We start from the raw sequence: 57,671 nt of genomic DNA, 5'->3' as shown, positions 1-57,671 counted from the left end.
TCACCGCGCAGAACGTCGAGCAGTACAAGGACAAGCTCGCGCCGGGCCAGTACGCGATGTTCAAGCGCTACCCGGAAAGCTTCAAGATGCCGGTCTACCCGACCCATCGTGGTGCCACGGTGCCGGACGAGGTGTATGCCTCGATCAAGAAAAACGCTGTGAACACCAAGCTGGTGTCCGGCGGCAACGGCCTGGAAAACTTCGAGACGGCCATCCCGTTCCCGATCCCCAGAGCGGTGTGGAAGTGATCTGGAACCACATCACCCGCTATCGCGGCGGCAGCGTGACGCGCCTGGTGACCCAGGCCACGCCGCAACCCAACGGCTCCTACAGCCTGGTGTACTTCCGCGACCAGTTCGTGTTCCGCGACAAGATGAAGGATTTCGATCCGGCCAATCCTGGCAACATCCTGTTCTACTTCAAGCAGCAAGTGACCGCGCCGGCGCGCCTGGCCGGTGGCGTACTGCTGGTGCACGAAACCCTCGACCAGGTGAAGGAGCCGCGTTCGGCGTGGGTCTACAACGCCGGCCAACGCCGTGTGCGCCGTGCGCCGCAGGTGTCCTATGACGGTCCGGGTACTGCCGCCGACGGCCTGCGTACCTCCGACAACCTGGACATGTACAACGGCGCGCCGGATCGCTACGACTGGAAGCTGGAAGGCAAGAAAGAGCTGTATATCGCCGCCAACAGCTACAAGATCGATTCGCCGCAACTCAAGTACGCCGACATCCTCAAGGCTGGCCACATCAACCAGGACCTGACCCGCTACGAGCTGCGCCGTGTTTGGCACGTGACCGCGACCCTGAAGGAAGGCCAGCGCCACATCTACGCCAAGCGTGACTTCTTCATCGACGAAGACACCTGGCAAGCCGCGGTCATCGACCATTACGACGGTCGTGGCCAACTGTGGCGCGTGGCCGAGGCCCATGCCGAGAACTACTACGACAAGCAAGTGCCGTGGTATGCCCTGGAAACCCTCTACGACCTGCAGTCCGGCCGCTACCTGGCGCTGGGCATGAAGAACGAAGAGAAACAGGCCTACGACTTCGGCTTCACCGCCAGCACGGCCGACTTCACCCCGAACGCACTGCGTCAGGACGGCATTCGCTAAAAACCGCTTTACCCGAGGCCGCATCCTCGAAGAAACGCCCCGACCTGGTTCGGGGCGTTTTTTTTTCCGAACACAAAGTCCTGTGGCGAGGGAGCTGCTCCCGCTGGGTTGCGCAGCAACTCCAAGGCAACCGCCTTGTTTACCTGGCACCTGAGCACTTTGCTTCGCGGTCCAGCGGGAGCAAGCTCCCTCGCCACGGAAGGGATGTCTGGCGCGTTTTTCAGGGTGAATTGACTTGTAGTCTTTTTGTAGCCATTTGTAGCACTCCCTTCAATACCTCCTCGTTTACCGCTAGTCTGCGGACATCTGCAACGCCGCCATCCGCCTTTCAACAAGAGTCGGCCATGACTGATTTGTCTTCACTTCCGGATTCTGCCCGCGCAGCCATCGCGGTCCAGGACGGGCGTTTCTACCGCCCGCCCTTGCCCGATGGCCACGTCGTGCGGCCGCGGTTGTGCGAGCGTTTGAGTGCGGGGCTTGGCGGCCGGCTGTTGTTGGTGAGCGCCCCGGCGGGGTTCGGCAAAAGCTCCCTGGCGGTGGAGTTCTGCCAGAGCCTGCCGGCCCATTGGCAAAGCCTCTGGCTGGGGTTGAGCGCCCGGGATAACGACCCGGGGCGTTTCCTGGAGCGGCTGCTCGAAGGGCTCCAGGCATTCTTCCCGCAGTTGGGCCGTCGGGCGCTGGGGCTGTTGAAGATGCGCCAGCGGCATCAACCCTTTGCCTTTGAAGAGTGGCTCGATGGCCTGCTGGACGAGCTGTCCAGCCATCTTTCAGCGCGCGACCCATTGCTGCTTGTACTCGACGACTATCACCTGGCCCAAGGCCCGGTGCTGGATCGTTGCCTGCAATTTTTCCTCAACCATCTGCCCGAAGGCCTGTTGGTGCTGGTCACCAGCCGCCAGCGGCCGGACTGGCACCTGGCGCGCCTGCGCCTGTCGCGGCAACTGCTCGAACTGAGCGAACAGGACCTGCGCCTGACCCATGAAGAAGCCCAGACCCTGCTCCAGCATCACAGCAGTTCGTTGCGCGGCGAGGCGTTGGACAATCTCATCCAGCGCAGCGAAGGTTGGGTGGCCGGGTTGCGTTTCTGGCTGCTGGCCGCCGCCGAGGCCGGCACCGAAGGCCTGCTGCCGCAGTCCCTGCACGGCGGGGAAGGGCTGATCCGCGATTACCTCCTCGAAGAAGTCATCGACTGCCTGCCGGCCGAGGTGCAGGCATTTCTCTACGACACCGCCCCCCAGGAGCGCTTTTGCAGTGCGTTGTGCGACGCGGTGCGCGAAGCCCATGACAGCGCCGAGATCCTGCGCTATCTGGCGTCCCACCAAGTGTTCCTGGTGCCGCTGGACGAGCATGGTCATTGGTACCGCTATCACCACCTGTTTTCCGACCTGTTGCGTAGCCGTCCCAGTGCGCCGGCCATGGTCCCGGCCGCGACCCTGCACCTGCGCGCCTGTCGCTGGTTCAATGCCCAGGGCCTGATCGACGAAGCGGTGGAGCAGGCCCTGCGGGCCGGGCACCTGGACGTGGCGGCGAACCTGGTGCAGAACCTCTCGGAGGAGCAACTGCTGGCCGAGCAGAACGTCGGCATGTTGTTGCGCTGGAAAATGGACCTGCCCGACAGCCTGCTCATCAGCACCCCGCGACTGATCGTGCTCTACAGCTGGGCGCTGGGGCTGGCCTGCCAACTGGACGCCGCCGAAGAGTTGGCGGCGCACCTGAGCCGCTTCCTGCCGGCGCCTTCGGCCACCGCGCAAAAATCCATGCTCGCCCAATGGTTGGCCCTGAGCGGGATCGTTGCCCGCGGCCGCGGCGATCGCGAAGCCACTGTGCGCTATTGCAGCGAAGCGCTGGAAAGCCTGCCGCAAAAGCGCTATGGCCAACGCCTGATGTGCCTGTCCACCATGTCGAACCTGGCGATTGCCGACGGCGACCTGTGGCGCGCCCGTGGCCTGAATCGTGATTCCCTGGAGCTGGCGCAGCGGGTCGGCAATCCGCTGTTCGAGGCCCTGGCCCATTACGATCGCGCCAGGGTCCTGCAAGCCCGCGGCGAGATCCAGCGGGCGCTGGATGAAGTGCATCAAGGGTTGCAACGCTTGCACGCGCTGTCGCCGCAACGGCTTTACGCGGTGCGGGCGCGGCTGACCCTGTACGAAGGTTTCCTGCTGACCTTGCGCATGCAACCCCAGGCTGGGTTGACGCGGTTGCAGGCCGGCCTGACCGAAGCCCGGGCCTGTCGCGACATCAGCGTGCTGCTCGGTCATTGTGTGATCGCGCGGATCGAAGGCAACAACGGCGAGTTCGCCCGGGCCTTCGCCGAACTGGCCGAAGCCGAGCGCCTGATGCACATCTGGGACGTGCCCCCGATTTACTACCTGGCGATGATCACCCTGGTCAAATGCGAACTCTGGCTCGCCCAGGGCCGTACCGACCTGGCCGAGGCCTGGCTGTCGCGGCTGGGGCAGACTTACACCGGCGAACGGGCGGCCGCGCCACCGGAGTTCCATCCGCAACTGCCGCTGCATGTCGAGTTGCAACAGGCGCTGCTCGAATCCATCCGTGGCCAGCCGATGCTCGCCGAGGGACGGCTCAATGCCTTGCTCGAACAGGGTCAGCAGACCGGCCGGCAAATGCTCAGTGTGATGGCGCTCAACCAGAAAGTCGCCCTGTTGCTTGGGCTTGGCCGCGAACCCGAAGCGCGGCGGGCCCTGGCCCAGGCGTTCGAAGCGGCTGCCGGCGGTGTCTTGCAGCCCTTCGAATGGCTGCTGGGCGAGCACCGTGAATGGCTGCGTGAACAACTGCTGCACGCCGCCCCCGGCCCTGTGCGCGAACAATTGCTCGAACGCCTGCCGTCGGCGGTGGCCCTGCCGGCCGAGCCTTCGACACCGGTCGAGACCCTCAGCAGCCGCGAGCGCGCGGTGCTGCAATTGATCGCCCAGGGCTGCTCGAACCAGGAAATCAGCGAGCAATTGTTTATTTCGCTGCACACGGTGAAGACCCACGCCAGCCACATCAACAGTAAACTCGGCGTCGAACGCCGCACCCAGGCGGTGGCGCGGGCGAAGGCGTTGGGGTTGTTGGGGTGAATGAGGTCCACCGGTGGTGAGGGGCTTTTGTGGCGAGGGGATTTATCCCCGTTGGGGTGCGAAGCGCCCCCTCCCAATGAGCGTAATCTGTTTGACACAGCGAGTTAGCAGGCTTCAGGGCTGCTCCGCACCCCAACGGGGATAAATCCCCTCGCCACAGAAAGCCAGCCAGAGTCGTTAGGAATGACGCCAATGCCACCCCTCTACAAAACCATCCCATCCCCCGTCGGCCAACTGACCCTCGTCGCCCGTGAGCGCAAGCTGGCGGCCATCCTGTGGGAGAGCGAGCGGCTCAACCGGGTACGCCTGGGGCCGCTGGAAGAGGACAGCCAGCACCCGACCCTCAAGGAAACCGAGCGCCAACTGGCGGAGTATTTCGCCGGCCAGCGCAGCCGTTTCGAGCTGGAACTGGATTTTGCCGGCACCGACTTCCAGATCCGGGTCTGGCAGGCATTGCTGACCATCCCCTTCGGCCAGACCCGCAGCTACCGCGACATCGCCATCCAGATCGGCCAACCGACTGCGGTGCGGGCGGTGGGCGCGGCCAACGGGCGCAACCCGATCTCGATCATCGCCCCCTGCCACCGCGTCATCGGCAGCTCCGGCAGCCTGACCGGTTTCGCCGGCGGCCTGGCCGCCAAACAGTTCCTGCTCAGCCTCGAAGGCCAGCAAACCCTCCAGTTGGCATTCTGAAGACTGCGGGAGCGGGGTGGGCGCAGGATCAGCGTTTCGCCACCAACCCATTGTGGGAGCGGGCTTGCCCGCGAAAGCGGAGGGTCAGCTTGCAACGATGTTGGATGTACCGGCCCCTTCGCGGGCAAGCCCGCTCCCACAGTTATTCGGGTTGGCCGCAGGATTAGTGTTCGCCAACCCATTGTGGGAGCGGGCTTGCCCGCGAAAGCGGAGGGTCAGCTTGCGGCGATGTTGGATGTACCGGCCCCTTCGCGAGCAAGCCCGCTCCCACAGTTATTCGGGTTGGCCGCAGGATTAGTGTTCGCCACAAACCATTGTGGGAGCGGGCTTGCCCGCGAAAGCGGAGGGTCAGCTTGCAACGATGTTGGATGTACCGGCCCCTTCGCGAGCAAGCCCGCTCCCACAGTTATTCGGGTTGGCCGCAGGATTAGTGTTCGCCACAACCCATTGTGGGAGCGGGCTTGCCCGCGAAAGCGGAGGGTCAGCTTGCAACGATGTTGGATGTACCGGCCCCTTCGCGAGCAAGCCCGCTCCCACAGTTATTCGGGTTGGCCGCAGGATTAGTGTTCGCCACAACCCATTGTGGGAGCGGGCTTGCCCGCGAAAGCGGAGGGTCAGCTTGCAACGATGTTGGACGTACCGGCCCCTTCGCGGGCAAGCCCGCTCCCACAGTTATTCGGGTTGGCCGCAGGATTAGTGTTCGCCACAACCCATTGTGGGAGCGGGCTTGCCCGGGTAGAAACCGGGGACATCCTTTACGTTTTAAACCGGAGACATCGTTTACAGGTGCATAAATACGGTCAGGAGGTGCCTGACCATGCCCTGGAATCGAGAGTCCCCGATGGATCAACGAATCAAACTCATAGGCGACTGGCTGCAAGGCATCTACTCCAAGAGCGAGCTGGCCCGTCACTACGGGCTCAGCCGACCCACTTTGGACAAATGGCTTGCACGCTACGAGGCGCACGGCATTGATGGGCTAAAGGAGCTGTCACGGCGCCCGCATACGAGCCCTTTCAAAATCAGCGACGAGGTGCTTGAGCTGCTGATCGCGTACAAGCGCGAGCATCACAGCTGGGGGCCTGAGAAGTTGGTGCATAACCTTAAGATCGACCATCCAGACCTGTCTTGGCCCACAGTCAGCACGGCAGGCGAGTGGCTTAAGCGAGCAGGTCTGGTGCAAAAGCGCCGTTTCCTCAATCGACCGCCAGCAGGAAAAAATCCGCTGCGTGACGCCACTGGGCCTAATCAGACATGGGCCGCAGACTTCAAAGGTGACTTCGCGCTTCAGAACGGCCAACGTTGTTACCCTCTGACCATTACCGATCACGTCAGCCGATTTCTATTGCTGTGCAGAGCACAAGGCAGCGTTGCCGGTGCCCGCGAAGGATTTGACTGGGCGTTTCGGGAGTACGGTTTACCTGACGTAATCCGCACAGATAACGGCTCTCCTTTTGCCTCTACCGGCATTTCACGCATATCCAGTCTGGCCGCGTGGTGGATACGTTTAGGGATTCATCCGGAGCGAATCCAGCCGGGGCGGCCTGACCAGAATGGCCGTCACGAACGCATGCATCGAACACTCAAGGCTGCTTTGCTTCATGCACCTGAACGTAACCTGGTGGAGCAACAGCTGGCATTCGAACAGTTTCGACAGGAATTCAATTACGTGCGACCTCACAAGGCCCTAGAGATGAAAGTTCCTGCGGACCTCTATGAGCCATCAAAGCGGCAGTACGATGGGCGCGTGCCGGAGGCGGATTACGCGGCGGACATGACGATCCGTATGGTTAGGCAGAACGGGTCGATGAAATGGAAAGGCAAGATGATTTTCGTCAGCGAATCTCTGGCCGGTGAGGCGCTAGGACTCAAAGAAGTGGACGATGATGTGTGGGATGTTTACCTCTGCAGCTACCTTTTAGGTAGGCTGAAAAGCGGCGAAAGCCGCCTTTCAAGCCAACAGAAACGTAAAGGATGTCCCCGGTTTCAATTGTAAAGGATGTGTCCGTTTCTACACCGCGAAAGCGGAGGGTCAGCTTGCAACGATGTTGGACGTACCGGCCCCTTCGCGGGCAAGCCCGCTCCCACAGTTATTCGGGTTGGCCGCAGGATTAGTGTTCGCCACAACCCATTGTGGGAGCGGGCTTGCCCGCGAAAGCGGAGGGGCAGCTTGCAACGATGTTGGATGTACCGGCCCCTTCGCGGGCAAGTTCCCGCAGGGGGAGTGGCTTCAAGTCGGCGGCGATTTCGGCGCCTGCATGCGGGTTGGCGGTTTGCCGTTGGCGTTGTGTTGGTAGATCTGTGCCGGTTGTCCCTGTTCATTGAAGAACACCTGGCCAATCCCCGCTGAGTTCCACAGGCGCTCGCCGGCCTCGGCATGTTCCGGGGTATGGGGAACGATGCGCATGCTGCGGCGCTTGGTGAACCAGTTCAGGGGCGAGCGCGGAGCGTAGAGCCAGCGGTTCAGGCGGTCGAACCATTCCAGCAGCGCCGGCGGGAACTCATTCTTGATGCCGCTGCTGGTGATCTGCCAGATGCGCGGGCCGCCCTTGCGGTGTGGGATAAGCACCTCGTAGACGAAGGAATAATGCACATCGCCTGACAGCACCACGTAATTACCGGGTGTGCGCGAGTGTCGGAAAATGTTCAGGATCACTTGGGCCGCACCGCGATGGGCCATCCAGTTTTCCGCATCCACCAACAGCGGATAACCGCACCAACTGAACACCCGTTGCACGGTTTCGATCAGCTTCACCCCGAAGATCGGCGCCGGCGAGACGATGATCGCCGAAGGATGGTCCAGCAGTTCCTGTTGCAACTCGCTCAGGGCTTCCCAATCCAGCAGGCCGGACGGTTGCTTGAGGTTGTTCTCGCTGCGCCAGCGGCGGGTGCGGGTGTCGAGCACCACCAGGGCCGGCGTGCTCGGCATCACGTAGTGCCACTGCTGGAAGCCCAGCAGTGTGTCGATCAGTTTGTCCTGCGGCGCGCTGTCGAGGTAGCGGTCGCGAGCGGTGGCGGTCACGGCCAGGGTTTGCTGGAGCATGTCGGCAAAGGCGTCCGGGTTATTGCCCCAACCCTGGCAGAGCATGTAGGCGATCAGGGCGTTGCCGATGATGCGCTTGGAGAACGGATGGCCGTAGGCCGTTTCCTCCCACTGCGCGGACAGATTCCAGTCGTCGGTGATGTCGTGATCGTCGAAGATCATCAAGCACGACAGGTGCGCAAACACCCGCGCCACGCCACCCAGTCCGGCCTTGAAGGCGTCGATGCGTTGCTGTTCCAGGTCATAGCGCTGGCGCCGCTCCGGGGTCAGCTCGGGCGGCACCACGGTGATCAGCGTCCAGGGCACCGGCGACCACACCAGCAGGTACATCGCCATGACCTCGGCGAACGTCACCAGGTGATTGTCGGCGCTGCTGCTGGTGAAAATCGGTTTGCGCGCCCCGCCAAAGAAGCGCTCGCGCAGGGTTTCGTTGCTCTCCAGGGCCGGCAGTAAATCGGCGCGATGGTAATAACTGGCCGGGTGCCGGTAGAGCCTGGCGCTGTCTTGCACCACGGCACCGTCCAGGCATTCCTCGAACAGGCCCAGGCGCTCGATCAAGGCATGGATCGCCCGCAACATGGGGCCCGCGACGTCATCGGCGTAAACCTGGTCGCCGCTCATCATCAGCAACGCCGGCCGTTGTGCCGAGTCCTGTGCCAACAGCCGGTCGACACACAGCAGGCCGTCGTTGGCCGGGTAATGGGGCTTGCGGCACGAGCCGTGGACCAGTTGCTCGATGCGCGAATGCAGCATGAAGTTCGGGCACTGCGCCTCGCCATACAACAGGTGCGGCGCCCATTCGGCAATCGGGGCGCCATCCACCCGCAGGTCGTAATCGATCGGCACGTCCTGGGGCAGGGGGCTGTCGAGTGGCACGTCAATCAGATGGACGAACGCGTGCTGCCCCACCGGCACCACGGTGCAACGCGGCCCGTCGAGCTCAAGATCGCCCACTGCGTCGATGTGCAGCGTCAACGCCAGCGGTCGCGTGCCCACCAGCCACATCACCAGCCGCGTCGGTTCCAGGCGCCGCAACAGCGGACCGACCAGCACAGGGGGCAGGGAAGAGGCAATGTCAGCAGAAGACGGCAACATGGATGGCGCAGGCTCTGTTCAGGGCAAGGCCGGGATCATAGCGCACTGTGCCTTGCGGCTGGACAGGACAAGCATTGTTCCGTGGCGAAGGCGCTCGTTGCCGCTGGGGACGAAGGGCCTTCGCCATGGTGTTACTGCGGCTTATTGGACGCTTCGGCGGCCTTGATCAGGTCTGGCCCGATCGCCTTCTCGAACGTCGCCCACACCGGCTTCAACCGTTCGCGCCAGGCGTTGCGCTCTTCGGGGGTGAGGGTAATGATCTCGGTGGTCTTGGCGTCGAGCACATATTGCTTGTCCTGCTGATTCAGCCGGTCCGCTTCCTGGTTCACATGGGCCGTCACCTCCACCACGATCTTGTCCAGTTCGCTGCGAATGTCCGGCGGCAGGTTGTTCCAGAAGTCGGAGGTGGTGATCAACATGTAGTCGAGTACGCCGTGGTTGGTCTCGGTGACGTACTTCTGCACTTCATGGAGTTTCTGGTCGTAGAAGTTCGAATAAGGATTCTCCGTGCCGTTGACCAGGCCCGTGCGCAAGGCTTGGTAAACCACCGAAAAAATCATCTTCTGGGCCTTGGCACCCAATACCTTGAACTGTTCTTCCAGCACCGCCGAAACTTGCACCCGGAATATCAAGCCACGGGCATCGTCGGGGCTGCGCAAGGGCTTGTTGGCCGACAACTGCTTCATGCCGTTGTGCCAATAGGCCAAGCCGGTGACATTCTTGCTTTCCATGGACTTGAGCAACTTCTGGCCCTCGGGGCTCAGTTGAAAGTGGTCCACGGCGGCAATGTCGTCAAACAGGAACGGCAAGTCGAACAACTGCACGGTCCGGGTGTACTGCTCGAACTTCGCCAGTGACCGGGCAATGATCTGCACATCCCCCAACAGCAAGGCTTCCATCTCCTTGTCATCGCCATACAGCGTGGAATTGGGGTACACCTCGACCCGGACCTTGCCTGGCAATCGCTCCTCCACCAACTGCTTGAACAGCAGTGCGCCCTGGCCCTTGGGCGTTTGTTCGCCCACCACGTGGGAGAACTTGATGACAATCGGTTCGGCCGCCATGGCCGTGCCCAGCGCACTGACGGCCAGCATGCAGGCGAGTGTTTTGCACAGGCGTTTGAGCATTGCGAAGTTCCCTTTGCGTTGTGATGGGCGGCGCAGTGGTTCAAGAACGAGACACTGCAAGTCTAGGAGAAAAACCGTCGGCTGCCGGGCGACGCAGGGGGATCTTGAGTGGCGCCTTTTACGGCTCTTGAGCAGGGCCTTTCAATTCGATCTGGTTGCCATCCGGGTCGAGGCAGTAGATCGACGGGCCCTGGCCTTGCGCGCCGTATCGCACCTGCGCTTTCTCGGCCTCGACGCCGTTGGACGCCAGATGCGCGAGGATCGCGGCTTCATCGAAGGGCTCGATGCGCAGGCAGAAGTGGTCGACATTACGGCGCTGCTTATCGGCGGCCGGACCGCCCGGGCGCCCCAGCGGCCCTTCGACATCCACCAGATCGATCATCGAGACGCCTGTGCCGAGATGGAGCATGCCAAGGTCATCCCGACGCTTCCTGAGTTCGCAGCCGAGCACCGACGTATAGAACGCCAGGCTACGCTCCAAGTCCTTGACCCGCAGGACGATGTGATCGATGTGCTGAATCGTGAAGTTCCTCATGGCGGCCTCAGGGTCGTTGAATGGCAGGGCTCCTATCACCTTAGTGGAGAACAGGCAGAAACCAAGCCGTAAAGACTTGTGGGAATGGGCCATTGTGCAGACGATGGCGAGCCTGCTCGCGAAGCCATCAGCCCAACCACCCCGAACGCCTGGATGCGTACCCCATGATGAACTGGTTCAGAACCCTCACCCGTACAGATGCCATTGCCACACTGGCCTTGATCGTCTCCATCGCTTCAGCTTTCTTCACCTACCAGCAATACCGGGACAGCGTCGCCAGCCGCAAAACCCCGATCATCATCCGGGTCGGTGCCGAGCACACCAAGGTGTCCTTCTACAAACCCTATAAAGATGCCTCGGTCGTGCTCTTCAAACAGCGCTACAAGATCATCCTCACCAACAACAGCTTCAACCCCGAAAGCGTGATCGATTGGCGGATCTGGGAGCGCAGGGAAAACGGTGGGGGAGAATACCTCGGCATGAAATCCAAGCTGCTCGATTCCACAGGGGCGCCGATGAACCTGCCGTTCCTGATCGGCGCGAAAGAGAGCAAGGTGATCTTCCTGGACGTCGGCCAGAAGGTCACGCCAGGTGCCTGGGCGGCCGTCGGGCCCCATGTGGGCCTCGACAAGGAGATGGACTGGTTCGAGGCCGACCGGCTCTTTGCCGATGCCGGGTATCCGCTGTTCGGGCAACTCACCCCGGGTGAAAGCTCCAAGCACCAAGGCCTGCAGGTCGACCGCTGGCTGGCGGGCCCGGCTTACCAGGAGTTCCAGCTGAATTTCAGCAAGGCCGATGGGTATGAGGTGGCTGCTCAATTGTCATTGAATGTCAGCGATGTTTATCCACAGGGGGAGGCTGAGCGGTAGTCGCATTCGGGTAAAACAGGTGGCGAGGGCGCAGGCTCCCTCACCCCGCGGGCCTTTGTTTTCATTCAAACGCCAGGACATCAACGCCCTTGGCCTCGACCATCTGCGCAAACACCGGCAACCGCGCCACGAACGCTGTTTCAAACGCCAGGTACCGATCCTGCGCCGGCAGGTAGCGGATGTGCGGCTTGATGCGCCGGATGTCTCGGGTCGATAGTTTCAGCACCTCATGGGTGGCCTGGTTCCAGAACCACGCCAGGGTGTGTGAGCCGAAGGTGTGGGTCTGATAGTTCCACACCCACCAGTCGCCGTGTCCGCGGCCAACGTGCAACGTGCCGTGGAAGGTGCGCAGGGTGATGACCTGCTTGGGCTGGGTGACGAGCAGGCGCGTGTCCTGGCGCAGTTCGCTGCCAAAACCGTCGAGCAACGCGTGGGTCCTGGCGCCGGTCATGAAGTTGAAGCGCCACGCCAGCAGCACGGTTTCCTGGTAACCCGAGTGTTCGACATTCTGCCGCGTGCTTTCGCTGAACAGCAGAATCTCGTCGCCCCCGAGGTAGGCGGTCGCGGCGCGCAGTTTGCCGCCGTCGGCCGGCATCGGTTTAGCGGCGACGGCCTCGTGGGGCGCGTCCAGGTGCCAGATCCAGCACTGCGTACCGTGGTCCTGCATGAACAGCAAGCGGCGCGGGCCGATGGGCAGGATACTCAACTCATCCGAATGCTCGAAAATGACCTGGCTGCTGTCGGCGGTGATCCGCCAGATGCGCGTCAGGTGTTCGGGCTCGTACAGTCGCTGGCGTTCGAACACTTGGCCATCGACCACCACGCAGGGTTCTTCGAACGCGGGCCATTGTGTCTGCGCAGGGCCGAAGGGCTGTACGTCTTCGCCTTCGCGACGCTCGTAGATGTAGCGGTCGTCGGCGCTGTAGGCACCCCGTTCGACCTGACGGCGCCACAGGCTGTGCCGGTCGTCGGCATCGATCAACTGCAGGTCAGCGCCGTCGACTGGGTCGGTCCGGTGTTCGAGCATGTCCTGTTCGGCGGGCGGCCATGGGTTGTAGTCGATCAGGAAGCACAGCCACTGCTCGTCGTCCTGTTCGGTAATGCCGGCCCAGCCATTGCGGTAGTTGTATTCGTGCACATAGGTGGGCCCGGGATAGTCATGGACCTCAGGCAGCCAGTTCAACGGCTTGCGTTTGGTTGGCGTGGATTTGCGCGGGGTGGCGGCGCGAGCCTGCTCGATCCGTGTCGGGGTGAAGGGCGCACGGTCCTGCCAATGCCGGGCAAACGCTTCGCGCTGTTCGGTCGGGACGATGACGGGCCGGTAGTCATCAGCACCGTCGTCGAGGTTCCACAGGTCGTAGCCGTGGCGCGCCAGCGCCGTTGCCAGGGCCTGGAAACAGACCTCGGGCATTTCGTTGGACAGTTCGTCCAGCAACGCTTCGAATGGCGCTCCGGTAAACACCGCGATGTCGGGATAGTAATGCTGGAACAACCCCAGGCATTCAGCGCCCGGCGTTTTCCAGTCGAGATGAATCAGCGGATCGAAACCGAGTTGCATCGTGCCTGCCGTCCCTATGGTTTTCAGCAGCCCTATCTTAGGCTCTGTCTGAAAAGCCTTGATACTCGTTCATGCTGCGTTGAAAACCGGCTCGTGCGCGAGTCCGATCGGAATGCTCATTTACTCCAGTAAAGTCGAGCGCGACCCCGGCCGTTCCTCGCCGGTTTTCGCCTTGCCTGACCTTCGTCTCAAGACTTTTCAAACAGAGCCTAGCCGGACAGCGAAGCAAAAAGCGCTCGCCATGGCAGGGCGTCCAGTGCGCGTTTGCTGGGGATGAAACCGCCCGGCCATCAGCCCAGCAACGCCCTCAAGCGAGGCATCGTGTTGCCAAACCCCAGCCGCTGTCCGTCCTCCCACAGGCCCTTGGGCATGGTCTCGCCGCGTAACGCTCGCCCCGCGCCGTCAATCACCTGCACATGGTGACTGACCCAGGCGCACGACGAGGCCTGCGGCAGCGCGGCCATCTGTTCTGCCTGCCAGGTCGCCCGTTCAACATCGCCGGCCAGCAGGCAGGTTTCCGCCGCCGCCACGCGAAAGCGCAGGGCGTTGTGGGCCAGGCAGGCCTGGGTGAGCTGGGCTTCGCCCTTGAACAGCGCCTGCTCGCTCAGGGGCGAGTCGTCGACGATCATCGCCAGGCTGCCGTAGACCCACGGGCCGATGTAGCGTTGCAACTCGAAACGTTCGACCAGGCCGGCCGCGTCGATGATCAGGGCCTGTGCTCGCTCGCGATCGCCGTGGTGCAGCGCCACGCGCGCCAGGCCTTCGAGCAATATCGCTTCGAAACGGCTGGCGCCGAGGTTGCGGGCCAGTTCCAGTGCGCCGTTCAGTTGTTGCTCGGCCGCATGGGCCTGGCCGCTTGCGACCAGGCCCCAGGAGGCGGTCAGGCGGGAGAACACTTCGGCGCGGTGGTTGCCGATCTTGCGGCTGCATTCGATGGCGTCGGCGGCGTCGCGCAAGGCGGGTTCGGGTTGGCCCAGGTAAAGCTGCGCCGAGCCCCGGGCGCTGCGGTTGCTCGCTTCCACGTGGACCAGCCCATGACGTTCGCACAGGCGTACGCATTGGTCGAAGACTTCGTAGGCGGTTTGCATCCGGCCTTGTGCGTAGTAGGAATCGCCGATGCCACTCAGGGCCTTGGCTTCGCTTTCCAGGTGGCGACCGATGCGCGCATAGGACAAGGCTTCTTCGTGCAGCCGGCGGCATTCGGCGTAGTCGCCACGGGGGAAGTAGATGTTGCCGCGCAATTGATGCAACTGTGCGAGGGCGATGTGGGCGTGCAGCGTGCGGGCGATCGGCAGGGTGGCTTCGATCAGGCGTTCTTCTTCGTCCAGGCAATCCAGGGTGTTGAGGGCGGCCGCGAGGCCGAGGGCGGCGTCGATTCGGTCTTGGGGCTGTACCGCCAAGGCCAGCGCCTGCTGGAAATGCTCCCGCGCCTCGGCGGTCTGGCCGAGGCCGGCACAAGCCTGGCCGCACAACAGGGCGAACGGGAAGTGGTGGCGCGTGCGCGCGTCGAAGGCCGCGCATTGGCGGGCCAGCGCCAGGACGCTGTCGTACTGGCAGGCGAGGCGCTTTTCGTCCATGGCCGCCAGCAATGCGTCGAACGCCGCCGGGTCGTTGCCTCGTAGCAGGTGCTGGGCGTGGAGTGTCCGGTCGCGCTCGCGGTAGAGCCGTGCCACGTCGCGGTGCAGTTGTTCGCGCAGGGCGGTGGGCATGGCGTCGTAGAGGCAATGCATGACCAGGTCATGGACGAACACGAAGCTTCCCGGCTCGACCTCGCGCAACAGTCCCTGGCGCATGTCCGCCGTCGGCAGGTAAGTGGGCTGGCCCAGGGCTTCGCGCCAGAGCGTCAGTTCGAAACGGTTGCCCAGGACGGCGGCGTAGTGCAAGGCGCGGCGCTGGTCGGGGGCGAGTTTGTCGAAGCGGGTCTGGACCAGGTGCCGCAGGCTGTCGGGGAACACGCCTCCCTCACTCGACAACAGTTGTGTCAGGTACAGCGGGTTGCCCTGGGCGCGGGTGACACAGTCGGCCCGATAGCGCGGGTCGACGTCGGTGAACTGATCCGCCAGGGCGGTGGCTTCGCGGGCGCGGATCGGCGCGATGTCCAGTAGGCTCATGGGGTGGCTGGCGCCGGCGCGGATCTGGTTTTCCAGCGGGTCGCCTTCGGGGCGTGACGTCAGCAGCCAGACGATCGGCGCCTCGTCCGTGGCGTTGAGCAGCTTGGCCAGCATGGCAAACAGCGCGCTGTCGCCCCAGTGCAGGTCTTCAAGGCAGATCAGCAGGGGCTGGTGCACCGCAAGGCGCAGCACCACCTCACACATGGCCTGGAACAACCCCTGGGTGCGGGCCTGGTTGCTCATCGCCGCGTAGAGAGCGGGCGGTTCGGCCGCGCCAATGCCCGTCAACACGTGAAGAAACATCCGATGCTCGGCCGCGACTTTCAGGCGCGACAATGCCTCCTCCAACTGACCCGCGCCAACCGGCCCGAGGCCGAGCAGGCTGTGGAGCAACTGTCCCAGCGGCCAGAGGCTGTTGTTCATGCCGAAATCCAGCACATCGCCGCGGTGGCAGGCGAAGCCGCTCTGTCGGGCGATGTCGACAAACTCACTGACCAGGCGGGTCTTGCCGATGCCGGCCATTCCACGCACGTACACCACATGGCCGTCCTGGCATTCCTGGGTGGCCTCGACCACACCCTTGAACTGCAACACTTCAATCGCCCGGCCCACCAGCGGGCGGGGCGCGTTTTCGTCGAGGCTGCGCGGGCGCCGGCATTTTCGATAGGCGGGAAACACCTCGTCGGCGGCGTAGAACTCAAACCGTGAGGCCAGCTGTTCGAGCAGGTTCTGGGCGACGTACACCGGCGCATGCCCGTAGCGATCCTGCAGCGGCTGGTGGGCCAGCGAAAGCGCCTCGGTGTGCAGCTCCGGGCTTTCGGCACTCAAGCGCACCAGCCGCAGCAACAATGCGTGCCCCGGCTTGACGAACGCCTCCCGGCTCAGCGCCAGCGCGCAGAGCAAGCCGCGCTCGCTGTCACTGCGGTACGCCTGGGGGGAACCGAACTGGGCGATCACCACGCCTTGGGTCATCCCGAGCGGGACACCGCCGAACTGGCGCACCAACCGCTCGACCTCGTCGCTCAGCCCCTGGGTATCGAGACCGAAGGACAGCTCCAGCACATATCGGATGACGGTCTCGTCGGCCTGGTTCAATGCGTGTTGCGCAAAGGCCTGGTCGTGCAGTGCGAGCACGGCCTGTTCGATATCGACCAGCGCCGCCGAGGCGGATGGCCCGAGCAGCGCGCTGACATCGACATCGAACGCCGTGGCCAGGTGACGGGCCGTGCGGTAGAGCACCGGCTTACCGGTTTCGGCGCGCTTGATCGAGGCAATGGACACGCACAGGTGTCGGTTCAGACAGGCTTCGGCCAGGGTTTCCTGGCTCAGGCCGTGCTGTTTGCGCAGGCCTTTCAACGAGGCGGCGTCCAGCAATACGCGGCCGTCCGATACGGAGGCGTCGGGCTTGGGCAGGGCTGGAAACGAGCTTTGTCTGGAGTCCATGTCGATAGCCCTGGCCGGCCCCTTCGCTTCGGGCGGCGCGCCAATGAATGCACAATCCGATGTCGATCACCGGCACTTGCGAGGTCGAGCCTGGAAAACCGTTCGAGTCTACTCCACTGCATCGCCCGCGTTAACGGAAAGATGGCAATTGGCCTGATACCGAACTGATACCGGACTGATACCGGACTGACACCGTTCTGGACTGTCCGCCGATCCCGCCCGTTCCGATACTGAGCCCCATCAATTGGCACCAATTGATACAACCTGAGTGATGGGAGAACGGCAATGAACGATGGATTGATAGGCGGCTCAAGCAACGAACCACGGGACATCGGCGGTTCGCAATTACTGGGGCGCGGCCTGAACCGGCTCGACTGGGCCGGCGAAAGCAAGGAATGCCAGAAAGTGGGCGATACCGAGTCGGGCAAACGCGCCGTGCCGTACCGGCAAACCACTTACAACGTTGGCCAGAATGTCGCCATGAGCACGGCGGTCGCCAAGGATGACCACTTCGTCGAAACCTTCACTTCCCGCGACGAATACGAAAGCCATACCCAGTCCAAGGTCCAGGGCTCCGGTAAATACGGCGCGTTTTCCGCCGGCTTCCAAGTCACCTTCGGCAGCAATATCAAACAGCTCGAAGAGCGTGACGCCGTGCTCTACAGCCACACGGTGCGCCTGTGGAAACTGAACCTGGAGCTCAACCCCGACAGCGCGACCGCCAGCTTCAAGACGCGCGTCGGTGAGCTGCCCAAGGTCTTCGATCCGCGCGATGCGAAGCCGTTTTTCGATTTCTTCGTCGATTTCGGCGCCGACATCGTCAGCGAGGTCACCGTCGGCGGCGCGCTGAACTATGCGATGACGTCGCTCAAGTCCTTCCTCAGCAAAGACAACACCCTCAGCGCCATGGTCGAGGCGGAGTACGGCACCTTTGTCAAAGGCAGCGCTTCCACCGAGATCTCCGAGTCGGTGAAGAAAAACATCGCCCATCGGGTGGCCAACCTGACCACCCAGGGCGGCACGCACGCGATCGATTTCACCCCGGAAAAGCCGAGCAACTGCAACGCGGACTTCGGCAAATGGCGTGAGTCGTTGCCCGATGATCCCCAGATCGTGGAGTTGAAGCTTTCGCCGGTGTATCTCTTCGTCAAGAAAGGCGAAGTGCGCAACGCCCTGGAACAGGCTTACCTGTGGTACACCAGCTACAAGGCGGAAATCGAAGGCTCCTGGCAGGAATCGGTGATCACGCTCGGCCATTCCGGTGGTCAAACCGCAGCGCGCGGCACGGCGACAGGCCCGGCCTTGCGTGTGGTGTTCATCGATAACTACAGCAAGCAGGCCCAGGAAAACCTGCACTTCCCGCCGGCCGCGACGGCTACCCAGGCCGAGTTCGAACAGTTCTGGGATGCCCTGGCCCTGCTGCTCAAAGAGAAAAAGGGGCAGCGATTGCTGATGGTCACCGAACGCTGGCCCCGCGATGCGCGCTACTACCCCAGCAGCGCCATGCGTGAGGCGCTGCTGCTCAACGGCGCCAGCAGGGCGACACTCCAGCGCTGGGACGCCCTGACCCGCCACATGCAGCCCAACCCGATGGCCGGCCTGACCTATGTGCTGGCGGGCAATGAGCTGGAAGTGCCGGGGGTCGATGGCCTGATTGCCGGTTTTGGCCAGCCGGGCAAGGACCTCAACCCGACCGTGAAGGTCATGGCGCGCCTGTCTTACGACTCGTTCGGCAAGGCCAAGCTGGTACAAACGGAAAAGACCGAGGAAGACCCGTGCACGGTCTTGTACATCCTGCGCAACAACACCGGCGACAAACCGGCGCTGGCGACCGACCCGCAGGACAAGACCCGCATCGCCATGCAAACGCCGGACAGGCGCAACCCCGGGCAGTTCTGGTACATGCCCGAGCTGGAAAAACCCTACCCGGAAATCAACCATCCTGTGCTGCTGATCAACTACGAGACGGGCGCTTGCCTGCAAGGTCGGCACGACCAGGGCGACTGTCGGCTCAAGGCCATTGAACCGGGTCGCCAGCAGGATGACGTGATCTGGGATCGGCGCGGCGATGAAGTGTTCCACCTGTTGATGGTCTACTACTGGATGGACGCCTTGTGCCTCACCCAGGTGGAAAAACGTGCCGCCGTGCGCCCTTGGCGCGAACCCCACGGCATGGACTGGCTGCGCGAGCAGCATCGTCCGTATCGTTGATAGCGTGCAGGTTCAGCCGGTCCGTCGCTGACGGGGCGGCTGGGCGTTTTCTGTTGTCTTCTTGTATGAGTGGTCCATGACAATGCAACTCTTTAACAGCGTGCCCTTTCTCGGCGACGGTGTGGAAACGCCCCTCGACGCCCGGACATTCCCCTACCTGTTCAACGACCACGGCCTGGCGCAGCCGAGCGACCAGGTGCGCGGAGCGTTGATCACCCTCAGCCCCGAAAACCCCGACCTGCTGCTGGGTGCCCGCTATTCCGGCATCAGTTGGAAGGACCGCGAGGTGCCGACGAGCACCGGGTCCTACGTCATCAAGGCGTTCGACTTTCACGTCAAGCAAGTGCGCTATGAGCCGCTCTGGGCCACGAAGGAAACGGCACAGGCGTTCGGCATGACCTTGCTCGGAAACGGCGAATGCCTGCGGTTTGACTATGACCAGTTGATCCTTGGCCAATACACCTACGGCAAATGGGCCGGCCATCAATCGCCTTACCTCGGGCCGGCGCGCATGCGTGAGTTGCTGACCCACAACCCCACGGATCTCGAATACCACAACTTCCCCCACGCGTTTTTCTCGCGCTACGGTCGGTTGCCGTTGGTTATCAGTGTCGCCCGCTGGCGGCCCGCCGCGCGGGAAATCTACCTGGCCGACCTCTGGGTCCGACCTGGCGACGCCCTGGTTCTGCCGCCCAAGCACTATGGCGACATTCCCCCCAGCGACGCTCGCGGCCTGGAGAACTGGCCGGTGGTGGTCGACATGCACGGCAACCGCAATTCGGCGCTGGCCTGCTGGTTCAAGGACGGCGAAGACAGCCTGCTGACGGAAACCATCCTGGCGAACTCGACGCTCATGAACTCCACAACCGGCAAACCCCACTACCACGAAGAAAAGGCCCCGACCCAGCACGAGCTGCCACCGGGCTATCGACCCTGACTCCCCACGATGCCGCGGCGAGGGCGCTTGCTCTCGCCGGGTGACGCAGCAACCCCTCACATCTCGGGAAACTCCGCGAGGTAACACACTGGCGAACTCCCCTGCGCACGCTTCTCCACCTCATCCTCCAACCACTCGGCCAGCACCACGGCATTGTTCTCGGTGACGGACCTGGCCGCGTAAACCAGCGTCAGGGGGCCGTCCCGCGCCACATCCACCAATCGCCACCAACTTTGCGGCTGGGCGGCCAACTCCTTGCGATAAGCCACCTTGAATGCCTCGAACGAAACCGTCCCGGCCTTGAATGCCTTGCGCAGCCCATGGGAAGGCGCCACCTCCGGGCGCCATTCATCGATCACCAACGCCTGCTTGGGACAATTGCGCGGCCACAGCCGATCAACCAGGATGCGCACGCCATCCGTGGCGCTTGCGGCTTCATAGGCGCGTTTGCACTGGATCATCAACAGCCTGCCAGTCAGAGTAGGTCCCTTCAGCATAGGCCCTGAGCCGCACGAGCGGGTGGAACCTGCCGCCTTCAAGTCTTCGCTGGCGCGGCCGCTATCTATGACGAGTTTTAACCGAGCCATCGATTGGCTGTGCAATTTCGGCAATGATGCTGGCAAAGGCACGATAAAGAGAACGTAGCGAATGGACGACGGACGATACGAAAGGCGAGTGGCCGTGGCGGGCGACGCGACGGCGTCATCCGAGCCGCAGCCGCATATCCTGCTGATCGACGATGTTCCGGAAGACATCCGCGCAACGCTCGTCCTGCTCAAGGCGCAGCCCTGGCGCATTTCCCTGGCCAGCGATGCGCACCAGGGCTATCAACGGGCGCTGGCGCTGCGTCCCGATCTGATTGTCCTGGATGTGCACATGCCGCAGATGGACGGGTTCAGCCTGTGCCGGCTTCTGCGCGAGGCCCCGGCGACCCGGCAGACGCCCATCCTGTTCCTGTCGTCGGCCAACAGCTCGTTCGAGCGGCTGGAAGGACTGACCGTGGGCGGGGTCGATTACATCCCCAAATCCTGCGCCCCCGAGGAAGTGCTCGCGCGCATCAGGATCCACCTGCAACTGACCTGGCGCGTGCCGCCGCCCCGCGAAGCCAACCCGGCCGACCCGGAGCCGGAAGGCGATGAAATCGTCCTGCGTGCCGCGATGCGCTGGATTGAAGAGCACCTCGATGACATGCCTTCCCTGGTCCAGTTGGCCCACAAGGTGGGCACCCACGAGAAACGCCTCTCGCGGATTTTTCGCGAGCACCTGGGGCTGACCGTATTCGCCTACATTCGCGACGCGCGATTGCGGCGTGGCCAAGACCTGCTCGCTGAAAGCGCCATGAGCGTGCAGGACGTTGCCGAACTGGTGGGCTTTCGCAATGCCTGCAACTTCACCACGGCCTTTCGCCAGCGAATCGGCATGACGCCCAGCCAGTTTCGCGAGCAAACCCAGGGCCGTGCCGATGCCGAGTCGGCCGGGCGCGCCTGATGTGGCTGCTACGGTGCCTATGGCTGGCGATCGGGTTGTTATCCACAGGCTTGCTCCACGCCGCGCCTGTGGATATCTGCCAGGCTGACCACCTGGACCTGATGCCCACCGTGCAACTGTTCGAAGACCCCCCGGCACAGTTAAGCCTGGACGACGTCGCTCAACTGCCCGACGCCCGTTTCAGCCCCGTCACTCCGCGCTGGCCAACCCAAGGCTACAGCCGCTCTGCCTACTGGCTGAAATGGCAGTTCACCAACTCAAGCGCTGTGGCGTGTTCGCGCCTGCTGGTGATCGGGGCGCCGCGCCTGGAGGACATTCGCGTCTACCTGCCGGGGCGTGATGCCCACGGTGGCAGCGCTTATCCCTTGGCCGAATGGCCTCAGCCAGCGGCGCGCCAACCGGCGTTTGCGGTGTCGCTGGCGGCAGGGCAGAGCGTCACGGTGTTCGTCCGCGTGACCAGTCACTTCCAGATGTTGCTGGAGCCGGAGCTGTGGTCCGAACCGGCGTTGTTGCGCAGCCAGCAACAGACGTACCTCAGTGACGGACTCACCCTCGGCATTGTCCTGCTGGTCGTCCCGTTCGGTTTCATCGTTGGTTGGATCCTGCGCTCGCGACTGCTCACCGTGAACGCAGGGGCGGTCCTGAGCTATATCCTGCTCACCTGCATCCTCAATGGCTACCTGATCTACTGGCCGGCGGCGCTCGGCTGGACACGGGAGCTGCTCACCGGCGTCAGCGCAATCTCGTTCGTCCTGTTCCTCGCCTACATGCGCGTGCTGTTGCAGGTTGCCCGGCTGCCCAACGTCATTGCCTGGAGCTATTGGCTGCCGCTGTTGGGCTGTGTGCTCGGTCGACTCTGGTGGTTGATGGTCGACCCGGTCCAGGGCGCGCAACTCGTGCAGGTGTCCCTGTTGAGTTTCTACGGCGTGCTGCTCGCCACGTTGTTCATGGCCTGGCGCGCACGGCTGAGCTACAGCTGGATGGCCTGGCTGGTGCCGGGGCTCTTGTTTGCCCAACTGTTGATGCGCCTGTTCTTCCCCCAGGAGTACTTGCCCTGGCAGTCGCCGCAAAGCAAATACAGCCTGTCGTCGACCCTGCCGGGCGTGGCGTTGCTGGTGTGCACCTTGATCATGGAAGTCAGCCGCAGCCGACACCGGGAAAAGCACGCCCTGGCCACCCTCGAACAACAGCGTCAGGCCGAGCACGAACGCCTGGAAAGCACGGTGGCGCTGCGCACGGTGCAGTTGCGCGAATCGCTGGCGGCCCGCAGTGCCTTGATGGCCCGCATCAGCCACGATTTGCGCTCGCCGCTGGTGCGCATCATCGACTACGCGCGCCTGCTGCAGGGCGGGGCCCAACGCGACTACCCGACCAACATCGAGCGCAATGCCCGCCAGCAACTGGAACTGATCGACGAGATGCTCGAGTTCTCCCGGGGGGAAATGGAGCAGATGCAACTGGTTCTGGCGCCGGGTTATCTGTATGGCTTCCTCAACGAGATCGCAGACGAGGCGGGCTTTCTCGCCGCGCGCCAGGGCAATACGTTCGAAGCCGTGTTGGCCGATGACCTGCCGCCGCTGGTCGAGGCCGATTTCAAACGGCTGCGGCAGGTCCTCATGAACCTGTTGGCCAACGCCGCGAAATTCACCCACAACGGCCGGATCCGTTTCGAGGTGAGCGCGGCTGCGGGGGCGAGCGCCGACGGCGTGGAACTGCGCTTGAGCGTGATCGACACCGGCGTCGGCGTTGATCCACACGAATTCGAACAACTGCTGCAACCGTTCCGCCGGGGCCGCAATGCGCAACGCTACGAAGGCAGCGGGTTGGGCTTGTCCATCGTCACGCAACTGCTGGAGCGCATGGGCAGCCGGCTGGAACTGCACGCCACCGGGCAGGGCGGTAGCCACTTCAGTTTTCAGCTGCCGTTGAAATACGCCCAGGAACAGGACCTGGAAAACGGCATCGTCGACAACCATGTCGCACCGCTGGATGGCCAGGGCCTGCATGTGTTGCTGGTGGACGATGTCGAGCAGAACAGCGAATGGCTGTATGACCTGTTGGCCGGCTACGGGTTTGACGTGAGCATCGCGACCCAGGGTGAAGAGGCCCTGGCCTGCCTGGCCGAGCAGCCGGTGGATCTGCTGATCAGCGACCAGATGATGCCCGGCATGGACGGCTGGCAACTGTTGCAACGGGTGCGCGAGCGCTGGGCCGATCTTCCGGTGATGCTCTATTCGGCGGTGCCGCCACGCAGGCCGCAGGATTACCCACAGGACCTGGCCTTCGACGCGGTACTGCTCAAGCCCGCTGACAGTCGCGAGTTGCTGGCGTGCGTCAAGGCGCTGGCCTGCCCAGACACCGTGTATCGCGCGACGGCTCGGGAGCGATAACGTGGCGGGTTCGGATTATCGACTGCTCTTGCTCGCGGGTTTCTCGGTGTTGCCTTGGGCGTGGGCCACGGCTGCGCCCGCCGTGTCGACCCACACACTGGAACTCGACGAAACCACCGTGACGGCTCGCCGCCGCGAGGAAGACCCGCAACACGTGCCCATCCCCATCAACGTCCTCTACGGCGAGCAACTGGACGGAGCCGGCCTGCACCGCCTGCAAGACATCCAACAACTAGTGCCCGGCCTGGTGGTCTCCGGTCACGACGCCCGTTTTGCTGGTTTCGGCCTGCGCGGGTTCGGCGCGACGGCCTACAACGATGGCCTGGAAGGTAGCGTCGGCACCTACGTCGATGGCGTCTACCTGGCGCGTCAGGGCATGGCCTTCACCGAGTTGATGGACATCGAGCGCATCGAAGTGCTGCGCGGGCCCCAGGGCACCTTGTTCGGCAAGAACACCACCGCGGGCGCGCTGAACATCGTCACCCGCCAGCCGACCTTCCAGCCTGAGGCCAACCTTGAAGCCAGCTACGGGGAACGCGGCCTGCGGGAATATCGCGGGACGGTTTCCGGGCCGTTGCAGGACGACGTGCTGGCGGGGCGATTGAATATCTTCCACAGCACCACTGACGGCACCGTGCAAAACCTGCAAGACGGCGCGCGCCTCGGCGACGCCGACAGCCAGGGCCTGCGCGGGCAATTGCTGTGGACGCCGACCACCGACTTCAGCGCGCGCCTCATCGCCGACTATGCCGAGCAAAACGAAGCCGGCAACGTCCTGCTGGTCAATCACTACAGCCAGCAGACCCGCAAGCGCGCCCAGTTCCTCGGCTATCCATTGTCGGAGCCCGACCCTTACAAGCGCGAGGCACGCATCGACGCGCCGGGCCGTCCGCAAACCCTGCAGAACGGCGTTTCACTGGAATTGAACTGGGACCTGGATGAGGCCATGCGCCTGACCAGCATCACCGCCTACCGAGACTGGGATTACCGCGCAACGCGTGACGGCGACAGCACCGCGCTGTCGGTGGCCCAATCCGAAACCGAGCTGGGCCAGCGCCAGTTCAGCCAGGAGTGGCGCTTGTCCGGCACGGCCGGCTCGTCCATCGACTATGTCGCCGGGCTCTACTATCTGCGCCAGCACCTGGATCGGGACATCGATGTTCAATTCGGCCAGGACGCCGCGCCCTGGTTCGTCGGCGACCAACTGGAATCCTTGCAGAAACTCTACGGCATCACCTTCACCGATCCGAAGCAGGTGCCGGCGCTGCTGCTGGACGGCGCCCGGCAACGCTACGACGGAGAACAGAAGGGCGACAGCCGCGCCGTGTTCGGCCAGCTATCCTGGCGTCCGATCGACCCGCTGGAGCTCACCGGCGGCCTGCGCTACAGCCACGAGCGCAAGGACGGCTGGGTCTCGCGCGACGTCAGCAACCTGGCCCCGCTGACGGGGTTGCCACCGGTGTTCCAGGCCGGAGGGCAGTTGCTGCGCGACATCGCCCTGGGCGAGGGTTACTACCGCCAGGATTCGATCAAAGAGCACAACGTCTCCAGCCTGCTCAGCGCCAGCTACCGCTTCAGCGAGGCGGTGATGGGCTACGTCAGTTGGTCGCGGGGCTACAAGGCTGGCGGCATCAACTTCGACGTGGTCGGCCCGTTCACCGCGCCGACCTTCGAGCCGGAGCGCGCCACGTCCATGGAACTGGGCTTGAAGACGCGGTTCTGGGAGGAGCGCGCGTTGCTCGATCTCGCGCTCTACCAGACCGACGTCGACAACTACCAGGCGCTCACCTACAGCCCGCCCACCTCCCTGTTCGCGCCGCCGCTGCGGGACAACCTGATCAACGTCGGCAAGGTGCGCCTGCGCGGGGTCGAGCTGGACTCGGCCTGGCAACTGACGCCCCGACTCACCGGGCGCCTGGGCCTGGCCTGGAGCGACGCGCGCTACCGCAGCTTCCCCAACGCACCGTGCTCGCCGGCCTCGGGCCGGTGGACCTGCGACCTCAGCGGCGAGCGTCTCTACAACGCGCCGGAATGGACCCTCAGCAGCGGCCTGGACCACAGCCATCCGCTGTCGAACGGGCTGGAGGTCTACAGCGGCATCGACTACAGCTTGCGCACCGGTTACTACGGCACCCTCGAAGGCGGCGAGGGCAGCTACCAACCCAGCTACGGCCTCACCAACCTGCGCCTGGGCCTGCGCAGCCAGGACCGTGGGTGGGAAGTGGAAGGCTGGGTGCGCAACGTCTTCGACCGTCAGTACATCACCGCGGTCTATTCACTGCTCGGCGCCGGCGACTACGGCGTCATGACCGGCAGCGAAAGAACCCTCGGTACCACCGTCAGGCTTCGCTATTGACCGAAATGAACCGCGTCGGGCAGAACGCCAGGCGGTTGCCGCCGGCCTTTTTCGACAGGTACATCGCTTGGTCCGCCTTGCTGATCAGCGCATCGATTTCCTGACCGTGCTCGGGGAAAAATGCCACGCCGATGCTGGCGGCGATTTCCACCGTCTGCGCGCCGATCAGGATGGGTGCGTTGGCCGCTTGCAGCATGCGCTTGAGCAACGGCTCGCTGTCTTCCACCGCCTGTAGCCCGACCAGCCCGGCGACAAACTCATCGCCACCGAGCCGCGCCAGCGTGTCGCTCTCGCGCAGGGTCGCGTTGATCCGGGCCGCGACAATCTGCAACACCCGGTCGCCCCAGTCATGGCCGTAACTGTCGTTCAGGGCCTTGAAGCCGTCGAGGTCGATAAAGGCGATGGCCACCTTTTGCTGGTGCGCCCGCGCCTTGCCCAACGCCTGGCGCATCCGCTCAGCCAACAGCAACCGATTGGGCAGTTGCGTGAGCGCGTCATACCGGGCGTCGCGCTCCAGCAACTGGAGGCGCTGCTTGATTTGCGTCATGTCACTGAACAGCGCCACATAATGCTGAACATTGCCGTACCGATCATGCACGGCACTGATGCTGATGCGCGACGTCATCTCACGGCCGTCCTTGTGGCTGCTCTGGATTTCGCCGGACCAATGCCCGTGGAAATCCAGTGCGTTCTTCATCGGCGCGTAAAACGTCAGCAGCCGCCGCACCATGGGGTGGGCATTCAGCGCCCGACCCTGCACCTCGTCTTGCCCGTAACCGGTGAGGCGGGTGAACGCCTCGTTCACGGCAATGACTCGGCCGAATGGGTCCACCAGAATGGCTCCTTCGCGCGCGTGGCTGAACACGGTCGCAGCCAGCTCCGGGCAAATGGCCCCGGCCGACCTGTCCACGGCGCCCTCGTCACGGGCCACCGGCCACCGTTCGGAATCGAAGCCCAGCCGCGCCAGGTAACCGGCCATGAACGAAAACGTTCGATGCAGGCGGATCAGCACCGCGGTGGCGATCCTGGAGTGACGGATGAAGGTGTGTAGGTTCATGGTGGCGGGCAAGGGGTGTGCAAGCGAAGCGGGGATTATCGAAGGGCGCAAGACGCAGGGACTTTGCTGGAGCGGATGAAAGCTTTGCGGCAGGGGAAATATTGAAGTTTTTTTGCAGGCTGAGTGGGGGATTGCCGATCGGTTGTTCAGGAAGGGGGGAGTTGCCCGAGACCGAAAGGAAAACCCAATCCCCGTGGCGAGGGAGCTTGCTCCCGCTGGGCTGCGTAGCAGCCCCAAAACCGCCCGACGTAGCTCATCGAAAAAAGAATCATGCCCCCCGCTGCTAACTAATTGCTACTGGTCAGGAAAAGCAACAAGTTGCGAGGAAGCTCGATTGAGCACGCTTTTTCCAAGGCTTCAATTTGGGCTGCACTCAGCTCATAGTCGTACAAATGATCTTCTTTCTGGCTCCAGTTCATTATTTTTGCCAAGGCTTCGCCGTCGATGCCAAGCGTTGTTTCGTATGTGGCGAAATCATCTCCGTCAACGATGCCCATTATTTTGTATTTCATGGTTCTATCCACCTCGTCGGATTGGCTGGTTTGGTTTGGCTCCCAGTAACATGGTCGAACTCACCTAAGTGCTTGCCTCGCTTGTTATATTTTTCCAATGCGCCATGTTGAAAGTCCCACTCATATATAAATTTGTCACGGTCCTTCCAGCGTGGACGTAACCCCCCACCTTTCACGCGGGTCTTGGGTTGCGCCCATTTTGCATCTGGAAAGGCAGGGAGGAAGTCTGGTTTTGGGTGATAGTCATGATGAGCAGTACTCACCACTACATAAACCGGCCGAATCCCCGAATCCGCCGGAAACACCAGAATGAAGTCCCTGTATTCCGGCGGATAAATCGGGTCGACAATGATGCTGTCGGCCATCGGTGTCGGCGGGTAGATCCATACGGGAGGTGCCTGGGGCGCGGCCTCCAGAGCAGGGATGCCGAGGGTATCGGAAGGGTCGGTGGCCGGCGTCCAGATCAGTTCGACGCCATCACCCAGGTCGGCAACGAACTGGTCGGCCCGCGGCGTGAACTGGACAACGTCGACCATCTCCCAGCCGCCATTTTGACCCGTATAGAACCCATACCCCTTGAGACTGCCATCGGCCTGCTGCTCGATGTTCAGGCGCATGCGGCTGCGCGCCTGCTTGAGGTTGCGTAGCTGGTCCTCGCTGTAGAGTGCGCTGTCACCCAGGCTGGAAGGCCAGAGCAGGGCGATGATGCCCGTCAGCAGAGCTGCGCCGACGGTACTGCCGGCAGCAGCCGTAGACGCTGCCGAACCGCCCAACGCGAACCGGCCCAACGTCACGGGCACCGTGTTCGCGCCGATCCGCTTGAGGGGCACCGCGCCGGAAGGGTCGGCACTGCGGCCGCCGAGCCACATCAGGTCGCCGTACTGCTTGACCAGATCCGCCGGTACGTAGCCGTTGGGGTTGCTGTAATCAATGATGCCGTTGGGCAGCTTGCAGCTCTTGGCAAACACGCACCCAGTCACCTCGGGTAGCGGTTTGTTATCCACCGGAGCCCAGCGCGCCTGTTCATAGGCTGCTTGTCGGGCAAGCATGGCTTCATAATCCCGCTGTCGGGTTTCGCGCGCGGCCAGTTCGCTGGCAGTCATGTCTCTGTAAGTGATGTGATGCCCGTCACCGGCGGGCGGGTTTCGGACCTTGGGGATGTCTTGTTTGCGTGTCACTGCGCTGAACGTCTCGTCCGATAAAGGCAAGACAGACGCTAACGCGGGAGCCCAGGGGAAGGTTGTAGGAGGTTTCTGGAAATGGTTGGTCCGTTTTCGCTAATGCAGGAAAAGCCGGATGATCCGTGATCTGGTGTTCGATCTGAATGGATCGCACGTGTGGGTGTCAGCAGGTGATTTGGCTGAGGGCGTTTGAGATCGGGTGAGGAAAACACAGCCCGTGGCGAGGGGATTTATCCCCGTTGGGCTGCGCAGCGGCCAGACTCACGAATCGACGTCGCCTTGCGCTTTTATTTGCTCAAGCCTCCTCAGGCCAGTGGCGCTTCGGCGGGAAAAAGAATCGTGCCCTGCATCTGACGGCTGACCTTGTACTAGGGAAAAAAATTCCCTAGCATGCCTGCCATGGCTACCGTATACAGCGACCGTAACTGGAAAATAAAAATCTACCCGGACGATCACGCGCCGCCGCATTTTCATGTGCAAACGCCCGATGGTGAGTCGCTGGTGGAGATCGACGGGCTCCAGGTGCTTGGCAGAGGGGCAAACCCTAAGTCCCTGAAAGCCGCCTTGGCGTGGGCGGCAAAGCACACCGCTGACCTGCAGCGTGTGTGGAATGAACAGAATCGGAGGAGCTGACCCATGATCAGCAAAGCCAGAATCAGCAGCGTGAAGCCTGCCCCCGGCAAACATGCCTTGCAGGTGGAGTTTGCCAACGGTAAGCGCTACGACGTTGACCTGCGGGAACACATCCGACAATTCCCCGTACTCAAGCCCTTGGAGGATCTGTCGTTATTCGGCACCGCCCAAGTGGGCGAATGGGGCTTCGATGTGAGCTGGGGAGATGACTTGGAACTGGCGGCGGTCACCTTGTATCGGTTGGCGCTGGAGCAAGCCGGTGAGGTGATGCCGACCCAGGCATTCAAGCGCTGGATGACTGCCAACAAACTCTCGTTGACGACCGCCGCGCAGGAGTTGGGCTTTACCCGTCGCACTATCACCGCTTACAGCAGCGGGACTTCAATGATTCCCAAGCATGTGGCGCTGGCTTGTAAGGGATGGGAGTTTGAGCACAAAGGCAAGAGAGCGACAAAGGCCAAGGGCCAAAAGACGTCTCAAATAGCTTGATGAGACTAGACCCCTTTGACTGCGCAGCCCCATCGGATAGCTAGACCCTCTTATCTTTGACCAGCTAAGGTCCGAGCGGCGCAGCGGCGCTTCCTCGACCAAGGACTAGTCGGCACAAGTTCCGATGTAATATTCAAGCCCGGTAGGAAATTTTATATCTAGAATTTTTTCTATTTTTCTTAGCTGTTTTTCTGTTATCTCCAGCTCTCCTGGGCCAATTTCGTTGAATGGCTTGGCTTCAGTTATTTGGGCCAATGCCTCCTTTTGTTCGGCATCTTTTATGTGAGTTTCGAACTGTAATGAATCGTCCTTTTTGTCGTCTGGGTAGAAGCCTGTTATTGAGAAGAATGGCATGGTGTTCCTCTTTTATTGTCTTGGGGTTGTCCTGCCGGGTTTGGCAGGTTTTGTTTGACGGCCTGTCAAATGGTCGTACTCACCCAGATGGTTTCCTAGCTTGTCGTACTTTTCTACGGCATTACTTTTGGAATCCCATTCATAAATACGTCCCTTCTTATCCACCCAACGTCTTCTTTTTTTGCCCCCGCCTTGTACGGACGATTTTGATTTTACCCTGACGGCATCGGGGAAGGCCGGTAGCAGTATCGGAGCTTCGTAATACTTATGATCCCCGGAACACTCAAAACCACATAAACCGGCCGAACCCCCGAATCCGCCGGAAACACCAGAATGAAATCCCTGTACTCCGGCGGATAGATCGGATCGACGATAATGCTGTCGGCCACTGGCGTCGGGGGATAGATCCAGATGTGAGGAGCTTGGGGCGCAGCTTCCAGAGCAGGGATGCCAAGGGTGTCGGACGGGTTGATGGCCGGGGTCCAGATCAGCTCGATGTCATCACCCAAGTCGGCGACGAACTGATCGGCTCTCGGTGTGAACTGGACAACATCGACCATTTCCCAATCGCGGTTCTGGCCGGTGTAGAAGCCGTAGCCCTTGAGGCTGCCATCGGCCTGCTGCTCGATGCTCAGGCGCATGCGGCTGCGGGCCTGCTTGAGGTCGCGTAGCTGGTCTTCGCTGTACAGCGCGCTGTCGCCCAGGCTGGACGGCCAGAGCAAAGCGACGATGCCTGTCAGCAGAGCTGCCCCAACGGTGCCGCCGGCAGCGGCAGCCGTAGAAGTTGCCGAGCCGCCCAGCGCGAGCCTGCCCACGGTAACGGGTACCGTGCCAGCGCCGATCCGCTTGAGGGGGATCGTGCCGGACGGGTCGGCGCTCCGGCCCCCGAGCCACATGAGATCGCCGTACTGCTTGACCAGATCTGCCGGGACGTAGCCGTTGGGGTTGTTGTAATCGATGATGCCATCGGGGAGCTTGCAGCTTTTGGCAAACACGCTTCCGGTCACGCTGGACAACGGTTTGCTATCCACCGTGGCCCAGCGCGTTTGTTCGTAAGCTGCCTGGCGGGCAAGCATGGCTTCATAAGCCTGCTGTAGAGCGTCACGCTCGGCCAGTTCGCTGGCGCTCATGTCCCGATAAGTAAGGTGATGCCCGTCACCACCGGGCGGGTTGCGAACCCGGGGAATGTCTTTTTCGCGTGTCGCCACGTAGTGAGTCTCGTCCGCTAAATGCAGCGCAGACGCTAACGCGGGAAGAGAGGGGCGCGATGTAGGAGGTTTCTTGAAGTGGTTGTTCCGGTGTCCTCAATACAGGTAGGTCTTGCTCAGCAAGACCTTTTTTCAAATCAATCCGTGTATCTGACGTTAGACGTGCGCCGCGCGTTCAAACACCTCATCAGCCCACTGGTTCAGGCTTTTGCCAGCGGTTTGGGCTGCAATGGTAGCGGCAGCGTGCACTTCAGGACGAATGCGTAACATCACCTTGCCGGAGGCTGGCTTCTCAGGGCTGACGCCTTGCTCGGCACAGTCCGTCAAGTAATCCTCAACAGCACTGGCAAACTCCGCTCGTAGCGCCGTCACGGAATCGGCGTGAAAACTGATGATGTCACGCACACCCAGAATTCGACCGACGAAGATGTCGTCACGCTCATCGAACTCAATTCGGGCTGTGTAGCCCTTATAAGTCATGCTGTTCATAGCTCAACTCCTGCCCGCTGGAGAAATTCGCGAGCCTCTTCTACCTGATATTTTTTGGCTTCTTTCCCAGGGTGTGGCCGATGGCAGCGCCATTGGGCCTCTCCCAGCGTCAGCTTGACCCGAGAACCTTCGCGCTCCAGCACTTGGCCACCCAGATGAATGACCAAGGCTTCAATATCAGCAAACACTATCGCCGCACTCGTTGGCGTACGGTGGATCGCTTCAAGGGTTTTACGGTGCCTGTTTTTCATGCGTCTGATGCTATCAAAAGATGATAGCACTATCTAGCCCGTTCGGCGCGTTGCCACCCCCAGCATTTTGTCCCCGTTGCTCTTTAGTGCCGTGGTTTCTCGCTGCGCGCAAAGCAGGAAAATTCGCTGCTCGACCGGGAGTCATTTAATATCTCGACCCCGTCCAATACGTGGTCTCGTCCATGCAGTCTCTCGAAAATGCGCTGCTTTCCTACGCCACACAGCACTTGCCATCACTTCCCCATATCTACACCTGGAAGTTCGATACCGCCCTCGTCCACCGTTCATTCAAATGGGAGATCGATGGCTCGAACTGGTACGAAAAAGCGCGCGCCCTGAAGCGACATGTCGCCCAGGAATGGACCACGTCGCCCGAACAAAGAATGGCCCTCGCAGACTACGCGGTGCGCGTGTGGGGAGGTGTCAGGGGAAACGCGCTCGCAACGATGCAAGGCTACGTTCAGACCATGTCACAGGGGCGGGTGCCGGACAAGCACAAGGGCATCGCCTCATGGTCGAAGGTGGCGGCATTCTCGAATCCAACCGAACACGCCATCTTCGATGCGCGGGTTGCATTTTCCCTGAACGTTCTACAGATACTTCACAGCGATGAGCAACGCTGGTGGTTTCCGCATTTGGCGGGTCGAAACACCCACCTCAACGCCTGTTGGCCCCGCTTGAAAACCCAGGCGCGTGAACAGCGCTGGATTCGAATTGCGACGACCGATGTTTACTCGACCTACATCGAGTTGCTGGTGAACGTCTCCCGAAAACTGGATGTGGAGATCGGTGATGTGGAGATGCTGCTCTTTTCGAAGGCGGAAGATTTTGCCGGGGCGTTCAACGAGGCCTATCCCCCGACCTGACGACCAAAGCACGCCGGCACTTATCGAAAGGGGACGGCAGGCAGTTCCCCCGTGGCGAGGGAGCTTGCTCCCGCTGGGCTGCGCAGCAGCCCCAAAACCTCCCGCCCGGCAGACTCCGCTACGCCAGCACAACCCGACCAAACCGGGCGCTGTCATCCTGCGGCGTAATCGCCAGCAACTGATCGAGACGAATCTCCAGGCGACCTTCCGCAGTTTCCACGTCGAGAAACTCCTCCCGCGTGGGGGCGGTGCGCGTGGTGATCGCCCGGGCTGTCAGGCGTTGGCCGTCAATCAGCTCAATGTCCAACGTGTAGCCGTACAGGCAGGCAATCTCCAGGTAATCATGCAGGTCGCAGTTCAACGGTTGATAGGTCTTCATCTCAAGTGACCCCCAATGGAGCGACCGGACAGGTTGGGACGCCACCTGTCCGTCGCAAGATTAGAACTCAGCGCCCTTCGTGAATCAGAGCAATTGTTTCAACATCGCCTGCAGTTGCTCGTTACGGGCGTCATCCAGTGGAAAAACCGGCAGACGCGGATCGCCAACCTCCAGGCCAAGCGTACGCAAACCGGCCTTGATGGTGGCGGGCAAACCGCCCTTGAGGATGAAGTCCAGCAGTGGCAATTGACGATAGAACAACGCCCGGGCCTGGCTCAGGTCATTGGCCAGCACGGCAGCGTACAGGTCGAGGTTGAGCTGCGGGATCAGGTTCGGCGCGGCCGTGCACCAGCCCTTGGCGCCGGCGGCAAAGGCTTCCAGCGCCAGCGGATTGCAACCGTTATAGAACGGCACCTGGCCTTCGCCCAGCACTTGCAGCTTGTGCATGCGCTGGATGTCGCCAGTGCTCTCCTTGACCAGGGTGACGTTCTCCACCGCGTTGAAAATCCGCAGGATCAGTTCCACCGACATGTCGATGCCGCTGGTGGCCGGGTTGTTATAAAGCATGATGGGCAGGTCGATGCTGGCGCCGATGGTTTTGTAATGGGCGAGGATTTCCGCCTCGCTCAATTTCCAGTACGAAGCCGGCAACACCATCACCACATCGGCGCCCTTCGCCTGGGCAAAACGCGCGCGGCGCACCGCCTTGGCGGTGGTCAGGTCCGACACGCTGACCACCGTCGGCACCCGGCCGGCGACGCGGGCGATGCTGAACTCGGCGACCTGGTCCCACTCGGCGTCGCTCAGGTAGGCGCCTTCGCCCGTGCTGCCCAAGGGCGCGATGGCGTGGACGCCGCTGTCGATCAGGCGATCGATGGACTGGCCCAGCGCGTCCAGGTCCAAGCCCTGGCCGTCGGCGGAGAAGGGCGTGATGGTGTAACCGATGATGCCGTGGATATTGGGGGTAGACATGGCGAGGCTCCTAATAGGGTCAGTTCAGGCAATCGGCGTGTTGGCGCAGGTTCTGCCGGACGTAGTAGTCGAAGGCGGCCGCGTGGCGCTTCGGTCGGGCGATCCAGTCGTGGGCTTCGCGGCCCAGGTGCGGCAGGATCGGTTTCACTTCGCCGGCGGCCATGGCCAGCAATTGCAACTTCGCGGCGCGCTCGATCAACTGGGCGATGTTGCAGGCTTCCTCTACGGTGGCACCGGTGGACAACTGGCCGTGGTGGGAAAGCAGGATGGCGCGCTTGTCACCCAGGGCACCGGCGATCAATTCGCCTTCCTCATTGCCCACCGGCACGCCCGGCCAGCCTTCCAGGAACGCACAGTCTTCGTACAGCGGGCAGAGGTCCATGTGGGAAATCTGCAGCGGCACTTCCAGCATCGACAGCGCGGCGATGTGGGTCGGGTGGGTGTGGATGATGCAGTTCACGTCCGGCCGAGCACGGTAGACCCAGGTATGGAAGCGGTTGGCCGGGTTGGGCATGCCGTGGCCTTCCAGCACCTCCAGGTCTTCATTGATCAGCAGCAGGTTGCCGGCGGTGATTTCGTCGAAGCCCAAGCCCAGTTGTTGGGTGTAGTAGGTGCCCGGCTGCGGCCCGCGCGCGGTAATCTGCCCGGCCAGCCCTGAGTCGTGGCCGTTCTCGAACAGGATGCGGCAGGTCAGGGCCAGCTTTTGTCGTACAGTCCACGTATTATCCGGCAGTGATTTCTGCATCTGGTTAACAGCATGCTGGACCAACTGGTCCTTGGGCGTTGCCAGTGTCTTGCTCATATCCGTTCTCCTGATTCGTTCTTTGAGCGTTCTTGATCCGCGTCATGGAAGCTGTGAAGGGAAGGTGCTAATGACACTAAATAGACTATATGACACAAAGTGTCATTTGCAATCGCAGATTGTCCGTTTCTCTGGAAATGTTGGTTACCTATGTCCATTCGCTTGAAATTGCTCAGGAAAAAACTCGGCATGACACTGGACGTCCTGGCCGAAAAAACCGGGATGACCAAGAGCTACCTGTCCAAGGTGGAGCGAGGCTTGAGCACGCCCTCCATCGCCACCGCGCTCAAGCTCGCCAAGGCGCTGAGCGTGAAAGTCGAGGAGCTGTTCTCCGAAGAAAACGTCTCCCTCGACAGCTACAGCCTGGTGCGCAGCGAAGACCGCCAATCCCTCGCGGCGAGCAGCGGCAGCTCCGAATACGCGGTCTTGGCCCACCAGGTGTCCGAGCGCAGCCTGCTGCCCTTCATCCTCTACCCGGCGGCCGAGTTCACCGCGCATCACGCCTTCAAGGAGCACACAGGGGAAGAATTCCTGTTCGTGCACGAAGGCCAGGTGGAAGTGGATTTCATGAACGAGCGCGTGCTGCTGAACCGTGGGGATGCCCTGCATTTCAATGCGCAGAAGCCCCATCGGCTGCGTTCGGTGGGGGATGTTCAGGCACAGTTGCTGGTGGTGGTGCACAGCGATGAGTCGTCGGAGAAGGGCGAGGGCGCCTAGCGGCTTCGATTGCAATGTCATTGGTAAACAACGTGGCGAGGGAGCTTGCTCCCGCTGGGCTGCGCAGCAGCCCCCTCCTATAAGCGCCGAACGGCATCGGGCACCTGCTCGGACCAGTCGAGTGGCGTCCTGTCAGTAAAGACCGACAGACACCCGCGACGAAAGCTCGCCAAGCCACAGCGTCTTGCGCCTTTGCCTACAACTACGCCAGAATCCGCCGGCTTGTGCGCCTGGGGTTGCGTCGGTAGTTTTGGGCCTGTCACTGATGGTCAGTGATCGGGTTTAGCAGCTCGCCGAGTTAAGTCGCACAACGCGTCATCAGTCAGGAGTCCCCACCCCTGCACTTGATGGTGGCTGTGCGCAGGGCGCCCTCGGGCGCGCCGATTTCTTAACTCGTCGGTCTGCTAACCTGCGTACAGCTGCCTCCCAATTCGTTTAGCAGCGAACGGGTCGTGGCCTCAATCAGAGAGTTAAGACCATGGTCAAAGTTACACCGAACCCTCCAGTTACAGATTCAAACGAACCCACATCCCGGGCACAGTCTGCCCGCAACAAAAAGCTCGACGACGCGGCCACGCGAGCGTTGGATTACTACCTGAAACCCAAGCCTAAGGGCGAAACGTCTGACAAGACCGACTCTATTTTTCGGATTGATCCGGGGGTTGATTCTGAGTGTTTGCTTGCGAATCTCAGTGAGAATTTGGCTTCGGCGAATGCGATGATCAGTGATTTGGCGTTTGATCTGGATGGATCGAGGCGGCGGGTTGCGTTGGGGATCTTGCAGGTGATTGAGGTGAGTGAGCTGTTGGCGAATCGGGCTTTGGATATTGTTGAGGTGAGGTAGGGCGGAGGAGCTGCGCCGCCCAGGTTGGAAAAAGGTCTTGCTTGGCAAGGCCTTTTTTGTGCCCGAGGGAGACTCGTGTATGCCATATAAGCCGTGCCTTGTAGACGGTTTTTACGTTTAGGGATACAGGTAGGGATACACGCTGACGTGCGCTGGCTAACCTTCTATCCCTTTGCGAGTTTACGAAAGTGCTCGAATAACCGAAACCCCACATAGTCTTGCCTGTGCCTATACAGGTGTCGGTAGTAGCAATCCCAGTAACTGATCATCCGATCCTGTAGGGCTTTGAAGTACTCTGGGTTGCCCCTGATGAATGCTCCGTACAGGTCCGGATCGAGCGCTTGCAGGTGAGCGTCGCAGGTATTGAGTATTTCGATTACGTACTCGCCGGTTAGCTGCACAACGAACGGGACAACCCAAGGCTGGGGCACAGAGAGAATTTGCCGTAGCTGACGTTGTCGGACATGACCATCGTGATGCCTAGTCAGGATGCAGGAGTACATGACGCTTTGAAGCCCATTCAGCTGTGAACATCCCCGCTCATTGCCCTCGTGATGAATTCGATAGGGAATGATTAAATCCTTGCCACCTACTCTGCTTCAATGCCTGGATGTGTGGCTTGGCTGGTGTTCCCTAATATTGGGCGCAGGCCCTCAGGTCTGAACGGAAGATCAGACGGGAAAGCGGTTGTGATTGAGCCTGTACGAAATGCAAGGTTTGATTCTGGGCTGGGTGGCATGTTCAGTCTCGGCAGCCAGGGACGATGTGCTGTGCATCTATCCTGACAGAAAGCGACGCGGTGCATTAGGTTGAAGGGATATCACAAAGGACCTTTCGCCTTCTGCCAATGTATGCGGCTCGTTGGAGAGGCACGGATCTGAAATGCTGCTGGGGACCCTGAGGCATTTCTCTCGGTACGGGGTCGGAAACCCGCGAGATCTAGGTAGCGACAGAGATTGCAGCTTACTGAAATTTCAACGTTGAAATTGAAAGGATCCTGACGAAAAAAGGGGATCGTCACCGCAACGATAAAGGTGAGCAGTTGTGTTGTTGATAGCGAACGGTTGAACCCGGTCAACCATGTCAACCTGTCAACCGACGTAGAAAACTCAGTCGCTAACAAGATGCTGCGGGTTCTTTGCCCCGTATTCCTCAGGATGCCTAGGGTCCCGGCAAATATCCAATAGCCTTGAGCAACCGCTCTGGTGAATCGTTGCTCGACGGGTGATCTGTTCACCAATTTGGACATTCCTACACTCGCGGTCCTGCGGATCTCCGATCCCAGCCCTCTCGGTATCGTCAAGGTTCCTGGCAGTTGCGATGATCGATGACCCTCCTCAAGAACACACAGAACTTCGCCCGCTGACGGCATCCCATGCTAGGGGATAGGGGAGGCCGCTAAAGCGGTGTTACGGAGGTTACACATGTAACAGGCGTCTCTAAGCTTATGTTTTTAAATGGCTTATTTTTCGTTACATCACGCGGGTCACGAAGGCGTATCGAGTGTTACAGAAGTTCTTAGTGTTACGCTTCGAGAGGAGTGTTCGATTGGCGATATCGTTAAAGCGGTGCGGCGTGAACTCACCTCTTCGATTAAAAACGGCCCTCCTTAACGGCTCGCTGTGACGGTCTAACTGCTCGGAGGGCAACCGATTAGGAGGGCACGGGTGTGATTACTCTGCTCTGAGTGGTAGCTATCAAATCTGCATGCGATACTGGTGCTATCAATGTAATGGCCCCGTGAGCTGTCGAAAACCTTGCCCTCATTCTACACAAGGACTAGTGATGGAAATTCAAAGCGTACAAATATCTGGCTATAGGAACTATCACAAGGCCACAATAAAATTTAACAAGAGCACCTTGATAATCGGAGGGAATGATAGTGGCAAAACTAATTTAATTAACGCAATTAGACTGCTCCTTGATAAAACTTTACCTGAGCTTGAGTTGGAGCCTCTTCCATCCGATTTTCATTTTGACGAAAATGGAAAACAAGCCAGCAAAATTTGCATTGACATTTTTTTTACAGGAATTGTGGAGGATGCGGTACTTTCTGTACTAAAAGGGAACGTTAGTGATGAGGGGGAATGTCTGCTGCGTTATGTTGCAGATAAGGCGGATCTAAGCTATGCGTTATATTGTGGGGGCTCGGCGGATTTACTAAATGAAGTTAACAGTAGGTTTTATTTAAAGTACCTTAATTTGCGGTATGTTAAGTCAAAGCGTGATCTAGATCGGTTTATTGCGCTTGAGAAAAAGCAGCTTTTAAAAATATCACAAGAGGAATTGGAGGCTGGTGACGCAGTAGAAGATCGAAAACAATTAAAGCTAATTGAGCGCGACTTAAATAAATTGAATGAAAAGGTTCGTAGTTTAAATTATGTAAAGTATGCCACGGCTGCGGTTAACGAGGAGTTGTTAAAGCTTTCCTATGATCTTTCTTCTTATACTGTTCATTTGGACTCGGGAGCAATCGAAACGCAGCAGTTTATCGATAATCTCAAACTTGGAGCTGCCACTTCTGGCTCTAAGGTGTCTCTTGGCGGAGATGGACGAAATAATCAAATTTTACTTGCTCTTTGGAAGGCAAAAAGTGAGAGAGAGTTTGATCCTGACAGTGAGGTAGTATTTTACTGTGTTGAAGAGCCTGAAGCGCACTTGCACCCCCACCAACAGCGCAAGCTTGCCGATTACCTGATTAACGAACTACCTGGGCAGGTACTGATTACAACGCACTCGCCTCAAATAGCTGCTCGATTCTCACCAGAGTCTATAGTGAATATTAAAGTGAAAAAGGGGAGAAGTGTTGCAGCTAGTGGAGGATGTTCAAAATGCGTTAGCGCAGCATGGGAGGACTTTGGGTACCGCATGAGTATTTTGCCGGCAGAAGCCTTTTTTGCAAAAAGCGTTCTGCTCGTCGAAGGTCCATCGGAACAATTGTTTTACCATAAGCTGGCAACAGCACTTGATCTTGATCTTGATTTTTTTAATATCTCAATCCTGTCAGTGGATGGCATAAGTTTCAAAGTGTATGCCAGGATCTTGGATGCTATGGAAATACCATGGACAGTTAGAACGGATAATGACGTCTCTGATATTAAAGTGAACAAAGTGCCTCAAAGGCGTTTGGATGGTTTAAATAGATCGTTGCGGTTGGCTGGCAAACCCAGTTTGCCTCACATGAAAGCCGGCACATCTCAACGTGACCTTATTACCTCAGGACTGTGGGCTAACATTAGTAAAATTACTAATGCCAAGGGTGTGTTCATTTCAAAGATTGATCTAGAAAATGATCTGGCTGATGAGATGCCCAGCGAAATGAAGGCGTATGCGAAAAAGAAAACAGTAGCCGAAGCTGTGACTTTTTTACAGGCTAAAAAAGCTATCAGAATGCGAGCATATCTCAAGGAGTACTCTTCGGCTTTGAAAAATATTGGCGGAGGCGATTTAGCTCGTCCATTGCTGTATTGCGTAGCTGAAGCAATGGATGCCTGACCATGAAACTAACAGATGAGCAACTTGCGGCAATTGAGTTTACAGGTAACTTGGTAATTACGGCCTGCCCAGGTAGCGGTAAAACAACCGTCATGGCTGAGAAAATCCGGAATGAGTTGGACGGACTAAAGCGATACCAAGGAGTCCTAGCAATCACCTTTACGCGCAAGGCAAGTAAAGAATTGGAGCAGCGTTGTAAACAGGGGGGTAAAGATGTTGCGGCAAGTTTTTTTGGAACAATTGACGCTTTCTGCCTTTCCGAAATTATATTCCCATTTGCAAGTCATGTGTTTCCTGTATCGTTGCCAAACCTGGAGCCCAAATTCAAGGGAGATCTTAGCTCTGAAGAACAGAAACTGATTGAATCAGTTGCTGAGGTTGAAGGAAGGCTGTGTTCCGGAAACTTTGAGTCCTACCTTCCTGCATTTGAGCAGCTTTTGGGGATGGGGTGTCTGTTTTTTGAATCAATCTCCTATCTAGCGAATTATATCTTGAACTCGTCTGAGGCCTGCCGGCGGTATATTAGGGCGCGATATGCAACTGTCTATATTGATGAATATCAAGACTCTTCTGCTATACAACACGAGTTGTTTGTTTCATTACTAGAGTGTGGGCTTCAAGGCGTATGTGTTGGTGATGTGCAGCAGTCAATTTATGGCTGGCGCGACGGTAGTCCTAAATTTATACGCGAGCTTATTGCGTCGCCCAATTTTAATCATATGACGGTTAGTAAGAATCATCGTTGTCATCCATCTATATCTAATTATGCCAACAGACTATATGACCCGACTTGTGCTTTGCTGGAAGCTGACGAGATAACTATCTATCGATGCGAAGTAGAGGGCGATGAATTCGACGCTGCATCAAAGCTAAACATTATCATACCGCAACTGGTTAAAAAGTTTGCGGTGATTAACTACTCCAAAGTGGCAGTGCTCGCCAGAAATAATAAAGGGCTAAAGCGTCTTCGTGAAAAGCTCACGTTGCCATGCATGATTTATTCTGATGATGCACTAGCTCTTATTGAGTCAAAAAACTCTCTGCTTTGGCGTGCATTGTTGTCGTATCGCTTTGATATGACACAGCAGGCGAACGACTTGATCGTCGCTTATGCATTGAACTTAGAAGGCAGTCGGGATCGACTAAAAAAGCTTCGATTAATGGTGCGTCGCATCCGAGAAGTGCCGCCTGAGGATCTTGTGCTAGACCTTCTTCAAGCAGCTAAAAGCTTCTACGGGAGTGATGGTAGTGAAGCTGAAAAAGCTGCATTGGCACATGTCATTGGGGACCCAGAGCTTTTATCTCAATACCATCCTTCTGGAGATCATCAGATTCAATGCATGACTCTTCATAAGTCTAAAGGACTGGAGTTTGACGTAGTTATTCACCTGGATCTGGTAGAGTGGAGCCTGCCCTATCAAGAGCTTATAGGGAACCCCAAGGAAGTCTATTATCCTGATATAGAACAGGACCTGAATCTTCATTATGTAGGTATTACACGTGCGAAGCTGGCCTGCGTGTTAATATCAACAAGTTTACGGATCAACGCAAAGGGTTTTGCATCAGTCGCCAAACAGTCGTGTTTTTTGAGATTGCCAGGATTGGAAAATCTTTATAAAGTCGTCAGGAGATGATTTTTTTCTAATGGATAGACACTTGAGAGATTAGATTTTGAAAGAGCCTAAAGTTTTTATTTCATATAGCTGGTCAAGTCCTTCTCATGAACGTTGGGTTCTGGATCTTGCAGAAAATCTTATGGCTTCAGGAGTAGAGGTTAAACTTGATAAATGGGATCTGAGACCTGGGGGAGATGCTGTTGCCTTTATGGAGTCAATGGTAACCGATAAGACTATTGATAAGGTTTTAATAATTTCAGATAAGAACTATTCGGAAAAGGCCGATGAGCGGCGAGGTGGGGTAGGGACAGAGACTCAAATTATTTCTAAGAAGGTGTATGAGCAAGTCGACCAAGAGAGATTTATCGCGGTTATCGCGGAAAAGGACGAAGAAGGTAAAGCGTATACGCCCATTTTCTATCATTCTCGACTGTACATTGATCTTAGCAGTCCAGAAACCTATTCTGAAGGATTCGAAGAGCTGATTCGATGTATCTATGGACAGCCTCAGTATCAGCGGCCGAAGTTAGGGAAAAAACCCGATTTTCTTAATAAAGAAGTTGCCATAAATTTAGGTACTGCTCCATTGGCTCGCAGAGCCATAACCTCAATTAAAGAGGGGAAAAATATCGCTGGTGCTGCGTTAGAAGAGTACCTGATGGTGTATTCGGAGAATTTGGAACGTATCCGAATTAAGCCGAATAGTGAAGTGCTGTTTGATGAACAAGTTGTTGAAAATATTACAGAGTTTGTTTCGTGTAGGAACGAATTGCTGCAAGTGATTACAAGTGCGGTACGTTATTTGGATCAACAAGGCGCTGCGGATTTTCTTCACAAGTTTTTAGAGAGTATTTTGAAATATCAAGAAGCGCCTGAGCACCTAAATGTTTGGAGGGAAACGGATTTTGATAACTATAAGTTCATTATTCATGAGATATTTTTGTATGCTATAACCATTTGTCTGAAATATGGTAAATTTTTTATAGTGGCTCAATTGTTGGATAGATCTTATTACGTTAACTCACGTCGCTCGGTAGCGTACCTTTCCGGCTACGAGTGCTTTTATAAGGATGTTGGCGCGTTAAATCAGAGGAATAGTCGTCTTAACCTTAACAGGTTATCGCTAAGCGCAGATCTTACTAAGGAGTTAAATAGTACTAGTGGCATAGACTTTTCCATTCTAATGCAAACGGATTTCCTTTTGTTTACACGATGTGAGATTCACCGTGGACATTGGTGGCCTAAAACTCTCGTGTACTTAGGCCACTTTCCAGGCGCTTTTGAAATTTTTATTAGGTCCGCTTCAGCGCCGTATTTTGAGAACCTGAAGCAAGTTCTCAAAGTGAATGGCAAAACTGAACTTGAACAGTTCGCGGTTGATGCTACACAGCGCGGAGGTCATTACTACGGTTTCGGTAGATTGGGAGTCGACTGGAAGAGACTTTTGAATCTTGATGATCTCGGAAGCTTACCCTGACGACCTTGACCTAACTATTGCCTCCGGCTGCATGGGGGCATTTGAGAGAGTAATGCTGCTAGGTCGAGAGCAATAGGCCCTTCGCTTGTAAGGTCCAGAGAGATATTACGGAACAAGGACGGATCGGTCGCAATGGTGATTACTATCCGATTCACAGAGAATGTAGCGCTATTGATTACCTAAAATCTTGTAGCTTGCGTTTGTAGCGTAATAATTTTTATTACCCCGTTTATTTAATTCAATTTTTCCACCATTGTCCAGTTGATGGCATTTTAGGGGGTATTTACTTCCTTTTCGGGTAGCCAGAAATAGTTTGTTTTTTTATTCATCTTCGATCCTCATGTGATGTCCTTTTGCGGTTTAAATGCAGTTCGAGGGTATAAAATTTGTCAATGTCTGGTGGTTTAACATTATCATTTGATCACTCGCAAGTGACTCTAAATATATTGGTGTAAAATTGAGACTTTGATTCCTTATCTCTGAGTTTGATAAAATTTGAGGGTTAAGAGCTGGGGTGGTCGTGTGTTTATGAGCTATTTATTTTGCTTTCGGCCGAAGCTGCTTTTCGGACCAGTTTAATAAGGGCAGCGGCATCGTTGAACCTGTCGGTTCAGTCGAATTGTTGGATAGGGAACAGCTATGGAAGCCAAGCGGCTTCAGTGGAAAAGGGGACGGAATTATTTTCTTTGGCCGTCCCATTTTTTCTGTGTCGCTGGTACGCTATTTACTGTTGTGCTAGCCGCCAAATCGAAGAGGTGTGAGATGGATATCAAAGAGTTTTGCCTCGCTCATGGATTTGATATGAGCAAATGTGCGGTAGCATCGGGAGGTGGTGATTTTGGAATGATGGAGCTCAAGACCTCACCAATCGAGTTTTTGACCTTAGCAGAGGATGATTTTGACCGGGGCGGTTTAGCGGCTCTTGTCAATGCCACGACTAATGTAAAACGTGCCATCGTCGGTCAGCTTGATCAGTTGCTGATCTCGTTTGGTTATCCCTCACTTAGATGGAACGTGCCGAAGAAAATCGAGCGACTCCGGGCGCTTGGCCTATTGGCACCGAGACTGCTGCGCAAAGTCGTCGATATGCGGAATATTCTTGAACACGAGTACGCAACGCCTGACCTTAAAGAGGTTGAGGAGGCGTTGGACATCGCAAGTCTTTTTGTGATGTCCGCCTCGGCTATGTTCATTCCGTTCGATGACGTTTTGGAGTTTTCACTTCCAGATCCCGCAGCTCCGGAGAACCTTGTAAATCGTATCACGGCAGGGCTGAATTGAGAGTCTGGCAGGGTTTTCTACACTATCTACGCATACGAGCCTGGCGAATATGCCGGGCGTTGTGTTGGGCAATGTGAAATCCAATCAGGGCACGTTCTATTCGAAGTGATGGTGAAGTTATCTGCATCGTTGATGCTTCAATACAAAGTAAGCCAAGCCCTCGATGATTTTTACACCACCTATGCTCAGTTATGAGTGCTTAAACTTGGTGGTAGGGCTATAGGGTGCTATCGACCCCAAGCGGCTTGTCGTATGCCTTTGAAGTCGATAGTCTTTTCAGCGTCGGATGGATTTTGTACATGCCGGAGTATCCAACCCAAGGATAAAAGGAACGCATCTACTTCTTTGTGGCTGAAAGTTAATTCGTCCCTTTTCCATACCTCTTCATATGTCCTCTTTTCATAAGGTCTGCGTCTATGGAGGCGCACGGTGCAGCGAACCGTGCGCGCGGTATATTTCAGGGTGATTTAGATTTAATCCTAGCTCGGCTATTGCCTCGCATCTAGGCGAGGCGAAGTTCCAAATCAGTCATCGTTCAATGCTGTCAGCTCTATGCTTGCAGGTTTGATGTATTGCTTGCCATTACCAGACTTTGAGATGGTGCCAAACACTAATATATGCGAGCCATCCAACTCGCCGATCGCAATTTTGTGACGGGTCAAGAAAGGTTGAACGGAGTCTGGATCAATCACAATGCTGACAACTTCACGATCGCCAGTATTTATCCATAAGGAGTCGTCATAGCCAGTGCCGGTATCATATATCACCCCCCAAAAACCATAGAGCGTCTGTGATCGGCATTTGCTGACGTCGGAAAAATTAACGAACAAATCACGCGCTGGCCAGGCACCTCGTCCTGGCAACTCTACATAAATATCTGAGGTGCGGAAGGCGACGGAGTAAATCAGATTTTTGAGCAAAGGACGAAGTCTACGATGCGAAACGGCGTTCTGACGAGAGCCTGTCCCAGTGAACCGTCCACCGCTGCTTCCTGCTCCCCCCTGCCGCCAGGCTCGCCATTAACAACCGGTCCGCCCCCCTGAGCCTCGTCGATGACGATCCGAGTGCCAGGGTTGTGCAATATATCCTGTTCGCCGCCACCACCAACGCCCCGGACAGACTCCGGTGTTGCCAGTGGGCAATTAGCGTGCGGCCTTGCCCCAAAACACGGACCTTGACCACTCTTGGCTTCCTTACGGAAATAGGCAGTGGTTTCACATTTGACACAAACGAGATAACGACGGTACTGGGCTCGTTGCGCATCGGGAAGCGCAGCAAATTGGGGGCCAGTGTATTCAGTTCTGTTTAAGGTGCAAAAAGCGGTATCCATGTAAGGCCTCCTAATTGGATCCAAATAGATACCAGAAACTCACTGCGTTGGCGATGGCTTTGTGCCACTCATCATGGTCATGTTGATTGTAAAGGTCACGATCTGCCTGGCGGGGTCCGCAGAGTCGGCAGTTTTGCCATCAGCCTTGATGCTTCCCTCGTTATGCTGGTTTCCGGACATTTCGGGCAATAGCAAAAAAAGGGGACAGCAAAACAAGGGGACGTATTTATTTCCCATGGCTATGGTTGAACTGGTCCGTCTCCTTGTTACCAAACCCACCCAGTGCAACTACACCCCCCAGGCCGATCCCTAAACGCAGAACTCTTCGCAAACACCTCAGCAATAAAATCCATAAAAACAACAGCCCTCCTGGGAAGAAGCCGGTCGGCAACGTAGATGATCTGAACAGGAACAGCTGGCGCTGCGTGCTCCTTCAGCAACACCCGCAGATTGCCATTGTTCAGCCCCTCCTCGTAAAGCCATTCAGGCCCCTGTGCGATCCCCAGCCCCGCGTTTACGCACTCGCGTATGGCCTCAGGTGAACTGACCCGGAGCCTGCCGGAGACGGGAACATCGATATCCCGGAAGCGCCATGTGGTGCCTGTCGACAGCAAGGTATAGATCAGGCACTCGTGCGTTCTCAGGTCATTGGGGGTTGTGGGGCTTCCGTGTTTGGCCAGGTACTCGTTGCTGGCGACGCACACGCGCTCGAACCAGCCCAGGGGCCGGGCGCGCATTGCGCTGTCTTCCAGGTGCCCGATGCGTATCGCCAGTTCAGCCCCTTCGTCGACCAGATTCACGTACCGATCACTGATCTGCAGGTCGAGCGTCAACTCGGGATAGCGAGCCAGGAAGCGGGCTACATGGGGCACCACGAATGCGTGGGCTAGCGCGGTCGGGCAGGCGACTCGCAACAATCCAGACGGGGTGGTGTTTTCCCTGAGGGACGATTCCGACTCTTCCACGGCGTCGAGAATGCGCCGGACATCTGCGTAGTAGCGTTCTCCCTCGGGGGTGAGGGCAAGCTTGCGTGTGGATCGGTGAAGCAGCCTGGTTTGCAGATGATCTTCCAGCGCCGCCACATAGCGGCTGACGTTGGGTTGCCCCAGCCCCAGGTCACGCCCCGCAGCCGAGAAGCTTCCTGTCTCGACAGCGCGAACAAAGCAGGTCATCAACAGCAGTCGATCCATTCAGGCCTCTCATTCATGCAATTTAGGCATGAAATGTATTCGAATAGGTCATCTTATCAATGCGCAGGTATGAATACATAGTTTCCCTCAGGCAGGTCAGTCCATCGGCTGACCGTGAAAAACCGTAAAGGAAACTGACATGTCCCGATTGCAAGGCAAGCGTACTCTCATCACCGGCGGCACCAGCGGCATTGGCCTGGAAACGGCCAAGCAGTTCCTCGCCGAAGGTGCCCGCGTGATTGTTACTGGCGTCAATCCGGTGTCCATTGCAAAGGCCCAGGCGGAACTGGGAAGCGAAGTATTGGTACTGCGTGCTGACTCAGCCAGCATCGATGCGCAGAAGGAACTGGCGCAGGCCGTTCAGGCTCACTATGGCCAACTCGATGTTGCCTTTCTCAATGCAGGCGTATCCGTTTGGCTGCCGATCGAAGAGTGGACGGAAGAAATGTTCGATCGCTCTTTCGACATTAACGTCAAAGGGCCGTACTTCCTGATCCAGGCATTGCTACCGATCTTCGCGAACCCTGCGTCGGTGGTGCTCAATACGTCGGTGAGTGCGCACCTCGGTGACGCGCGTTCATCGGTTTATGGCGCGACCAAGGCTGCATTCCTGAACATGTCGAAGACGCTTTCTAGCGAACTTCTCCCGCGTGGTATTCGTGTCAATGCGGTCAGCCCCGGCCCGATCGATACGCCGCTTTACGACAAACTCGGTATCCCCGATGCCTACCGTGAACAGGTCAACCAAGATATCGCCGCGACCATTCCATTTGGCCGGTTCGGTACGCCCGAGGAAGTGGCCAAGGCCGTGCTGTACCTGGCGTCGGACGAGTCGCGGTGGACGGTTGGCTCGGAACTCATCGTCGACGGTGGTCGTTCGCTCTAGTTGCCAACGCCTCCTGCCTTTTATTGAAAGCTGAATGCAACTCAGGCTTTCTCATCGGCGTGGCTTTCATACGGCCCGTCCTCTTTCGGGCGGCGGGCTTCTATTTTTTCGATGGGCCTATTCCAATGTCACCATTCACACTTGTCAGCCATCCTTTGTGCCCATTCGTCCAGCGAGTGGCCATCGTGTTACTGGAAAAAGGCCTTGCCTTTGAACGGATTGATATAGACCTTCGCGACAGGCCGGACTGGTTCTTGGCGATATCCCCAGCCGGTAAGGTTCCACTGCTCAAGGTTCCTGTCAGTAATGAAGGCGAATCCGTTCTATTCGAGAGCGTCGCCATCTGTGAATACCTGGAGGAGATCTACCCGGAACCCGCATTGCATCCATCAAGTGCGTGGGTCCGAGCACAACACCGTGCATGGGTCGAATTCGCCTCTGCTGCATTGGCGGACGCATGGGGATTTTTGAACGCCACCGACCAGCAGACAGCCCTTGGCAAATCTGCCGCGTTGAGAGCCAAGCTGGAACGATTCAACGGTGAAATATCCGGCGGACCTTATTTCGCCGGCGAGAGGTTCAGCCTGGTCGATATCGCCATGGCTCCCGTCTTTCGTTACTTCGACATATTGGGTTTCGAGCCCGAACATCAGTTGTTCGATGGATTGCATCGGATGGCTGACTGGCGTCGCGCGCTGGCCGGCCGTCCCAGCATTCAGGCGGCCGTTGCAGAGGACTATGCCATCCGGTTCCGCAAGCACTTACAGGAGCAGAGGGCACTTTTGGCTACTGGGATGGAAGCCTGAAAAGTGCCGATGCGCAGGGGATGCAGGAGGGGACGAAGCGTCGCTGGATGCATCCTCACGCTGAACGTGGGGGGTTTATAGAATATCTTTCAGATAGCCCTTAAGCGCACTGAGCGGTGCCCTAAGCTGTTCGGCTGTTTGTGCTGCGTGGAGTTCTGCAGTCAGCCGCTGCAGTTCGGTGCCGAGCACCGTATCGGCACCTCCAACGGCCTCCAGTGCCAACGCCAGGCTCTGCTGGATCTTCTCCTGGATCCCAGCCACATCCTCCCGCCGCACTAGCAACCCAAACACTTCCCGATCACACCCGCCCATCAATGGATCATCCCGCAAAATCGGACTATGCCCCTCCGTCTCATAAGCCAGCTTCAGCGAGTAAAGAGCGACCGTTTCCAGCAGCAGTTCCATGGGGTGGCGTCCTTTGTCAGCGGTGGGTTAACGGGGTGTCGCACGGCGGAGCATCAATGGGGGTGTGACATTGTTGTGAGCGCTTTGCGCTCAAGCGGGAGCAAGCTCCCTCGCCACAGGTTCCTACTGCCACAGATTCTTCCTTGCCAGAGGTTTGGTGGTTGGGGCCGCTTTGCGGCCCAGCGGGGATGAATCCCCTCGCCACAAAGGAGTGATTAGCCATGACCTAAGCACTTTCCTGCAGACGAAAAAAAAGACCTTGAATTTCAAGGTCTTTCTTTAAGATGGTGCCCCGAGGGAGACTCGAACTCCCACTCCTTTCGAAAACGGATTTTGAATCCGCCGCGTCTACCAATTCCGCCATCAGGGCTCAATGGCGGCGAAGTATAGAGAGGTGCCTACCGTTGGTCAATCACGTTTCATGGTCAATTTTCGATATTTCCGCTAGACTTTCCGGCCCTGCTAGACGAACCCCATCATGCGTGTTGCTGACTTTACCTTCGAACTCCCGGATTCGCTGATCGCTCGCCACCCCCTGGCCGAGCGTCGCGCCAGTCGACTGTTGACCCTGGATGGGGTCAGCGGAGCCATGGCTCACCGTCAATTCACTGATTTGCTTGAGCATTTGCGCCCAGGCGACTTGATGGTGTTCAACAATACCCGGGTGATTCCGGCACGGTTGTTTGGCCAGAAAGCCTCCGGCGGCAAGCTGGAGATTCTGGTGGAGCGGGTGCTCGACAGTCACCGGGTGCTGGCCCATGTGCGCTCCAGCAAGTCGCCCAAGCCGGGTTCGTCGATCCTGATCGACGGTGGCGGCGAGGCGGTGATGGTGGCGCGGCATGACGCGTTGTTCGAGCTGGCGTTCGCCGAAGAAGTGCTGCCGCTGCTCGACCGCGTCGGGCACATGCCGTTGCCTCCTTATATAGATCGCCCCGACGAAGGTTCGGACCGCGAGCGCTACCAGACCGTGTACGCCGAGCGCCTGGGGGCGGTGGCGGCGCCGACGGCGGGGCTGCATTTCGACCAGCCGTTGCTGGAGGCGATTGCCGCCAAGGGCGTCGAGACCACGTTCGTGACACTGCACGTCGGCGCCGGCACATTCCAGCCGGTGCGGGTGGAGCGCATCGAAGACCACCACATGCACAGCGAATGGCTCGAAGTGAGCCAGGATGTGGTCGACGCCGTGGCGGCCTGTCGCGCCCGCGGTGGCCGGGTGGTAGCGGTGGGCACCACCAGTGTGCGTTCCCTGGAAAGCGCCGCCCGCGATGGCGTGCTCAAGCCGTTCAGTGGCGACACCGACATCTTCATCTACCCGGGCCGGCCGTTCCATGTGGTCGATGCCTTGGTCACCAATTTTCATTTGCCCGAATCCACGCTGTTGATGCTGGTTTCGGCGTTCGCCGGTTATCCCGAAGCCATGGCCGCCTACAAGGCCGCCGTCGAGCAGGGTTACCGCTTTTTCAGCTACGGTGATGCGATGTTCATCACCCGTAACCCCGCGCCCCGCGGGCCCGAGGAAACCGTATGAGTCGCACCTGTCGCATGTCCTTCGAGTTGCTGGCCACCGATGGCAAGGCACGTCGCGGTCGTCTGACCTTCCCTCGTGGCACGGTGGAAACCCCGGCGTTCATGCCCGTGGGCACCTATGGCACGGTCAAGGGCATGCTGCCGCGCGACATCGAGGCGATTGGCGCTGAAATCATCCTCGGTAACACCTTCCACCTGTGGCTGCGCCCGGGCATGGAAGTGATCAAGGCCCACGGCGATCTGCACGATTTCATGCAGTGGAAAGGCCCGATCCTGACCGACTCCGGCGGCTTCCAGGTGTTCAGCCTGGGCGCCATGCGCAAGATCAAGGAGGAGGGCGTGACCTTCGCCTCGCCGGTGGACGGTTCCAAGGTGTTCATGGGCCCGGAAGAATCCATGCAGGTGCAGCGCGACCTGGGCTCGGACATCGTGATGATCTTCGACGAATGCACGCCGTACCCGGCCGATGAAGACGTTGCGCGGGTGTCCATGGAGCTGTCGTTGCGCTGGGCCCAGCGCTCCAAGAACGCCCATGGCGACAACACGGCGGCGCTGTTCGGCATCGTCCAGGGCGGCATGCACCAGGACCTGCGCATGCGTTCGCTCGAAGGCCTCGACAAGATCGGCTTCGACGGCCTGGCCATCGGCGGGCTGTCGGTGGGCGAACCCAAGCACGAAATGATCAAGGTGCTCGATTACCTGCCGGGCCAGATGCCCGCTGACAAACCTCGTTACCTTATGGGCGTTGGCAAACCGGAAGATCTGGTTGAGGGTGTGCGCCGCGGGGTGGACATGTTCGATTGCGTGATGCCAACCCGTAATGCCCGCAATGGGCATCTGTTCGTCGACACGGGTGTGCTGAAGATCCGTAACGCGTTTCATCGCCATGATGATTCGCCGCTGGATCCGACCTGCGACTGCTACACGTGCCAGAACTTCTCCCGCGCTTATCTGCATCATTTGGACAAGTGCGGCGAAATGCTCGGTAGCATGCTGAATACGATCCACAATTTGCGCCATTACCAGGTGCTTATGGCTGGTTTGCGCGAGGCTATTCAACAGGGTACATTGGCCGCCTTTGTCGAGGCCTTCTATGCCAAGCGCGGGTTGCCTGTTCCGCCCTTGGACTGAGTTTTCCGATCCTAAGATTCAATACTTGCAACTGGAGTGCTAAATGAGCTTTTTTATCTCTAACGCCATGGCTGATGCCGCTGCTCCCGCAGCCGCGCCTATGGGTGGCGGTTTCGAGTGGATTTTCCTGGTCGGCTTCCTGGTTATCTTCTACCTGATGATCTGGCGTCCACAGGCCAAGCGCGCCAAAGAGCAGAAGAACCTGCTCGGCAGCTTGCAGAAGGGCGACGAAGTGGTCACCACCGGCGGTATCGCTGGCAAGATCACCAAAGTGGCGGATGATTTCGTGGTACTGGAAGTGTCCGACACTGTTGAAATGAAGTTCCAGAAGGGCGCTATCGCGGCCACGCTGCCAAAAGGCACGCTGAAAGCGATCTAAGGTTTCAAACTTCTCTTCAATCGACGGGGCGCGCAAGGCGCCCCGCGTCATAAGCGGGCGGCGTGATGCTGAACAAATACCCTCTGTGGAAATATGTACTGATCCTGGCGGTGCTGGCGATCGGTCTGATTTATTCCGCTCCCAATCTCTACCCGGATGACCCGGCCATTCAGGTCAGTGGCGCAAGCACGGCCCTGCAGGTCACCCAGGCGGATCTGGATCGTGCGAGCGAAGCGCTCAAGGCTTCCGGTATCGAGGTCAAGGCTTCGTCGGTTGCCAGCGGTGGCAAGGGCGGCCTGTTGCGCCTGGTCAAGGCCGAAGATCAATTGCCGGCCAAGGACGTGGTGCGCAAGGCGCTCGGCGATGATTACGTCGTAGCCCTGAACCTGGCCCAGACCACCCCGCAATGGCTGCGCAAACTCGGCGCGCACCCCATGAAGCTGGGTCTGGACTTGTCCGGCGGTGTGCACTTCCTGCTGGAAGTGGACATGGAAAAAGCCCTCGACGCGCGGATGAAAGTCTACGAAGGCGACGTCAAGAGCCTGTTGCGTAAGGAGCGCGTGCGCTATCGCAGCCTGCCAGCGTTCAACGGTGCCATTCAGCTGGGCTTCAGCGATGAAGATACCCGCGAGCAGGCCCGTGCACTGATCCGCAAGACCTTCAACGATTTCGACATCGTACCGGCCGACCTCAATGGTCAGGCGGTGCTGCGTCTGGCGATGACCCCGGCCAAGCTGGCGGAAATCCGCGAATACTCCATCAAGCAGAACTTGACCACCGTGCGTAACCGGGTCAACGAGCTGGGTGTAGCCGAGCCGATCGTGCAGCGCCAGGGCGCCAACCGCATCGTGGTCGAGCTGCCGGGCGTGCAGGACACCGCCGAAGCCAAGCGTATCCTCGGCAAGACCGCCAACCTGGAATTCCGCCTCGGTGCCGAGCCGGGCGCGTCCAAGGCCACTTCCGAGAGCTTCGAGTTCCGCGAGGGCAACCGTCCACCGGCGCAGATCGAGCGTGGCCTGATCATCACCGGTGACCAGGTGACCGACGCCAAGGCGAGCTTCGACGAGCACGGTCGTCCGCAGGTGAACATCCACCTCGACGGCCACGGTGGCGAACTGATGAGCCGCGCCACGCGCAGCAACGTCGGCCGTAGCATGGCGGTGATCTTCATCGAGCAGAAGCCGATCACCACCTACACCAAGCAAGTGGTAAACGGCGTCGAGAAAGACGTCGCCGTGCAGGCCTTCAAGGAAGAGAAGAAGATCATCAGCCTGGCGACCATCCAGTCGCCGCTGGGCAGCCAATTCCGCATCACCGGCCTGAACGGCCAGGGTGAGGCCTCGGAACTGGCCCTGCTGCTGCGTGCCGGTGGCCTGGCCGCGCCGATGTACTTCGCTGAAGAGCGCACCATCGGCCCGAGCCTGGGTGCCGACAACATCACCAAGGGTATCGACGCCTCGCTGTGGGGCATGCTGTTCGTGTCGCTGTTCATCATCGCCATCTACCGCTTCTTCGGCATCATTGCCACGGTCGCGCTGGCGGTGAACATGGTGATGCTGTTGGCCCTGATGTCGCTGCTGGGGGCTACGCTGACCCTGCCGGGCATCGCCGGTATCGTATTGACCATGGGCATGGCGGTGGACGCCAACGTGCTGATCTTCTCGCGGATACGTGAAGAGATCGCCGCGGGCATGTCGATCCAGCGGGCAATCAACGAAGGCTTCGGCCGGGCATTCACCGCTATTCTCGACGCCAACCTGACCACGTTGCTGGTCGGCGGGATTCTCTTCGCCATGGGCACTGGCCCGGTCAAGGGCTTCGCAGTGACCATGTCCCTCGGGATCTTTACCTCGATGTTCACGGCCATCATGGTGACCCGCGCAATGGTCAACCTGATCTTTGGCGGTCGTGACTTCAAGAAGTTGTGGATTTAAGGGGCTGCCATGTTACGTACAATCAACTTCATGGGCGTTCGCAACGTTGCGTTCGGCGTCACATTGTTTCTTACCGTACTGGCGTTGTTCAGCTGGGCCACCAAGGGCCTGAACTACGGCCTGGACTTCACTGGCGGTACGCTCATCGAGCTGACCTACGAGCGTCCGGCCGACGTCACCAAGGTGCGTGAGCAACTGGCGACCTCGGGCTACGGCGAAGCCATCGTGCAGAGCTTCGGTGCGACCACCGACCTGCTGGTGCGCATGCCGGGCGAAGACCCGCAACTGGGTCATCAGGTTGCCGAAGCCTTGCAGAAGGCCGGTGGCGACAACCCGGCGCAGGTCAAGCGCGTCGAGTTCGTCGGCCCGCAGGTGGGTGAAGAGCTGCGCGACCAGGGCGGCCTCGGCATGCTGATGGCGCTGGGTGGCATCCTGATCTACCTGGCCTTCCGCTTTCAGTGGAAGTTCGCGGTGGGCGCCATCGTCTCGCTGATCCACGACGTGATCGTGACCGTGGGCATCCTGTCGTTCTTCCAGATCACCTTCGACCTGACGGTGCTGGCGGCGGTGCTGGCGATCATCGGTTACTCGCTCAACGACACCATCGTGGTGTTCGACCGGGTGCGTGAGAACTTCCGCGTGCTGCGCAAGGCCTCCTTGATCGAGAACATCAACATCTCGACCACCCAGACCCTGCTGCGGACCATGGCGACGTCGATCTCCACCTTGCTGGCGATTGCTGCGCTGTTGTTCTTTGGTGGCGATAACCTGTTTGGTTTCTCCATCGCGCTGTTCGTCGGTGTACTGGCGGGTACCTATTCGTCGATCTACATCGCCAACGTGGTGCTGATCTGGCTGAACCTGAGCACCGAGGACCTGATTCCTCCAGCGGCCACCGAAACGGAAGTGGACGACCGCCCATAAGGCTTGTCCCCGTCCGTCACGACCGAAAAGGCGCGAGTTGAACTCGCGCCTTTTTTTATGCTCCAAGGCTGGGAGAAGCGCGGATTATTCCGCTTGTGATGGTCAGGAGGTTCAAGTGAACAAATCGATGCTGGTTGGTGCGGTATTGGGTGCTGTCGGTGTGACTGCCGGTGGTGCGGTCGCGACCTACAGCTTGGTAAAAAGTGGCCCTGAGTATGCGCAAGTATTGGCCGTGGAACCGGTCAAGACCCAGATCAAGACCCCGCGTGAAGTGTGCAAGGACGTCACCGTGACCCGGCAGAAGCCGGTCCAGGACCAGCACCAGATCGCCGGCACCGTGATCGGCGCCCTGGCCGGTGGCCTGCTGGGCAACCAGGTGGGCGGCGGCACCGGCAAGAAAATCGCCACCGTGGCCGGCGCGGCCGGCGGCGGCTATGCCGGTAACAAGATTCAGGAAGGCATGCAGGAGCGTGACACGTACACCACGACGCAAACCCGCTGCAATACCGTCAACGACATCAGTGACAAGGTCGTCGGCTACGACGTGCGCTACATGCTCGACGGCAAGGAAGGCAAAGTCCGTATGGATCGCGACCCGGGCAACCAGATCCCGGTGAGCAAGGAAGGCCAACTGATCCTAGGCCAGAACGAACCGGCCCAGTAATTCGGAAGAATTGAAAAAGCACCCTTCGGGGTGCTTTTTTTATGCCCGTATTCCTGACCCACCCCAATCCCGTGTGGGAGCTGGCTTGCCCGCGAAGGCGGTGGAACAGCTTGCATCCATGTCCAATGAGACATTGTCTTCGCGGGCAAGCCCGCTCCCACAGGATTTGCCTCATCCATAAAACCGAGGCACAAAAAAAGCACCCCGAAGGGTGCTTTTCTGTGGCTGCGTCGCTTAGCGTTTCAGCGAAGCCGGCAGGTGTGGCTGGATAGCCGTCAGCACCGCCTTGAAGCATTTGGTGTTGCCCGCCACGATGTGGCCTTTTTCGAGGAAGTCGTGGCCGCCGGTGAAGTCGCTCACCAAGCCACCAGCTTCCTGGATCAGCAGGGCGCCTGCGGCCATGTCCCACTCGGACAGGCCCGACTCCCAGAATGCATCGAAACGGCCGGCGGCTACATAGGCCAGATCCAGGCTGGCGGCGCCAGCGCGGCGGATGCCGGCGGTCTGGCCGACCAGGGCGCGGAACATGCCCAGGTAGTTGTCCAGGTTGTCCATTTGGTCATCGCGGAACGGGAAGCCAGTGCCCAGCAGGGCGCCGTCCAGGCTGGTGCGACCACTGACGCGCAGGCGACGACCGTTCAACTGGGCGCCACGGCCACGGCTGGCGGTGAATTCTTCCTGGCGAACCGGGTCCAGCACGACAGCGTGTTCCAGGCGGCCACGGTATTTGCAGGCGATGCTGACAGCAAAGTGAGGAATGCCGCGCAGGAAGTTGGTGGTGCCGTCCAGTGGGTCGATGATCCACAGGTACTCTTCGCCTTCGATGCCGGTGCCGGCGTGCATGCCGGTCTCTTCACCCAGGATCGAGTGGTTCGGGTAAGCCTTGCGCAGGGCGTCGACGATCTTCTGTTCGGCGGCGCGATCCACCTCGGACACGTAGTCCTTGGCGTCTTTTTCGTCGACCTTGATGGTATCCAGGCGCTCGATGGAGCGGAAGATCAGTTCACTGGCGCTGCGGGCGGCGCGCAGCGCGATATTCAGCATGGGCTGCATGGATGTGTCACCTAAGGTTGTTAAAGAAAGCCGCGCATTCTATCAGAAAGTTTTCCGAGGAGAAGGTTGGTGTTCGCTTTCATAGCTTAACGGTAGGTGCTTATGTAAGATTTGCTCCCTTTATCGTGTTCGAGAGCGCCTCCCTTGTTGCAGAACATTCGTGTCGTCCTGGTCAATACCAGCCATCCGGGTAACATCGGCGGGGCTGCGCGGGCCATGAAGAACATGGGCCTGTCACGCCTGGTGCTGGTCGAGCCGCGGCTGTTCCCCCATCACGAAGCCGACGCCCGGGCGTCCGGCGCCGATGACATCCTTGCCGGTGCGCAAGTGGTCGCCACCCTGGAAGACGCCTTGGTCGGGTGCAACCTGGTGCTCGGCACCAGTGCCCGCGACCGGCGCATCCCCTGGCCGATGCTCGACCCCCGCGAGTGCGGGACCAAGGTCATCGAGGAAGCGGAGCAGGGCAGCGAGATCGCCCTGGTGTTCGGCCGTGAAGACTCCGGCCTGACCAATGAAGAGCTGCAGCGATGTCACTTTCACGTGCATATCCCTTCCGACCCGACGTTCAGTTCCCTGAACCTCGCGGCGGCGGTGCAGGTGTTGAGTTATGAAGTGCGCATGGCCTGGCTGGCCGCCGAAGGGCAGCCAAGCAAGGTCGAAAAAACCGAGGTCGGCTCGCCGCGCAGTGAGACACTGGCGACGATGGATGAGCTGGAACGATACTTTGAACACCTGGAGCAGACCCTGGTGGACATCGAGTTCCTCGACCCGG

At 59.0% G+C, this 57,671-nt stretch carries 47 protein-coding genes, 1 tRNA gene and 2 pseudogenes (2 of these 50 running past the window's edge); 28 read left to right on the top strand and 22 right to left on the bottom strand.

What is annotated here, in order from left to right; genetic code table 11:
- The 4 genes and pseudogenes from KI241_RS22455 to KI241_RS22440 all read left to right on the top strand — a co-directional run.
- Positions 1-1,111 (top strand): annotated as a pseudogene (locus KI241_RS22455) (DUF1329 domain-containing protein); it begins 253 nt to the left of the window's first position.
- Between the two features lie 344 nt (positions 1,112-1,455).
- On the top strand, positions 1,456-4,191 hold the full coding sequence (locus KI241_RS22450) for a LuxR C-terminal-related transcriptional regulator (RefSeq protein ID WP_123579877.1): 2,736 nt from the start codon (positions 1,456-1,458) through the stop codon (positions 4,189-4,191).
- Between the two features lie 192 nt (positions 4,192-4,383).
- A complete protein-coding gene (locus KI241_RS22445) occupies positions 4,384-4,884 on the top strand; it encodes a methylated-DNA--[protein]-cysteine S-methyltransferase (protein WP_047735953.1) in 501 nt (166 codons plus the stop codon).
- A gap of 841 nt (positions 4,885-5,725) precedes the next feature.
- Positions 5,726-6,880, top strand: coding sequence for an integrase core domain-containing protein (locus KI241_RS22440; protein ID WP_244868241.1), 1,155 nt, complete (start codon positions 5,726-5,728; stop codon positions 6,878-6,880).
- A gap of 234 nt (positions 6,881-7,114) precedes the next feature.
- Here KI241_RS22440 and KI241_RS22435 read toward each other — a convergent pair whose 3' ends face one another.
- The 3 genes from KI241_RS22435 to KI241_RS22425 form a co-directional block, all read right to left on the bottom strand.
- Positions 7,115-9,022 (bottom strand): alkaline phosphatase D family protein, encoded by a 1,908-nt coding sequence (locus KI241_RS22435; protein ID WP_123579913.1) that lies wholly within the window; start codon positions 9,020-9,022, stop codon positions 7,115-7,117.
- 131 nt (positions 9,023-9,153) lie between these two features.
- A complete protein-coding gene (locus tag KI241_RS22430) occupies positions 9,154-10,149 on the bottom strand; it encodes a TRAP transporter substrate-binding protein (protein ID WP_123579912.1) in 996 nt (331 codons plus the stop codon).
- Between the two features lie 118 nt (positions 10,150-10,267).
- Complete coding sequence (locus tag KI241_RS22425; protein ID WP_123579911.1) at positions 10,268-10,684, bottom strand: VOC family protein; 417 nt, start codon at positions 10,682-10,684, stop codon at positions 10,268-10,270.
- Between the two features lie 164 nt (positions 10,685-10,848).
- Here KI241_RS22425 and KI241_RS22420 point away from each other — a divergent pair, with 164 nt between their 5' ends.
- Positions 10,849-11,553 (top strand): hypothetical protein, encoded by a 705-nt coding sequence (locus KI241_RS22420; protein ID WP_123579910.1) that lies wholly within the window; start codon positions 10,849-10,851, stop codon positions 11,551-11,553.
- A gap of 61 nt (positions 11,554-11,614) precedes the next feature.
- On the opposite strand, the gene KI241_RS22415 is transcribed toward KI241_RS22420, so the two are convergent.
- Both KI241_RS22415 and KI241_RS22410 read right to left on the bottom strand, forming a co-directional pair.
- The gene (locus KI241_RS22415; protein ID WP_212803022.1) at positions 11,615-13,111 is read right to left on the bottom strand and encodes a hypothetical protein; all 1,497 of its coding nucleotides are present in this window, start codon (positions 13,109-13,111) and stop codon (positions 11,615-11,617) included.
- Positions 13,112-13,401: 290 nt separating this feature from the next.
- Entirely contained in the window at positions 13,402-16,665 is a 3,264-nt protein-coding gene (locus KI241_RS22410) for an AAA family ATPase (RefSeq protein WP_212803021.1), read from the bottom strand.
- 285 nt (positions 16,666-16,950) lie between these two features.
- Between KI241_RS22410 and KI241_RS22405 the strand changes: the two genes are divergently transcribed.
- Together KI241_RS22405 and KI241_RS22400 are read left to right on the top strand one after the other, a co-directional pair.
- On the top strand, positions 16,951-18,876 hold the full coding sequence (locus KI241_RS22405; protein ID WP_212803020.1) for an MAC/perforin domain-containing protein: 1,926 nt from the start codon (positions 16,951-16,953) through the stop codon (positions 18,874-18,876).
- Between the two features lie 76 nt (positions 18,877-18,952).
- Positions 18,953-19,813 (top strand): hypothetical protein, encoded by an 861-nt coding sequence (locus tag KI241_RS22400; protein ID WP_237614156.1) that lies wholly within the window; start codon positions 18,953-18,955, stop codon positions 19,811-19,813.
- A gap of 56 nt (positions 19,814-19,869) precedes the next feature.
- Here KI241_RS22400 and KI241_RS22395 read toward each other — a convergent pair whose 3' ends face one another.
- Positions 19,870-20,274 (bottom strand): DUF488 family protein, encoded by a 405-nt coding sequence (locus KI241_RS22395; protein ID WP_212803019.1) that lies wholly within the window; start codon positions 20,272-20,274, stop codon positions 19,870-19,872.
- A gap of 187 nt (positions 20,275-20,461) precedes the next feature.
- Between KI241_RS22395 and KI241_RS22390 the strand changes: the two genes are divergently transcribed.
- The 3 genes from KI241_RS22390 to KI241_RS22380 are packed head-to-tail and all read left to right on the top strand — an operon-like array spanning position 20,462 to position 26,047.
- Entirely contained in the window at positions 20,462-21,301 is an 840-nt protein-coding gene (locus tag KI241_RS22390; RefSeq protein ID WP_185057708.1) for a DNA-binding response regulator, read from the top strand.
- A complete protein-coding gene (locus KI241_RS22385) occupies positions 21,301-23,691 on the top strand; it encodes a 7TM-DISM domain-containing protein (protein ID WP_212803018.1) in 2,391 nt (796 codons plus the stop codon). Before KI241_RS22390 ends, KI241_RS22385 begins: the two co-directional genes overlap by 1 nt.
- Position 23,692: 1 nt before the next feature.
- Positions 23,693-26,047, top strand: coding sequence for a TonB-dependent receptor (locus KI241_RS22380; RefSeq protein ID WP_212803017.1), 2,355 nt, complete (start codon positions 23,693-23,695; stop codon positions 26,045-26,047).
- Here the strand turns inward: KI241_RS22380 and KI241_RS22375 are convergent.
- The 3 genes from KI241_RS22375 to KI241_RS22365 form a co-directional block, all read right to left on the bottom strand.
- Positions 26,031-27,104, bottom strand: a complete 1,074-nt coding sequence (locus tag KI241_RS22375; RefSeq protein ID WP_212803016.1) for a sensor domain-containing diguanylate cyclase — start codon at positions 27,102-27,104, stop codon at positions 26,031-26,033. The genes KI241_RS22380 and KI241_RS22375 overlap by 17 nt on opposite strands.
- A 287-nt stretch (positions 27,105-27,391) precedes the next feature.
- Positions 27,392-27,616: a hypothetical protein gene (locus tag KI241_RS22370; RefSeq protein ID WP_212803015.1), complete on the bottom strand. Its 225-nt coding sequence runs from the start codon at positions 27,614-27,616 to the stop codon at positions 27,392-27,394.
- Positions 27,613-28,794 carry a colicin E3/pyocin S6 family cytotoxin gene (locus KI241_RS22365; protein WP_212803014.1) on the bottom strand — a complete coding sequence of 394 codons (1,182 nt, stop codon included), beginning with the start codon at positions 28,792-28,794 and terminating at the stop codon, positions 27,613-27,615. Before KI241_RS22365 ends, KI241_RS22370 begins: the two co-directional genes overlap by 4 nt.
- 393 nt (positions 28,795-29,187) lie before the next feature.
- On the opposite strand from KI241_RS22365, the gene KI241_RS22360 reads away from it, so the two are divergent.
- Together KI241_RS22360 and KI241_RS22355 are read left to right on the top strand one after the other, a co-directional pair.
- The gene (locus KI241_RS22360) at positions 29,188-29,430 is read left to right on the top strand and encodes a DUF4160 domain-containing protein (protein ID WP_212803013.1); all 243 of its coding nucleotides are present in this window, start codon (positions 29,188-29,190) and stop codon (positions 29,428-29,430) included.
- Positions 29,431-29,433: 3 nt separating this feature from the next.
- Positions 29,434-29,919: a DUF2442 domain-containing protein gene (locus KI241_RS22355; RefSeq protein WP_212803012.1), complete on the top strand. Its 486-nt coding sequence runs from the start codon at positions 29,434-29,436 to the stop codon at positions 29,917-29,919.
- Between the two features lie 105 nt (positions 29,920-30,024).
- Here the strand turns inward: KI241_RS22355 and KI241_RS22350 are convergent, their stop codons facing one another.
- The 4 genes and pseudogenes from KI241_RS22350 to KI241_RS22335 all read right to left on the bottom strand — a co-directional run bounded on the left by KI241_RS22350 (position 30,025) and on the right by KI241_RS22335 (position 32,221).
- Positions 30,025-30,273, bottom strand: a complete 249-nt coding sequence (locus KI241_RS22350) for a pyocin S6 family toxin immunity protein (RefSeq protein WP_212803011.1) — start codon at positions 30,271-30,273, stop codon at positions 30,025-30,027.
- A gap of 12 nt (positions 30,274-30,285) precedes the next feature.
- Positions 30,286-31,481: pseudogene (locus tag KI241_RS22345) on the bottom strand (S-type pyocin domain-containing protein).
- Between the two features lie 156 nt (positions 31,482-31,637).
- On the bottom strand, positions 31,638-31,970 hold the full coding sequence (locus KI241_RS22340; RefSeq protein ID WP_212803010.1) for a type II toxin-antitoxin system HicB family antitoxin: 333 nt from the start codon (positions 31,968-31,970) through the stop codon (positions 31,638-31,640).
- The gene (locus KI241_RS22335) at positions 31,967-32,221 is read right to left on the bottom strand and encodes a type II toxin-antitoxin system HicA family toxin (RefSeq protein WP_092205428.1); all 255 of its coding nucleotides are present in this window, start codon (positions 32,219-32,221) and stop codon (positions 31,967-31,969) included. The genes KI241_RS22340 and KI241_RS22335 overlap by 4 nt, the downstream gene beginning before the upstream one ends.
- A gap of 182 nt (positions 32,222-32,403) precedes the next feature.
- Here KI241_RS22335 and KI241_RS22330 point away from each other — a divergent pair, with 182 nt between their 5' ends.
- A complete protein-coding gene (locus tag KI241_RS22330; protein WP_212803009.1) occupies positions 32,404-33,087 on the top strand; it encodes a hypothetical protein in 684 nt (227 codons plus the stop codon).
- A 118-nt stretch (positions 33,088-33,205) separates the two neighbouring features.
- Here KI241_RS22330 and KI241_RS22325 read toward each other — a convergent pair whose 3' ends face one another.
- The 3 genes from KI241_RS22325 to KI241_RS22315 form a co-directional block, all read right to left on the bottom strand.
- Entirely contained in the window at positions 33,206-33,466 is a 261-nt protein-coding gene (locus KI241_RS22325; RefSeq protein WP_042728019.1) for a Rho-binding antiterminator, read from the bottom strand.
- An 84-nt stretch (positions 33,467-33,550) separates the two neighbouring features.
- On the bottom strand, positions 33,551-34,438 hold the full coding sequence (locus KI241_RS22320; RefSeq protein WP_212803008.1) for a dihydrodipicolinate synthase family protein: 888 nt from the start codon (positions 34,436-34,438) through the stop codon (positions 33,551-33,553).
- Positions 34,439-34,457: 19 nt separating this feature from the next.
- On the bottom strand, positions 34,458-35,240 hold the full coding sequence (locus KI241_RS22315; protein WP_212803007.1) for an aldolase: 783 nt from the start codon (positions 35,238-35,240) through the stop codon (positions 34,458-34,460).
- 150 nt (positions 35,241-35,390) lie between these two features.
- Between KI241_RS22315 and KI241_RS22310 the strand changes: the two genes are divergently transcribed.
- From KI241_RS22310 to KI241_RS22285, 6 genes are all read left to right on the top strand, one after another.
- Positions 35,391-35,957, top strand: a complete 567-nt coding sequence (locus KI241_RS22310) for an XRE family transcriptional regulator (protein WP_063322864.1) — start codon at positions 35,391-35,393, stop codon at positions 35,955-35,957.
- Positions 35,958-36,435: 478 nt separating this feature from the next.
- On the top strand, positions 36,436-36,801 hold the full coding sequence (locus KI241_RS22305) for a DUF6124 family protein (RefSeq protein WP_212803006.1): 366 nt from the start codon (positions 36,436-36,438) through the stop codon (positions 36,799-36,801).
- 1,785 nt (positions 36,802-38,586) lie between these two features.
- Entirely contained in the window at positions 38,587-40,296 is a 1,710-nt protein-coding gene (locus tag KI241_RS22300; protein ID WP_212803005.1) for an AAA family ATPase, read from the top strand.
- Positions 40,297-40,298: 2 nt separating this feature from the next.
- Positions 40,299-41,930: an ATP-dependent helicase gene (locus tag KI241_RS22295; protein ID WP_212803004.1), complete on the top strand. Its 1,632-nt coding sequence runs from the start codon at positions 40,299-40,301 to the stop codon at positions 41,928-41,930.
- 37 nt (positions 41,931-41,967) lie between these two features.
- A complete protein-coding gene (locus tag KI241_RS22290) occupies positions 41,968-43,389 on the top strand; it encodes an SEFIR domain-containing protein (RefSeq protein ID WP_212803003.1) in 1,422 nt (473 codons plus the stop codon).
- A gap of 762 nt (positions 43,390-44,151) precedes the next feature.
- Positions 44,152-44,670: a hypothetical protein gene (locus KI241_RS22285; RefSeq protein ID WP_244868240.1), complete on the top strand. Its 519-nt coding sequence runs from the start codon at positions 44,152-44,154 to the stop codon at positions 44,668-44,670.
- Between the two features lie 524 nt (positions 44,671-45,194).
- On the opposite strand, the gene KI241_RS22280 is transcribed toward KI241_RS22285, so the two are convergent.
- From KI241_RS22280 to KI241_RS22270, 3 genes are all read right to left on the bottom strand, one after another.
- Entirely contained in the window at positions 45,195-45,590 is a 396-nt protein-coding gene (locus tag KI241_RS22280; protein WP_212803002.1) for a hypothetical protein, read from the bottom strand.
- Positions 45,575-46,000, bottom strand: a complete 426-nt coding sequence (locus KI241_RS22275; protein ID WP_212803001.1) for a hypothetical protein — start codon at positions 45,998-46,000, stop codon at positions 45,575-45,577. The genes KI241_RS22280 and KI241_RS22275 overlap by 16 nt, the downstream gene beginning before the upstream one ends.
- Before the next feature lie 266 nt (positions 46,001-46,266).
- Positions 46,267-47,190, bottom strand: coding sequence for a LysR family transcriptional regulator (locus KI241_RS22270; RefSeq protein ID WP_212803000.1), 924 nt, complete (start codon positions 47,188-47,190; stop codon positions 46,267-46,269).
- 139 nt (positions 47,191-47,329) lie between these two features.
- On the opposite strand from KI241_RS22270, the gene KI241_RS22265 reads away from it, so the two are divergent.
- Positions 47,330-48,076 (top strand): SDR family oxidoreductase, encoded by a 747-nt coding sequence (locus KI241_RS22265; protein WP_212802999.1) that lies wholly within the window; start codon positions 47,330-47,332, stop codon positions 48,074-48,076.
- Positions 48,077-48,201: 125 nt separating this feature from the next.
- Positions 48,202-48,882, top strand: a complete 681-nt coding sequence (locus KI241_RS22260) for a glutathione S-transferase family protein (protein WP_042728021.1) — start codon at positions 48,202-48,204, stop codon at positions 48,880-48,882.
- 75 nt (positions 48,883-48,957) lie between these two features.
- Here KI241_RS22260 and KI241_RS22255 read toward each other — a convergent pair whose 3' ends face one another.
- The gene (locus tag KI241_RS22255; protein ID WP_212802998.1) at positions 48,958-49,287 is read right to left on the bottom strand and encodes a hypothetical protein; all 330 of its coding nucleotides are present in this window, start codon (positions 49,285-49,287) and stop codon (positions 48,958-48,960) included.
- 285 nt (positions 49,288-49,572) lie between these two features.
- Positions 49,573-49,657: transfer RNA gene (locus KI241_RS22250), tRNA-Leu, on the bottom strand.
- Positions 49,658-49,765: 108 nt separating this feature from the next.
- Here KI241_RS22250 and queA point away from each other — a divergent pair.
- The 6 genes from queA (at position 49,766) to KI241_RS22220 (ending at position 55,846) form a co-directional block, all read left to right on the top strand.
- A complete protein-coding gene (queA, locus tag KI241_RS22245; protein ID WP_159284984.1) occupies positions 49,766-50,815 on the top strand; it encodes a tRNA preQ1(34) S-adenosylmethionine ribosyltransferase-isomerase QueA in 1,050 nt (349 codons plus the stop codon).
- Between the two features lie 14 nt (positions 50,816-50,829).
- On the top strand, positions 50,830-51,945 hold the full coding sequence (gene tgt, locus KI241_RS22240) for a tRNA guanosine(34) transglycosylase Tgt (RefSeq protein ID WP_161796089.1): 1,116 nt from the start codon (positions 50,830-50,832) through the stop codon (positions 51,943-51,945).
- A gap of 43 nt (positions 51,946-51,988) precedes the next feature.
- Complete coding sequence (gene yajC / locus KI241_RS22235) at positions 51,989-52,324, top strand: preprotein translocase subunit YajC (RefSeq protein WP_024777037.1); 336 nt, start codon at positions 51,989-51,991, stop codon at positions 52,322-52,324.
- A 65-nt stretch (positions 52,325-52,389) separates the two neighbouring features.
- Entirely contained in the window at positions 52,390-54,258 is a 1,869-nt protein-coding gene (gene secD, locus KI241_RS22230; RefSeq protein ID WP_042728005.1) for a protein translocase subunit SecD, read from the top strand.
- A gap of 9 nt (positions 54,259-54,267) precedes the next feature.
- Positions 54,268-55,182, top strand: a complete 915-nt coding sequence (gene secF / locus KI241_RS22225) for a protein translocase subunit SecF (RefSeq protein WP_042728004.1) — start codon at positions 54,268-54,270, stop codon at positions 55,180-55,182.
- Between the two features lie 115 nt (positions 55,183-55,297).
- Positions 55,298-55,846 carry a glycine zipper 2TM domain-containing protein gene (locus tag KI241_RS22220; RefSeq protein ID WP_042728003.1) on the top strand — a complete coding sequence of 183 codons (549 nt, stop codon included), beginning with the start codon at positions 55,298-55,300 and terminating at the stop codon, positions 55,844-55,846.
- A gap of 234 nt (positions 55,847-56,080) precedes the next feature.
- Here the strand turns inward: KI241_RS22220 and suhB are convergent, their stop codons facing one another.
- A complete protein-coding gene (gene suhB / locus KI241_RS22215; RefSeq protein WP_003185165.1) occupies positions 56,081-56,899 on the bottom strand; it encodes an inositol-phosphate phosphatase in 819 nt (272 codons plus the stop codon).
- Between the two features lie 144 nt (positions 56,900-57,043).
- Between suhB and trmJ the strand changes: the two genes are divergently transcribed.
- Positions 57,044-57,671, top strand: partial view of a tRNA (cytosine(32)/uridine(32)-2'-O)-methyltransferase TrmJ gene (trmJ, locus tag KI241_RS22210; RefSeq protein ID WP_212802997.1) — the 5' portion only. 143 nt of this gene lie beyond the right edge of the window; only the first 628 of its 771 coding nucleotides appear in the window; its start codon is at positions 57,044-57,046; the stop codon falls past the right edge of the window.

This window comes from Pseudomonas sp. Cab53 (assembly GCF_018325965.1).
Lineage (GTDB): Bacteria > Pseudomonadota > Gammaproteobacteria > Pseudomonadales > Pseudomonadaceae > Aquipseudomonas > Aquipseudomonas chlororaphis_E.
This window is presented reverse-complemented; position numbering and strand designations above follow the sequence as displayed.

Excerpts from the sequence above, each read along its gene's own strand:
- secF (WP_042728004.1), top strand. The coding sequence starts at position 54,268 with ATGTTACGTACAATCAACTTCATGGGCGTTCGCAACGTTGCGTTCGGC.
- KI241_RS22275 (WP_212803001.1), bottom strand. The coding sequence starts at position 46,000 with ATGGATACCGCTTTTTGCACCTTAAACAGAACTGAATACACTGGCCCC.
- KI241_RS22310 (WP_063322864.1), top strand. The coding sequence starts at position 35,391 with ATGTCCATTCGCTTGAAATTGCTCAGGAAAAAACTCGGCATGACACTG.
- KI241_RS22260 (WP_042728021.1), top strand. The coding sequence starts at position 48,202 with ATGTCACCATTCACACTTGTCAGCCATCCTTTGTGCCCATTCGTCCAG.
- KI241_RS22340 (WP_212803010.1), bottom strand. The coding sequence starts at position 31,970 with ATGAACAGCATGACTTATAAGGGCTACACAGCCCGAATTGAGTTCGAT.
- queA (WP_159284984.1), top strand. The coding sequence starts at position 49,766 with ATGCGTGTTGCTGACTTTACCTTCGAACTCCCGGATTCGCTGATCGCT.
- KI241_RS22255 (WP_212802998.1), bottom strand. The coding sequence starts at position 49,287 with ATGGAACTGCTGCTGGAAACGGTCGCTCTTTACTCGCTGAAGCTGGCT.
- KI241_RS22430 (WP_123579912.1), bottom strand. The coding sequence starts at position 10,149 with ATGCTCAAACGCCTGTGCAAAACACTCGCCTGCATGCTGGCCGTCAGT.
- KI241_RS22335 (WP_092205428.1), bottom strand. The coding sequence starts at position 32,221 with ATGAAAAACAGGCACCGTAAAACCCTTGAAGCGATCCACCGTACGCCA.
- KI241_RS22355 (WP_212803012.1), top strand. The coding sequence starts at position 29,434 with ATGATCAGCAAAGCCAGAATCAGCAGCGTGAAGCCTGCCCCCGGCAAA.
- KI241_RS22360 (WP_212803013.1), top strand. The coding sequence starts at position 29,188 with ATGCCTGCCATGGCTACCGTATACAGCGACCGTAACTGGAAAATAAAA.
- yajC (WP_024777037.1), top strand. The coding sequence starts at position 51,989 with ATGAGCTTTTTTATCTCTAACGCCATGGCTGATGCCGCTGCTCCCGCA.
- KI241_RS22405 (WP_212803020.1), top strand. The coding sequence starts at position 16,951 with ATGAACGATGGATTGATAGGCGGCTCAAGCAACGAACCACGGGACATC.
- KI241_RS22425 (WP_123579911.1), bottom strand. The coding sequence starts at position 10,684 with ATGAGGAACTTCACGATTCAGCACATCGATCACATCGTCCTGCGGGTC.
- KI241_RS22420 (WP_123579910.1), top strand. The coding sequence starts at position 10,849 with ATGATGAACTGGTTCAGAACCCTCACCCGTACAGATGCCATTGCCACA.
- KI241_RS22410 (WP_212803021.1), bottom strand. The coding sequence starts at position 16,665 with ATGGACTCCAGACAAAGCTCGTTTCCAGCCCTGCCCAAGCCCGACGCC.
- KI241_RS22385 (WP_212803018.1), top strand. The coding sequence starts at position 21,301 with ATGTGGCTGCTACGGTGCCTATGGCTGGCGATCGGGTTGTTATCCACA.
- KI241_RS22440 (WP_244868241.1), top strand. The coding sequence starts at position 5,726 with ATGGATCAACGAATCAAACTCATAGGCGACTGGCTGCAAGGCATCTAC.
- KI241_RS22375 (WP_212803016.1), bottom strand. The coding sequence starts at position 27,104 with ATGAACCTACACACCTTCATCCGTCACTCCAGGATCGCCACCGCGGTG.
- suhB (WP_003185165.1), bottom strand. The coding sequence starts at position 56,899 with ATGCAGCCCATGCTGAATATCGCGCTGCGCGCCGCCCGCAGCGCCAGT.
- KI241_RS22330 (WP_212803009.1), top strand. The coding sequence starts at position 32,404 with ATGCAGTCTCTCGAAAATGCGCTGCTTTCCTACGCCACACAGCACTTG.
- KI241_RS22370 (WP_212803015.1), bottom strand. The coding sequence starts at position 27,616 with ATGAAATACAAAATAATGGGCATCGTTGACGGAGATGATTTCGCCACA.
- KI241_RS22400 (WP_237614156.1), top strand. The coding sequence starts at position 18,953 with ATGACAATGCAACTCTTTAACAGCGTGCCCTTTCTCGGCGACGGTGTG.
- KI241_RS22285 (WP_244868240.1), top strand. The coding sequence starts at position 44,152 with ATGGATATCAAAGAGTTTTGCCTCGCTCATGGATTTGATATGAGCAAA.
- KI241_RS22450 (WP_123579877.1), top strand. The coding sequence starts at position 1,456 with ATGACTGATTTGTCTTCACTTCCGGATTCTGCCCGCGCAGCCATCGCG.
- KI241_RS22270 (WP_212803000.1), bottom strand. The coding sequence starts at position 47,190 with ATGGATCGACTGCTGTTGATGACCTGCTTTGTTCGCGCTGTCGAGACA.
- KI241_RS22435 (WP_123579913.1), bottom strand. The coding sequence starts at position 9,022 with ATGTTGCCGTCTTCTGCTGACATTGCCTCTTCCCTGCCCCCTGTGCTG.
- KI241_RS22390 (WP_185057708.1), top strand. The coding sequence starts at position 20,462 with ATGGACGACGGACGATACGAAAGGCGAGTGGCCGTGGCGGGCGACGCG.
- KI241_RS22305 (WP_212803006.1), top strand. The coding sequence starts at position 36,436 with ATGGTCAAAGTTACACCGAACCCTCCAGTTACAGATTCAAACGAACCC.
- tgt (WP_161796089.1), top strand. The coding sequence starts at position 50,830 with ATGTCCTTCGAGTTGCTGGCCACCGATGGCAAGGCACGTCGCGGTCGT.
- KI241_RS22350 (WP_212803011.1), bottom strand. The coding sequence starts at position 30,273 with ATGCCATTCTTCTCAATAACAGGCTTCTACCCAGACGACAAAAAGGAC.
- secD (WP_042728005.1), top strand. The coding sequence starts at position 52,390 with ATGCTGAACAAATACCCTCTGTGGAAATATGTACTGATCCTGGCGGTG.
- KI241_RS22315 (WP_212803007.1), bottom strand. The coding sequence starts at position 35,240 with ATGAGCAAGACACTGGCAACGCCCAAGGACCAGTTGGTCCAGCATGCT.
- KI241_RS22320 (WP_212803008.1), bottom strand. The coding sequence starts at position 34,438 with ATGTCTACCCCCAATATCCACGGCATCATCGGTTACACCATCACGCCC.
- KI241_RS22325 (WP_042728019.1), bottom strand. The coding sequence starts at position 33,466 with ATGAAGACCTATCAACCGTTGAACTGCGACCTGCATGATTACCTGGAG.
- KI241_RS22300 (WP_212803005.1), top strand. The coding sequence starts at position 38,587 with ATGGAAATTCAAAGCGTACAAATATCTGGCTATAGGAACTATCACAAG.
- KI241_RS22265 (WP_212802999.1), top strand. The coding sequence starts at position 47,330 with ATGTCCCGATTGCAAGGCAAGCGTACTCTCATCACCGGCGGCACCAGC.
- KI241_RS22445 (WP_047735953.1), top strand. The coding sequence starts at position 4,384 with ATGCCACCCCTCTACAAAACCATCCCATCCCCCGTCGGCCAACTGACC.
- KI241_RS22415 (WP_212803022.1), bottom strand. The coding sequence starts at position 13,111 with ATGCAACTCGGTTTCGATCCGCTGATTCATCTCGACTGGAAAACGCCG.
- KI241_RS22395 (WP_212803019.1), bottom strand. The coding sequence starts at position 20,274 with ATGATCCAGTGCAAACGCGCCTATGAAGCCGCAAGCGCCACGGATGGC.
- KI241_RS22295 (WP_212803004.1), top strand. The coding sequence starts at position 40,299 with ATGAAACTAACAGATGAGCAACTTGCGGCAATTGAGTTTACAGGTAAC.